Source organism: Paraburkholderia sp. RL17-368-BIF-A, from assembly GCF_046054045.1.
Lineage (GTDB): Bacteria > Pseudomonadota > Gammaproteobacteria > Burkholderiales > Burkholderiaceae > Paraburkholderia > Paraburkholderia graminis.
The window spans coordinates 169,918-226,274 of record NZ_JARESN010000011.1 but is presented as its reverse complement, the minus strand read 5'-3'; the positions used below and the strand labels follow the sequence as shown (position 1 = coordinate 226,274).

50 protein-coding genes and 1 pseudogene (2 of these 51 only partly in view) are annotated in these 56,357 nt (G+C 62.9%); 28 read left to right on the top strand and 23 right to left on the bottom strand.

The window, feature by feature from the left end; translation table 11 throughout:
• The 3 genes from P0D87_RS20530 to P0D87_RS20520 form a co-directional block, all read right to left on the bottom strand.
• On the bottom strand, nt 1-2,238 hold the 5' portion of the coding sequence (locus P0D87_RS20530) for a DUF802 domain-containing protein (protein WP_053860055.1). It extends 207 nt beyond the left edge of the window; only the first 2,238 of its 2,445 coding nucleotides appear in the window; its start codon is at nt 2,236-2,238; its stop codon lies beyond the left edge, outside the window.
• A 10-nt stretch (nt 2,239-2,248) separates the two neighbouring features.
• A complete protein-coding gene (locus P0D87_RS20525; RefSeq protein ID WP_053860054.1) occupies nt 2,249-2,983 on the bottom strand; it encodes a DUF3348 domain-containing protein in 735 nt (244 codons plus the stop codon).
• A 109-nt stretch (nt 2,984-3,092) separates the two neighbouring features.
• Nucleotides 3,093-3,746 carry a helix-turn-helix domain-containing protein gene (locus P0D87_RS20520; protein WP_053860053.1) on the bottom strand — a complete coding sequence of 218 codons (654 nt, stop codon included), beginning with the start codon at nt 3,744-3,746 and terminating at the stop codon, nt 3,093-3,095.
• 126 nt (nt 3,747-3,872) lie between these two features.
• Here P0D87_RS20520 and P0D87_RS20515 point away from each other — a divergent pair.
• From P0D87_RS20515 to P0D87_RS20505, 3 genes and pseudogenes are all read left to right on the top strand, one after another.
• Nucleotides 3,873-5,158, top strand: a pseudogene (locus tag P0D87_RS20515) (MFS transporter).
• A gap of 38 nt (nt 5,159-5,196) precedes the next feature.
• Nucleotides 5,197-6,723 (top strand): amidase, encoded by a 1,527-nt coding sequence (locus tag P0D87_RS20510; RefSeq protein ID WP_053860052.1) that lies wholly within the window; start codon nt 5,197-5,199, stop codon nt 6,721-6,723.
• Between the two features lie 11 nt (nt 6,724-6,734).
• Nucleotides 6,735-7,967, top strand: a complete 1,233-nt coding sequence (locus P0D87_RS20505) for an NAD(P)/FAD-dependent oxidoreductase (RefSeq protein WP_053860051.1) — start codon at nt 6,735-6,737, stop codon at nt 7,965-7,967.
• A 58-nt stretch (nt 7,968-8,025) separates the two neighbouring features.
• On the opposite strand, the gene P0D87_RS20500 is transcribed toward P0D87_RS20505, so the two are convergent.
• Together P0D87_RS20500 and P0D87_RS20495 are read right to left on the bottom strand one after the other, a co-directional pair.
• Complete coding sequence (locus tag P0D87_RS20500) at nt 8,026-8,352, bottom strand: hypothetical protein (RefSeq protein WP_258196063.1); 327 nt, start codon at nt 8,350-8,352, stop codon at nt 8,026-8,028.
• A 66-nt stretch (nt 8,353-8,418) separates the two neighbouring features.
• On the bottom strand, nt 8,419-9,843 hold the full coding sequence (locus P0D87_RS20495) for a putative bifunctional diguanylate cyclase/phosphodiesterase (RefSeq protein ID WP_053860816.1): 1,425 nt from the start codon (nt 9,841-9,843) through the stop codon (nt 8,419-8,421).
• A 252-nt stretch (nt 9,844-10,095) separates the two neighbouring features.
• On the opposite strand from P0D87_RS20495, the gene P0D87_RS20490 reads away from it, so the two are divergent.
• Nucleotides 10,096-11,046 carry a LysR substrate-binding domain-containing protein gene (locus P0D87_RS20490; RefSeq protein ID WP_006049467.1) on the top strand — a complete coding sequence of 317 codons (951 nt, stop codon included), beginning with the start codon at nt 10,096-10,098 and terminating at the stop codon, nt 11,044-11,046.
• Nucleotides 11,047-11,127: 81 nt separating this feature from the next.
• Here P0D87_RS20490 and mctP read toward each other — a convergent pair whose 3' ends face one another.
• Nucleotides 11,128-12,609 carry a monocarboxylate uptake permease MctP gene (mctP, locus tag P0D87_RS20485; protein ID WP_006049468.1) on the bottom strand — a complete coding sequence of 494 codons (1,482 nt, stop codon included), beginning with the start codon at nt 12,607-12,609 and terminating at the stop codon, nt 11,128-11,130.
• Entirely contained in the window at nt 12,606-12,803 is a 198-nt protein-coding gene (locus P0D87_RS20480; RefSeq protein ID WP_006049469.1) for a DUF3311 domain-containing protein, read from the bottom strand. The genes mctP and P0D87_RS20480 overlap by 4 nt, the downstream gene beginning before the upstream one ends.
• 276 nt (nt 12,804-13,079) lie before the next feature.
• Between P0D87_RS20480 and P0D87_RS20475 the strand changes: the two genes are divergently transcribed.
• From P0D87_RS20475 to P0D87_RS20465, 3 genes are read left to right on the top strand one after another with little or no spacing between them, the layout of a single operon-like run.
• On the top strand, nt 13,080-14,501 hold the full coding sequence (locus tag P0D87_RS20475; RefSeq protein WP_053860049.1) for a cache domain-containing protein: 1,422 nt from the start codon (nt 13,080-13,082) through the stop codon (nt 14,499-14,501).
• Complete coding sequence (locus P0D87_RS20470) at nt 14,498-15,145, top strand: response regulator (protein ID WP_006049471.1); 648 nt, start codon at nt 14,498-14,500, stop codon at nt 15,143-15,145. The genes P0D87_RS20475 and P0D87_RS20470 overlap by 4 nt, the downstream gene beginning before the upstream one ends.
• Before the next feature lie 42 nt (nt 15,146-15,187).
• On the top strand, nt 15,188-15,757 hold the full coding sequence (locus P0D87_RS20465; protein ID WP_053860048.1) for a hypothetical protein: 570 nt from the start codon (nt 15,188-15,190) through the stop codon (nt 15,755-15,757).
• 40 nt (nt 15,758-15,797) lie between these two features.
• Here P0D87_RS20465 and P0D87_RS20460 read toward each other — a convergent pair whose 3' ends face one another.
• The 3 genes from P0D87_RS20460 to P0D87_RS20450 all read right to left on the bottom strand — a co-directional run bounded on the left by P0D87_RS20460 (nt 15,798) and on the right by P0D87_RS20450 (nt 17,687).
• On the bottom strand, nt 15,798-16,283 hold the full coding sequence (locus P0D87_RS20460) for a hypothetical protein (protein WP_053860047.1): 486 nt from the start codon (nt 16,281-16,283) through the stop codon (nt 15,798-15,800).
• Nucleotides 16,284-16,305: 22 nt separating this feature from the next.
• Entirely contained in the window at nt 16,306-17,091 is a 786-nt protein-coding gene (locus P0D87_RS20455; protein ID WP_053860046.1) for an H-NS family nucleoid-associated regulatory protein, read from the bottom strand.
• 257 nt (nt 17,092-17,348) lie between these two features.
• Complete coding sequence (locus P0D87_RS20450) at nt 17,349-17,687, bottom strand: hypothetical protein (RefSeq protein ID WP_053860045.1); 339 nt, start codon at nt 17,685-17,687, stop codon at nt 17,349-17,351.
• 247 nt (nt 17,688-17,934) lie between these two features.
• On the opposite strand from P0D87_RS20450, the gene P0D87_RS20445 reads away from it, so the two are divergent.
• Nucleotides 17,935-18,240 carry a hypothetical protein gene (locus P0D87_RS20445; protein WP_053860044.1) on the top strand — a complete coding sequence of 102 codons (306 nt, stop codon included), beginning with the start codon at nt 17,935-17,937 and terminating at the stop codon, nt 18,238-18,240.
• A 120-nt stretch (nt 18,241-18,360) separates the two neighbouring features.
• Here the strand turns inward: P0D87_RS20445 and P0D87_RS20440 are convergent, their stop codons facing one another.
• From P0D87_RS20440 to P0D87_RS20430, 3 genes are all read right to left on the bottom strand, one after another.
• The gene (locus P0D87_RS20440) at nt 18,361-19,434 is read right to left on the bottom strand and encodes a DUF6765 family protein (protein WP_053860043.1); all 1,074 of its coding nucleotides are present in this window, start codon (nt 19,432-19,434) and stop codon (nt 18,361-18,363) included.
• 219 nt (nt 19,435-19,653) lie between these two features.
• Nucleotides 19,654-20,052, bottom strand: coding sequence for an FKBP-type peptidyl-prolyl cis-trans isomerase (locus P0D87_RS20435; RefSeq protein ID WP_053860042.1), 399 nt, complete (start codon nt 20,050-20,052; stop codon nt 19,654-19,656).
• 57 nt (nt 20,053-20,109) lie between these two features.
• Nucleotides 20,110-20,967 (bottom strand): carbon-nitrogen hydrolase family protein, encoded by an 858-nt coding sequence (locus P0D87_RS20430; RefSeq protein WP_053860815.1) that lies wholly within the window; start codon nt 20,965-20,967, stop codon nt 20,110-20,112.
• Between the two features lie 225 nt (nt 20,968-21,192).
• Here P0D87_RS20430 and P0D87_RS20425 point away from each other — a divergent pair, with 225 nt between their 5' ends.
• The 4 genes from P0D87_RS20425 (at nt 21,193) to P0D87_RS20410 (ending at nt 27,059) form a co-directional block, all read left to right on the top strand.
• A complete protein-coding gene (locus P0D87_RS20425; RefSeq protein WP_053860041.1) occupies nt 21,193-23,850 on the top strand; it encodes a ligase-associated DNA damage response DEXH box helicase in 2,658 nt (885 codons plus the stop codon).
• Nucleotides 23,847-24,509: a ligase-associated DNA damage response endonuclease PdeM gene (gene pdeM / locus P0D87_RS20420; protein WP_053860040.1), complete on the top strand. Its 663-nt coding sequence runs from the start codon at nt 23,847-23,849 to the stop codon at nt 24,507-24,509. The genes P0D87_RS20425 and pdeM overlap by 4 nt, the downstream gene beginning before the upstream one ends.
• 340 nt (nt 24,510-24,849) lie before the next feature.
• Nucleotides 24,850-26,238: an FAD-binding oxidoreductase gene (locus P0D87_RS20415; protein WP_053860039.1), complete on the top strand. Its 1,389-nt coding sequence runs from the start codon at nt 24,850-24,852 to the stop codon at nt 26,236-26,238.
• A 230-nt stretch (nt 26,239-26,468) separates the two neighbouring features.
• Nucleotides 26,469-27,059: a BPSL1445 family SYLF domain-containing lipoprotein gene (locus P0D87_RS20410; RefSeq protein WP_006049483.1), complete on the top strand. Its 591-nt coding sequence runs from the start codon at nt 26,469-26,471 to the stop codon at nt 27,057-27,059.
• 91 nt (nt 27,060-27,150) lie between these two features.
• Here P0D87_RS20410 and P0D87_RS20405 read toward each other — a convergent pair whose 3' ends face one another.
• A complete protein-coding gene (locus tag P0D87_RS20405; RefSeq protein WP_053860038.1) occupies nt 27,151-27,690 on the bottom strand; it encodes a YbaK/EbsC family protein in 540 nt (179 codons plus the stop codon).
• A 223-nt stretch (nt 27,691-27,913) separates the two neighbouring features.
• Here P0D87_RS20405 and P0D87_RS20400 point away from each other — a divergent pair, with 223 nt between their 5' ends.
• Nucleotides 27,914-29,212 (top strand): YihY/virulence factor BrkB family protein, encoded by a 1,299-nt coding sequence (locus P0D87_RS20400; protein ID WP_053860037.1) that lies wholly within the window; start codon nt 27,914-27,916, stop codon nt 29,210-29,212.
• 397 nt (nt 29,213-29,609) lie between these two features.
• A complete protein-coding gene (locus P0D87_RS20395) occupies nt 29,610-30,809 on the top strand; it encodes a porin (RefSeq protein WP_006049486.1) in 1,200 nt (399 codons plus the stop codon).
• A 112-nt stretch (nt 30,810-30,921) separates the two neighbouring features.
• Here the strand turns inward: P0D87_RS20395 and P0D87_RS20390 are convergent, their stop codons facing one another.
• From P0D87_RS20390 to P0D87_RS20360, 7 genes are all read right to left on the bottom strand, one after another.
• A complete protein-coding gene (locus tag P0D87_RS20390) occupies nt 30,922-31,791 on the bottom strand; it encodes a proteasome-type protease (protein ID WP_029966675.1) in 870 nt (289 codons plus the stop codon).
• 148 nt (nt 31,792-31,939) lie between these two features.
• Nucleotides 31,940-32,734 (bottom strand): transglutaminase family protein, encoded by a 795-nt coding sequence (locus P0D87_RS20385; protein WP_006049488.1) that lies wholly within the window; start codon nt 32,732-32,734, stop codon nt 31,940-31,942.
• A gap of 10 nt (nt 32,735-32,744) precedes the next feature.
• Entirely contained in the window at nt 32,745-33,695 is a 951-nt protein-coding gene (locus P0D87_RS20380) for an alpha-E domain-containing protein (protein WP_006049489.1), read from the bottom strand.
• Nucleotides 33,696-33,844: 149 nt separating this feature from the next.
• Nucleotides 33,845-35,254 (bottom strand): circularly permuted type 2 ATP-grasp protein, encoded by a 1,410-nt coding sequence (locus P0D87_RS20375; protein WP_029966679.1) that lies wholly within the window; start codon nt 35,252-35,254, stop codon nt 33,845-33,847.
• Between the two features lie 350 nt (nt 35,255-35,604).
• Nucleotides 35,605-36,057 (bottom strand): HU family DNA-binding protein, encoded by a 453-nt coding sequence (locus P0D87_RS20370; RefSeq protein ID WP_006049491.1) that lies wholly within the window; start codon nt 36,055-36,057, stop codon nt 35,605-35,607.
• 383 nt (nt 36,058-36,440) lie between these two features.
• A complete protein-coding gene (gene pdxR / locus P0D87_RS20365; protein ID WP_029966681.1) occupies nt 36,441-37,913 on the bottom strand; it encodes a MocR-like pyridoxine biosynthesis transcription factor PdxR in 1,473 nt (490 codons plus the stop codon).
• Between the two features lie 94 nt (nt 37,914-38,007).
• Nucleotides 38,008-39,549: a peptide MFS transporter gene (locus P0D87_RS20360; RefSeq protein ID WP_053860036.1), complete on the bottom strand. Its 1,542-nt coding sequence runs from the start codon at nt 39,547-39,549 to the stop codon at nt 38,008-38,010.
• Between the two features lie 390 nt (nt 39,550-39,939).
• Here P0D87_RS20360 and P0D87_RS20355 point away from each other — a divergent pair, with 390 nt between their 5' ends.
• The 7 genes from P0D87_RS20355 (at nt 39,940) to P0D87_RS20325 (ending at nt 47,942) form a co-directional block, all read left to right on the top strand.
• Nucleotides 39,940-40,512, top strand: a complete 573-nt coding sequence (locus P0D87_RS20355) for a helix-turn-helix domain-containing protein (protein ID WP_006049494.1) — start codon at nt 39,940-39,942, stop codon at nt 40,510-40,512.
• A 172-nt stretch (nt 40,513-40,684) separates the two neighbouring features.
• Nucleotides 40,685-42,313 (top strand): peptide ABC transporter substrate-binding protein, encoded by a 1,629-nt coding sequence (locus P0D87_RS20350; RefSeq protein ID WP_006049495.1) that lies wholly within the window; start codon nt 40,685-40,687, stop codon nt 42,311-42,313.
• Between the two features lie 15 nt (nt 42,314-42,328).
• Nucleotides 42,329-43,267: an ABC transporter permease subunit gene (locus tag P0D87_RS20345; protein WP_006049496.1), complete on the top strand. Its 939-nt coding sequence runs from the start codon at nt 42,329-42,331 to the stop codon at nt 43,265-43,267.
• Nucleotides 43,268-43,269: 2 nt separating this feature from the next.
• Complete coding sequence (locus P0D87_RS20340; RefSeq protein WP_053860035.1) at nt 43,270-44,184, top strand: ABC transporter permease; 915 nt, start codon at nt 43,270-43,272, stop codon at nt 44,182-44,184.
• A gap of 1 nt (nt 44,185) precedes the next feature.
• On the top strand, nt 44,186-45,208 hold the full coding sequence (locus P0D87_RS20335) for an ABC transporter ATP-binding protein (protein WP_053860034.1): 1,023 nt from the start codon (nt 44,186-44,188) through the stop codon (nt 45,206-45,208).
• Nucleotides 45,205-46,224, top strand: a complete 1,020-nt coding sequence (locus P0D87_RS20330) for an ABC transporter ATP-binding protein (RefSeq protein ID WP_053860033.1) — start codon at nt 45,205-45,207, stop codon at nt 46,222-46,224. The genes P0D87_RS20335 and P0D87_RS20330 overlap by 4 nt, the downstream gene beginning before the upstream one ends.
• 155 nt (nt 46,225-46,379) lie before the next feature.
• A complete protein-coding gene (locus tag P0D87_RS20325; RefSeq protein WP_053860032.1) occupies nt 46,380-47,942 on the top strand; it encodes an OprD family outer membrane porin in 1,563 nt (520 codons plus the stop codon).
• A gap of 89 nt (nt 47,943-48,031) precedes the next feature.
• Here the strand turns inward: P0D87_RS20325 and P0D87_RS20320 are convergent, their stop codons facing one another.
• Entirely contained in the window at nt 48,032-48,922 is an 891-nt protein-coding gene (locus P0D87_RS20320; RefSeq protein WP_053860031.1) for an IclR family transcriptional regulator, read from the bottom strand.
• Between the two features lie 279 nt (nt 48,923-49,201).
• Between P0D87_RS20320 and P0D87_RS20315 the strand changes: the two genes are divergently transcribed.
• Genes P0D87_RS20315 through P0D87_RS20285 form a run of 7 tightly spaced genes read left to right on the top strand, consistent with a single transcriptional unit; the run spans nt 49,202 to nt 56,048 of the window.
• Complete coding sequence (locus tag P0D87_RS20315) at nt 49,202-50,293, top strand: ABC transporter ATP-binding protein (RefSeq protein ID WP_029966691.1); 1,092 nt, start codon at nt 49,202-49,204, stop codon at nt 50,291-50,293.
• Nucleotides 50,286-51,200: an ABC transporter permease gene (locus tag P0D87_RS20310; protein ID WP_053860814.1), complete on the top strand. Its 915-nt coding sequence runs from the start codon at nt 50,286-50,288 to the stop codon at nt 51,198-51,200. Before P0D87_RS20315 ends, P0D87_RS20310 begins: the two co-directional genes overlap by 8 nt.
• Before the next feature lie 30 nt (nt 51,201-51,230).
• Nucleotides 51,231-52,025: an ABC transporter permease gene (locus tag P0D87_RS20305; protein ID WP_029966695.1), complete on the top strand. Its 795-nt coding sequence runs from the start codon at nt 51,231-51,233 to the stop codon at nt 52,023-52,025.
• Nucleotides 52,026-52,048: 23 nt separating this feature from the next.
• Nucleotides 52,049-52,408 carry a (2Fe-2S)-binding protein gene (locus P0D87_RS20300; protein WP_044021109.1) on the top strand — a complete coding sequence of 120 codons (360 nt, stop codon included), beginning with the start codon at nt 52,049-52,051 and terminating at the stop codon, nt 52,406-52,408.
• On the top strand, nt 52,405-53,838 hold the full coding sequence (locus P0D87_RS20295) for an NAD(P)/FAD-dependent oxidoreductase (RefSeq protein WP_053860030.1): 1,434 nt from the start codon (nt 52,405-52,407) through the stop codon (nt 53,836-53,838). Before P0D87_RS20300 ends, P0D87_RS20295 begins: the two co-directional genes overlap by 4 nt.
• Entirely contained in the window at nt 53,831-54,958 is a 1,128-nt protein-coding gene (locus tag P0D87_RS20290) for an NAD(P)/FAD-dependent oxidoreductase (RefSeq protein ID WP_053860029.1), read from the top strand. Before P0D87_RS20295 ends, P0D87_RS20290 begins: the two co-directional genes overlap by 8 nt.
• A 43-nt stretch (nt 54,959-55,001) precedes the next feature.
• Nucleotides 55,002-56,048 carry an ABC transporter substrate-binding protein gene (locus tag P0D87_RS20285; RefSeq protein WP_006049508.1) on the top strand — a complete coding sequence of 349 codons (1,047 nt, stop codon included), beginning with the start codon at nt 55,002-55,004 and terminating at the stop codon, nt 56,046-56,048.
• Between the two features lie 87 nt (nt 56,049-56,135).
• Here P0D87_RS20285 and P0D87_RS20280 read toward each other — a convergent pair whose 3' ends face one another.
• Nucleotides 56,136-56,357, bottom strand: partial view of a hypothetical protein gene (locus tag P0D87_RS20280; protein WP_006049509.1) — the 3' portion only. The gene runs 78 nt beyond the window's last position; only the last 222 of its 300 coding nucleotides appear in the window; its start codon lies beyond the right edge, outside the window; its stop codon occupies nt 56,136-56,138.

Here is a 56,357-nt window from a genome sequence, read left to right as displayed (position 1 = left end):
GCCGAACAACTGCACGGCCGCGCCGAACGCGTCGCTGAGGCTCGCCACTTCGACGGCGCCGCCCGCGATCTGCGCGGCTATCGTGCCGATCTTGTCGGCCTCGGCCTCGACCTTGTCGGTGAAACGCGTGCCGACGCGTTCGAGCAAATCCGCCGACGTCGCGACGAGCGCGTCGACCGCCGTGCGCTGTTCCGTGGATGCATGGTTGACCGCGTCCAGCAGCGTTTCCAGTGTTTCGAGCAGACGGCTGCGCTCCTGCAGCATCGCCGTGTCGCGCACCATGCTGTCCGACAGCTTCTGCCGCAACTCGGCGACCACTTCGGCAGCGGCCTTCGGCGCCTCGGACGCCGCCTGCACGAGCCGCGAAATTTCAGCGATGGTTTCGCTGGCATGCGCCTGCGTCTGAGCTGAAATATCGCGCGCGGTCTGCTCGAGTGTGTCGCAAATCTGCTGCTGACGGTTGGCCGTCAGTTCGCCGGCTTGCTGCCATTCCTTGGTGAGGGCGGTTGCCATCGAATCGAGCTTCGATGTCCATGCCGCAAGACGCGCTTCGTTGTGTTCGCCGGCTTGCTGCCATTCCTTGCCGAGCATCGCCACCATCGAATCGAGCTTCGACGTCCATGCCGCGAGCCGCGCTTCGTTGTGCTCTCCCGCCTGCTGCCATTCCTTGCCGAGGGCGCTCGCCATCGAGTCCAGCTTCGACGTCCATGCCGTGAGCCGCTCTTCGTTATGCTCCCCGGCTTGCTGCCATTTCTCGCTGAGCGTGTTCGCCATCGAATCGAGCTTCGCGGTCCACACCGCAAGCCGCGCTTCGTTCTGCTCGCCCGCCTGCTGCCATTCCTTGCCGATCATGCCCGCCATCGACTCGAGCTTCGCCGTCCACGCCGCGAGCCGAGCTTCGTCTCGCGAGGCCAGTTGCGTCTGCAAGTCCGCATGCGACTCGCCGACGTTGCGCACCAGCGACGCCGAATGCTCCGCGAACGTCGCCGCCGCCGCAACCAGCGCCTGCTCGTGACGCGCCGCCAGCGTCGCGCCGGACTGCTCGTGGCGCGACAGCGCGTCGTTCCACGTCTGCGAAAGCTTGCCCGCGGCGGTTTCGAGGCGCGCGGAAACGCCGTCGACAAGTCCCGCCGAGCGCTCGTCGAACGTCTGCGTGAAGCGCTCCAGCGAAGCCTGCAATTGCTGCGTCATTGCATCGTTCGAACGTTGCTGGCCGGCGAGCGCGTCGTTCCAGATGCCCGCGATCTTGCCGGTAGCCGACTCGAAACCGTTCGACAGCGCATCCAGTTGCCGCTGCACCGCCTGCGAGACGCTCTCGTGCAACGAGGCGCTTTCGCGCGCGAGGCCGGCCATCGTCGCCTGCATGACCGGTTCGAGCGCCGCGCCGGCAGCACGCGTGCTGTCCGCGACGCTCTGCTTCAACGACTGCTCGACCGATGCGGCGAGCCGCGTGTACGCGGCCTGCGCCTTGTTGTGAAACGTCTCCTGGCTTGCAAGCTGGCGCTCGTTGAAAGCGAGGCTGTGCTGCTCCATCGCGGCCATCATCGTTTGCAGACGGTCGACCAGCGTCGGCATCAGTTCCGCTTGCCGTTGCAGGAGCCGGAAGCTCTCGTCGCGCTGATGAGCCTGCGAATAGATGCGCAGGCTCGTGGCGATCCTGAGGTCGAGCTGTTGCGCCGCTTCGAGCCGCTCGCGACGGCACAACGCCGACAACAGGCCCAGCATCGCGGAACTCGCCACGCCCGCGATCGACGTACCGAACGCGAAGCCGAGGCCCTTCACCGGCGCGGCCAGCGAAGCGCGGATCGCGGCCAGATCGGTTGCGCTTTCGAGCGCCATGCCGGTGCCGCGCAAGGTCACGACCATGCCGAGCAGCGTGCCGAGCATGCCGAGCAGCACCAGCAAACCGACGAGATAAGGCGTGAGCGCAGGCCCCGGCAACGCGACGCGCTCGCCTTCGATGCGAAGACGAACCGTATTGCGCAAGCCCGGATGCAATTCCTCGAGCCACGCGCCAAGCCGCGGCGGCGGCTCGGCGAGGCGCGCGACGGCGCGAATGAGCGTCGCAGTCGCCGTGCTATAGCGCCGCAATTCGAGCGCGCCAGCAAGATAGAACGCGCCGATCAGCAGCGTGACGGCCAGCGCCAGCCAGTTGGACCCGACATAGCCGATGGCAATGCCGCACACCGCGGCGAGACCTGCCGCGAACACAACGAGATCAATACGATATCTGGACATGGCGTCCCGGTTAGCGAGTACGAAGGGCGGCAAGCAACCCTTCGACTGGTTGTAAACGAATATCCAGCTCGGCAAGCAACACGCTTTGCATGTCCTTGCGGAACACGTCGAGCCAGGGGCCGGGCGCGCCGGGGGCGGCTTGTGCGCCTTCGCCATCGCCATCGTCCGGCAGCGGCTGTGCGGCGTCGCGCAGACGCTCGAAGTGTCCGGCGAGCAGCACCGGCAGATTGGCCAGCAGGCTTCGCTCGCGTTCGCCGAGCGCACGTTCCATCACGGCATCGAGCACCGCGAGACGGCCCATCGCAGGATTCCTGGCGGCAAGCAACGCGCGCAGCCGGCCGCGCAGATTGCCGACACCCGTTTCCATCGACTGCTGCATGGCCTGGTAGCGCTGACGAAAGAGCGCGTAGTCGACGGGCGCGGCCTGCGGCTCCACATACGCGGGACCGCGGCGCCTGGCGGTCGCGAACGCGCGGTCGCCGGTAATCGTACCGACGAGCGCGGCCCGCGCGCGCGCGCATTCCGCCTCCTCCACGCTGCCGAATGCTCGCGCGCCCGCAGCCGGCGTGGGCGGCGCGCCGCTGAGCGCCGACGACAGCGCGATCGCATCCGTCCAGCCGAGCCACTGGCTCAGCCGGTCGGATAGCGATTGCCGTGGTTCGGGAACGTCGACATTGGCGAAGCGCGCCAGCAGGCGAACGAGCGCCGGGCCGCTGAGAGCTGTGCGCTGGGGGGCTTGCAACATACCACCGGATGCAAAAAAGTCAGCAGTTTACACGCTGACGCGCACGACGGCTTCGCTCCCCATTACAACGTCCTCGCACGCAGACATCGTGGCGCTCGGGAATAGGCGTTCAAATCGCTCCGCGCGGCCGATGCTCGTCCGTATCGACGCAGCACACCAGCGCATCCGCATCTTCCTCGCCGACGCTCACATAGATGTGCCCGACCGAGCTGTCGAAGTACAGGCTGTCGCCCGGCATCAACCTGAACGACTTGCCGTTCTCAAAGCGCAATTCAAGCTTGCCGGAGAGCAGAAAGACGAACTCCTCGCCCGAATGCCGGATGTACTCGGGAAAGTCCGATACGGCGCGCGCGTGGATGTGCGCGCGCATCGGCATCATGCGTTTGCCGGTGAGGTTGTTCGCGAGCATGCCGTACTCGTAGTTCGGCGTGTCGTACACCTGCTGCTTGCCCGCCGCGGTGAACGACGGCTTCATCGCGCCGGCCGCGGGCTTGCGGCGCCGGCCGAAAATCGCGTCGAACTCGAGCTCGAGCGAATGCGCGAGTGCCGCGAACTTGTCGTAGGTCAGCGCGATGTCCCCGCGCTCGGCCTTCGAGATCGTCGATACCGCAATGCCCGAGCGCTCGGACAACTCGGCGAGCGTCAGCCCGCGCGCCTTGCGCGCCTGCCGCAAATGCCCGCCCACCAGCTTGTGATCGAGCGACGGCGGCGCTTCATGCGCGCGCGCCTTCGGTTGTTTCACTACGGCTACGGCTTTGACCATGTCACTGATTCCGCCTGGCTTCCTTGCTTCCCGCCTGTCCACAAAAATTTCTCGTATACGAGAAATTATTTTTTTCTCGTATATGATAACTCACGTCGATTTCCACCTTTATGTGGGGCCCGTATCGTGTCTACCCTTGCGCTTAGTCAGTCCCGTTTGACGAAGACCGCGTCATTACTGCCACGACCATCGGCACGGCGCTCGAATTCTACGACTTCACGATCTACAGCTTCTTCGCGATCCAGATCGGGCAGTTGTTCTTTCCGGGCGCGTCGCCCGTCAATCAGTTTTTACTGTCGATCGGCGTATTCGGCGTGGGCTTCGTGGTGCGGCCGCTCGGCGGCGTCGTGATCGGCGCGTATGCGGATCGCGCGGGCCGCAAGAACGCGATGGTCCTCACGATCATGCTGATGGCGCTTAGCTGCGCGATGATCGCGTGCGCGCCCACTTACGCGGTCGCCGGCTTCGCCGCGCCGCTCATCGTGCTCGCCGCGCGGTTGATACAAGGCTTCGCGGCGGGCGGCGAGTTCGGACCGGGCACGACGCTGCTCGTCGAATATGCCACCGACAACACGCGCGCGTTCTTCGCGAGCTGGAATTTCGCGGCGACTGCGGCAGGCCTCGTGCTCGGCGCGCTGGTCGCGACGCTCGTCAACGTGCTGCTGCCGAAGCAGGCCGTGCTCGAATGGGGCTGGCGGATTCCGTTCGTGCTCGGCATCGTCGCGGCGCCGGCCGGCATGCTGATCCGCCGGCGCCTCGAAGAAACGCTGACCGCGCGCAAGCCCGGCGAAGCTGCGCCGAGCGGCGCGCTGAAGGCCGCGCTGACCACGCATCTCAAGCTGACGATTCTCGGCACTTTCGCCGAGTTGGGCGGCTCCGTGTCGGTCTACATCACCGCCTTTTTTCTGCCGAGTCATGCGGTGCGCGCGCTGCATCTTTCGTCGACGTCGGCGGTGATCTCCGGTATCGTCAGTTCGCTTGCGCTGTTCGTCGCCGCGCCGCTCGCCGGCATGCTCGCGGACCGCTACACCCGCAAGCGCGTGCTCGTGATTTCGCGCGTCGTGATGCTGTTGCTCGTGTATCCGGCGTTTGCATTCCTGAGCGCGCATCCGTCGATGACGGCGCTTTGCATCGTGTCCGCGCTGCTCGCCGTGTTCGTATCGGGCCAGATCGTGCCCGTGCTCGTGATGATCCCGGAACTGTTCCCGAAGCATGTGCGTGCAACCGGAATTGCATTGACGTATGTTGTGAGCGCATCGTTTTTCGGCGGCTTCTCGCCGTTTATCGCAAGCTGGCTGGTCGCGCGCACCGGCAATCCGCTCGCGCCGGCCTGGTATGTGGCCGCCGCATGCGCGATTTCGCTCGTGCCGGTAATCTGGCTGAAGGACCGCACCGGCGAAGCGCTCGGCTGACAAAGAAAGACACAATGAGCACAATGAGTGGAGACGATATGAGTCGAGACAACGATTTGCCCGGCCGTAGCGCGGTCGAGTTGCGCCGGATGATCGGCGCGAAAGAGATCTCGCCCGTCGAACTGCTGGAGGCGTGCATCGCGCGAATCGAGGCGGTGAATCCGGCAGTCAACGCGATCACCGCAACCGACTTTGTGGCCGCGCGCGCCGCCGCGAAACGCGCGGAAAAGCAGGTACTCGACGGCGAGCCGCTTGGCCTTCTGCACGGCTTGCCGCTCGGCGTGAAGGACCTCGAAAATACCGCCGGACTCCTGACGACTTATGGTTCGCCGATGTCGCGTGGCAACGTGCCGACGCAAGACGTGGTGCTCGTCGAGCGTCTGCGTGCCGCCGGCGCGATCGTCACCGCGAAGACCAACGTGCCCGAACTCGGCGCCGGCGCGAACACGCGCAATCCGGTGTGGGGCGCGACCGGCAATCCGTTCAACACAGCATTGAATGCAGGCGGCTCGTCGGGCGGTTCGGCCGCCGCGCTCGCGTGCGACATGCTGCCCGTGTGCACCGGCTCGGACACCGGCGGCTCGTTGCGCATTCCCGCTTCCAAATGCGGCGTGGTGGGCTTTCGTCCGACGCCGGGACTCGTGCCGAATTCGCGCAAGCTGGTGGGCTGGTCGCCGATCTCGGTGGTCGGGCCGATGGGCCGCAGCGTCGCCGAAGCGTGCTTGCAGCTCGCCGCTACCGTGGGCATCTCGGCGGGCGACCCGCTCAGCTTTGCCGCCGATCCGCTCAGCTTCGCCGCGCCCGCCGACATCGACCTCGCCACATTGCGCGTGGGCTGGACCGAAGACTTCGGCAGTTGCGACGTGGATGCGTCGATCCGCAACGTGTTTCGCGAACGCATCGCGCTGATCGCGCCGTCTTTCCGTTCATGCGAGGAAGTGAGCTTCGATCTCGGCGACGTACACCGCTGCTTCGACGTGATCCGCGCGGAGAGCTTCGTCGCCGGTCTGCACGATGCCTATACGCGCGATCCGGCGCAACTCGGCCCGAACACACGCGCCAATTACGAGCTCGGCGCAAGCATGAGTCTCGCGGACAGCGCGTGGGCCCAGGCCGAACAGACGCGCATCTTCAAACGCTTTCAGGCCGCGTTCGAGCAGTACGACGTGATTCTCTCGCCGACCACGCCCGTATCGCCGTTTCCGTGGCAGCAGTTGTACGCCGCGCAAATCGACGGGCGCGAGCAGGACAACTATTACCGCTGGCTCGCGCTCACCTATGTCGTCACGCTGACGACGCATCCGGCGCTGTCGCTGCCGTGCGGTGTCGATCACGCGGGCATGCCGTTCGGCTTGCAAATCGTCGGGCCGTTTCATGGCGACCGCAAGACGCTCGCCGTCGCGCATGCGATGGAGCAGGTGTTCGCGCAGTCGCCTGCGTTGCGCCGTCCGCGACCCGATCTGTCGAAGCTCACGAAAGCGGACGCGTCGTTGAAATCGATCGTGACGTCGCCCCCTCTTTTTAACGACGCCGACGCGAACGGCTCGGGCCTCTCAGCGGTTTAACGATGACAACAATGAAGTTCGATACCGTCGTACTCGGCGCCGGCATTGTCGGCGTGTGCGTGGCCGTGCATTTGCAAAAGCGCGGCCGACAGGTCGCGCTGGTCGACCGCAAGGCGCCAGGCAACGAGACCTCGTTCGGCAATGCCGGATTGATTCAGCGAGAAGGCGTGTACCCGTACGCATTTCCGCGCGGACTGGGTGCATTGCTTCGCTATGCGCGCAACCAGTCGCTCGACGTTCGCTACCACGCCGATGCGCTATTTCACGCCGCGCCGTTTCTGTGGAGATACTGGCGCAACTCCGACCCGGCGAAACACGCCGCGATTGCAAAGTCATATTCGACGCTGATCGAACATTGCGTGAGCGAGCATCGCTCGCTGGCCGCGCAAGCGGACGCAAGTGCGCTGTTGCGTCCCACGGGCTGGATCAAGGTGTTTCGCAGCAACGCTGCTCAGGACGCGGAACTGCGAGTCGCCGATCGATGGAGCCGCGAATACGGCGTCGAATTCGAAGCGCTCGACGCCGCCCACCTGCAGCACATCGAGCCCGATCTCGACAAGGCATTGCTCGGCGGCCTGCGCTACACGCAAGCGGATTCGGTGAGCGATCCGAACGCGCTCGTCACGGCCTACGCGAAATACTTCGAGGCGCTCGGCGGACGGTTCTTCACCGGCGACGCCAATACGCTGCGCAACGGCTGGGAGGTCACGACAAACGCAGGGACGATCGCGGCTTCATCGGCGGTGGTCGCGTTGGGGCCGTGGTCCGGCGTGCTCAGTTCGCGGCTCGGGTATCGGCTGCCGCTCGGCGTCAAGCGCGGCTACCACATGCATTACGCGGCACGCGCGGGCGCGCGCCTCAATCATCCGGTGCTCGACGCCGAGCGGGGCTATCTGCTCGCGCCGATGGCGCGCGGCATCCGCCTGACGACCGGCGCTGAAATCGCATTGCTCGATGCGCCGAAAACGCCCACGCAACTCGCCGCCGTCGAACCGATTGCACGCACGCTGTTCCCACTCGACAAACGCCTCGACGATCAACCGTGGATGGGCGCGCGGCCCTGCACGCCGGACATGATGCCCGTGATTGGCCGCGCCGAAAAACATCAGGGCTTGTGGTTCGCATTCGGTCACGCGCATCATGGACTCACGCTCGGGCCGGTGACCGGTCGCCTGATCGCCGAAATGATGACGGGTGAAGAAACGCTCGTGGACACGCATCCGTTCAGAGTGGACAGGTTCTAACGTCAAACGCGGGCAGCGCGCCTGCCGCTTCGTGCGGGAAGCGCGCCTGCCGCTTCATTTAGTGCAGCGGTTGCAGCGCGGTCCAGCGCGTCCAGCCGCTATCGCCTGCTACCGGGCTGATCCGCAATGCGCGCGAGCCGTCGGCGAAAATGATCGACTCGGCATGACATGCTTCTGGGTCCGGAATATCGCGCGGACCCACAAAGCCGACGACATGTTTGAACGAAAGATTGCCTTCGCGCAATATGTCGAGATAGGCGGGCTCCTCGTTATCGAATGGCTGAGCGGTGCAACGGTTCAACAGCACAGCAGCGATTTCTGCATCACACATGTTCTCTCTCTCCTGACTGACTAACGCGACACCTCCCATGCCGGTGGCGTTCAAGCTCGTCATTTTTATGAAATCATTCTAGAAGTCATGGCCGAAAACGCCAGCCCTCTCGCGCATTCGTTATCTGGGCATACGCTTTCTCCTGAAGCGGTCCGCGTCCGATAATCTGCCGGCGCAATCGGCCGCGTTTCCAGGGCGGCCGAACAGATAGCCTTGCAGCGCGTCGCAGCCCATCTCGCGCAGCATGACTGCCTGCTGTTCGGTTTCCACGCCTTCAGCCGTGACGCACATTCCGCATGCATGAGCCATTTTTACGAGCGCCTCTGCAATGGCCGCGCAATCCGTGTCGTCCGGCAAACCGGCGACAAACGAGCGGTCGATCTTCAGGCCATGCAGCGCAAAACGCTTCAGATACGACAGCGACGCGTAGCCCGTGCCGAAGTCGTCGATTGCGAGCGTGACGCCTAGTTTCGCGAGTGCGGCCATCGTCGCGCGCACGGTGGCATCGTCCGGCAGCAGAATGCCCTCGGTGATTTCGAGCTGCAAAGCGGAGGGGTCGAGCCCGCTGTTCGCAAGGCACGCAGCGACACGTTGCACGAGCCGCGCGTTGAACTGCACCGGCGAAATATTCACGGACACATTGACATCCGGCGCGATGCTCCAGCGCCAGTTCGCGACCTGTGCGCATGCCTGCTCGAGTACCCAATCGCCGATGTCTTCCATCAAGCCCGCCTGTTCGGCAATCGGGATGAATTCGGCGGGGGCCACGTCGCCAAGTTCGCTGCTGGTCCAGCGCAGCAATGCCTCCACAGCTATGGTTTCGCGCGACGCCGCCGCCACGACTGGCTGATACGCAATTGTTAATTCGCCCGCCTTGAGCGCATCGCGCAGCCGGTTCTCGATCGCAAAGCGGCGCTGCGCAGCCTCTTTCATATCGCGCGTGAAAAAGCACACGTTGCCGGGTGCATGGACTTTCGCGCGACGCATCGCGGCGCCGGCATCGCGCATCAGCAGCGCCGCATCGCGAGCGCCGTCGTTGGAGCGCGCAACCCCCACCGACGCACTCACGCGATACTCGCGCCCCGCGATCACGAACGGCTCGGCGAATAACGCGAGCATCTGTTGCGCGAAGGCAGCTAGCATCGGCATGTGACCGTGATGTTCGGTAACGATCAGGAACTCGTCGCCGCCGATCCGCGCAAGCAGATCGTTCGTGGCGAGCGCGCGCGCGAGCCGCTGGGCGACGCTGCGCAACAGGCGGTCGCCGAGATCGTAGTCAGCAATGTCGTTGATCCTGCTGAAGCCATCCACGTTGACCACCAGCATTGCCACACGCGCCGCCCGCGCGGACTTCAGCAGTTGTTGAGCGCGCCCTGTCGCGTAGGCACGGTTATAGACACCGGTGAGCGAATCGATAAACAATGCATGCAGGAGGCGTCCATCCGCCACCCTTTGCACAGTAGGGCTTTTCAATGTTGCGTCGTCATGTGCGAAGTGCAATGGGACGCCGGAAGCGGTTGCCGGTACGGAAACTTGCTCGGTCATCATTACACTCCTATGCTAGGCATTACGCATTCAGCAGACAGCTTGCCGTTTTATGCATGCAGCTAAATTTTTATAGCCGTCAAGACTACGAGGTGTAGAGCTTTATCGCGCGAGAAAAAACACGCGCCGCCATGCGGTAGCCGTGCCTCCACGATATTCCCGCATAGGCCGCTTGAGAACGCGCCACGCCGGTGAACGCGTAAAGCAACGGCAAACGCTTTACCACACGCGGTATAAACCGCTGGGCCACAAATGAAAATTCATCAGCTACGCGCCCTCATCGCCATTGCCGATGCGGGAAGTGTCAGGGGTGCCGCGCGAACGCTCAATTCGTCGCCGGCGGCCGTAACGCAAAATATTCAGCAATTGGAAGAAGCGGCACACGTTCAACTCGTTGTGCGCACATCGTCCGGAGTGACGCTCACCGAATGCGGGCAAACCCTGCTTCTGCATGCACGGCTCGTCGCCGCGCAAATGGTGCGTGCGCATCAGGCGATGGACGCAATGCGCGGCGAGCCAAGCGGGCGTCTTTCGATTGCGGTGACCGCGTGGGTCGCATTGACATTTCTGCCCGAAACAGTCGCGCGCTTTCGCGCCAGAATGCCGGCAATACAACTGGAATTATTCGAAGGCTTACTCGCGATCGCGACACCGCGCTTGCGCGACGGCAGCCTGGACATTTATGTCGGGCGTCAATCGCCGAGTGTCTCTGCGTGCGATTTCAACTATCAGCCGCTGTTCGCCACGAGCCGCGCGGTCGTCGCACGCCTGGGTCATCCGCGCGCGGAATCGCGTTCTCTCGCTGAATTGCTCGACGACGACTGGCTGGTTGCGCTCGATCCGGAAACCGAGGGGCATGCGCCCTATCAGATGTTCTCCCGCTACGGATTGCCGGTGCCGCGCAGCATCCACTTTCTCCATTCGCTCACCGTGGCGGTCGCACTGCTCAAGCGCACGGACATGGTGAGCATCTTTCCGTGGCCGCTCGTCGAACTCTGCGCGGCGCGCGACGGTTTGTGCGCGATCCCTTTGCGCGAAGAACTCGAGGACTCGACGGTCGGCATCATCACGCGCACGGGCGAGCCTTCCGATGCCGCGTCGCAGTGCTTTATCGATTGCCTGCTCGAAACGATCCGCGATGAATCGTGGGGCCGCACGACGGAGATTCGCCGCGCCATGCAATCGGTGGAAGTGCTCGTTTAGCGCGCCTCGCTCGCTTTAAATAAAAAACGCCGCGAGCCCGAAGGCCCGCGGCGTCAATAACACTCGATCCGTAAAGAACGATCAGGCGGTCACGGCCACTCGCCGCGGCGACAGCGCCGACACGACGAACGCCACCACGATGTTCGCGACCAGTGCGATCAGGCCGATATAAACCGGATACACGGCGTCGCCGAGATGCAGTGCGAACACCGGCTTGAGCCCTTGCGAAATCGCGAGCGACGTGCCAAGCAAAATGCCGACGAGCCAACCGCTAAAGAGACCCGGCGTATTCAGGCGCCGCGTGTACAGCGAGAACACGATAGCCGGGAAGATCTGCAAGATCCACACGCCACCGAGCAATTGCAGGTCGATCGCATATTGCGTCGGCAGGAACACGATGAACAGCAACGCGCCGAACTTCACCACGAGCGACACGATCTTCGCGTTCGCCGCCTCGGCTTCAGGCGTGATATTCGGCGACACCAGCGGACGCCACAAATTGCGCGTGAACAGATTGGCCGCGCCGATCGACATGATCGCTGCCGGAACCAGTGCGCTAATCGCAATTGCAGCCGCTGCAAAACCGACGAACCACGACGGGAACAGCGTGTTAAAGAGCGCCGGCACGATATCCGAAGCCGACTTCACATGCACGCCGGCCGCAATCGCCATATAACCGAGCAACGCGATCAGGCCGAGCAGCAGCGTATAAGCCGGCAGGAAAATCGCATTCTTGCGGACCGTTTTTGCCGAAGAGGACGAGAGCACCGCCGTCATCGTGTGCGGATACATGAAGGCCGCGAGCGCCGAACCCAGTGCGAGCGATGCATACGCAGTGAATTGCGTCGGCTTGAGAATGATGCCGGTCGCGCCGCCCTTCGCCTTGAAGTAGGTATCCGCTGCGTCGAACACATGCGCGTAGCCGCCGAGTTTCGCGGGAATCAGCCACACCGCCGCGATCACGACGATGTAAATCATGATGTCCTTCACGAACGCGATCATCGCCGGGGCGCGCAAGCCGCTTGCATACGTGTACAGCGCGAGAATCACGAACGCGACGATCAGCGGCAATTCGCCGGTCACGCCGAGTCCCTTGATCACCACTTGCATGCCGACCAGTTGCAGCGCGATATACGGCATGGTCGCCACGATACCGGTCAACGCGACCGCGGCCGGAAACCACTTGCCGCCGTATTCGCCGTGCACGTAGTCCGCTGCCGTGATGTGGTTCTTCGCATGCGCGATTTTCCACAACTTCGGCATCACCGCGAACACGAACGGGTAAACGATGATCGTGTACGGCAGCGCGAAGAAACCATACGCGCCGACGGAATAGACGAGCGCCGGCACCGCGATCACCGTGTAGGCGGTATAAAAGTCGCCGCCGACGAGGAACCAGGAAATGACCGTGCCGAACTGCCGGCCGCCCAGACCCCATTCGTGCAATTGCGTGAGGTCGCCGCGTTTCCAGCGGGCGGCAAAGAAACCGATTACCGTGACAAGCACGAAGAATGCGATGAAGACGGTCATCGCCACCGGATTGACGGGGTTCAGGTCGCTCATTTGACACCTCGGTACACGACGTAAATCAGCAGCGAGGTCAACGGCACCCACAGGAACTGATACCAGTAGAAGAACGGAAAACCGGCGAACGACGGACGCGTGTCGTTATAGAACGGCAGCCACAAGAGCGCGATATACGGAAGCAAAAGAATGAGCCATAGCCATGACCGGCCGGCGGATGGGGAGGTCTCCATGTACATCTCCTAGGTCTATTATTGACACCACGCATCCGGACTTGTGATCCGGCGCGCGGAAATCCGGTAACGGGTATTCGTGTGAAATACCCGCGCAGTCATCTGCCGAAACCGGAATCTGCTTTTGCGCACTGCCGACGCATGAGCGCGAAAACGTCCGCAAGACGCAATGCGCCGCGGGGATGTAGTATTCGCCTTCGTAAGCGTCCTCACAAGCGCGCAACTACGTAAGCCGGCTACGTATTACTACGTAGTCCACTGGCCGTCTTTTCAACGATGAAACTCAAAGCCAAGATCGTCTTGCTGGCTATCGTGCCCTTTCTTGCGGCTATCGCCAGCATCGAAATCGGCGTGCGCCGCGAAGCGACCGCGCTCGCGCAAACACAGCACGCGACGACTCAGGCCGCGTACATGGCGAGCAAGGAAATCGAGCTCAAGCATTACGTCGAATTGGCCACGTCCGCGATCGCGCCGCTTTACGAAGCCGGCGAAGATAACGCACGCGACGACGCGCTGCGCCGCACGCGCGCGCTCGACGTGCTCGAGAAGATGGACTTCGGCAAGGACGGCTATTTCTTCGTCTACGACATGCATGGCCGTTCGCTCATGCATCCGCGCGAGCCGCATCTCGTGGGACGCGATTTGTCGGAACTGCGCGATCCGCAAGGCGTGCTCACCATCCAGAAGCTGCTCGCCGCGGCATCGCAAGGCGGCGGCTATGTGCGCTATCTGTGGCATCGTCCGTCGACGGGCAAGCTCGCTTCGAAACTCGGCTACGTGGTGCCGCTCGAACGCTGGGGCTGGATGATCGGCACCGGCATCTATCTCGACGACGTCGACACGGCGCTCGCGCATATCGACGAGCGCGCGGCGATCAATATCGATCGCACGATGATGTGGATCGACGCGATCGCACTCGCGGGGCTCGCCGCTATCGCGCTGTGCGCGCTCGTGCTCAACGTCACCGAATATCGCAGCGCCGACGCAAAGCTGAAGCGGCTCGCGCAGCAGGTGGTCGAATCGCAGGAGAACGAACGCGCGCGGCTTTCGCGTGAATTGCATGACGGCATCAGCCAGATGATGGTGTCAGTGAAGCTGCTGCTCGAATCGGCGCTCGCGCGTTTCGAGCGCAGCGAAACGCGCGTGCCCGCCGCGGAAGCCGCGCTGTCGACCAGTCTCACGCGTCTCGGCGACACGTTGCGCGAAGTGCGGCGTATTTCTCATGCGCTGCGCCCGTCGATGCTGGACGACCTGGGCGTCGCGGCAGCCATCGAACAACTCACGCGCGAACTGAGCGAACAGTCGGGCATTGAAATCGGCTTCACGCAGATCACGCATACTCACGCCGCGGTTTTAACGGATGCGGTGAACACCGTCCTGTTCCGCATTGCTCAGGAAGCGCTGACCAACATCGTGCGCCATGCGCGTGCGTCGAACGCGGCGCTCTCGCTGGAAGTGTCGAACGATGCCGTCGCGCTCACAATCGCCGACAACGGCAGCGGTTTCGATGTCGCGCATGCGTTTGTCGGCCGCCGCTCGGGCGTGGGGCTGCGCAATATGCGCGAGCGCGTGGAAGCGTTAGGCGGTACGCTCGCGCTCAACTCGCAGCCGGGCCATACGCTCGTCACCGCGCGTGTTCCGCTCGTCGCCGGTACAACGGAGCCTCATAAGCAGAGCCTGCAGGAAGTGTCTTCATGAACGATATCTCACATCCCATTGCCCGTCTGATTCTGGTCGACGATCATCCGCTCGTTCGCGACGGCTTGCGTGCGCGGCTCGAAGCAGTGCGCAACCTGGAGGTAGTCGGCGAAGCAGGCAATGCACAGGAAGCGCTCGCGCTCGCCGCGAGCCTGGAGCCTCACCTCGTGCTGATGGATGTCGGCATGAACGGAATGAACGGCATTGCGCTTGCCGGCATGTTTCATGAGCGATTCCCCGCGATTCGCGTATTGATGCTGTCGATGCACGACAACCTCGAATACGTCACGCAGGCAGTGCGCGCGGGCGCGAGCGGTTATGTGCTGAAGGACTCGCCGTCGACCGAAATCATTCAGGCGATTAGCGCCGTGCTCGACGGAAAGACCTATTTCAGCGCGGGACTTGGCGCCCGATTGATTCAGGCTTCGGCGATGCAATCGCCGGTTGAACGGCTCACGCCGCGCGAACGCGATATTCTCGATGCACTCGCCGAGGGTTTGTCGAGCAAGCAGATTGCTCAACGCAACGATCTGTCGGTGCGTACTGTCGAGACACATCGCCTGAACCTGAAGCGCAAGCTCGATATTGAAGGCCAGGCCGAATTGATCAAGTTTGCGGTCGAGAACCGGCGCACGAGCCGCTAATAAGAAGAACGTCTCGCTGCGCAACGAGTGGAGACAATCAGCATGACACTGAGACGATTCACGCCGCGGCCGGCGAGTGCATTGCAATGCACGGCTTTATGTCTATCGTTGTTTTCCGCTCTGTCTCTCGCTCACGGCGAAGAACAGCGAATCAATCGCGGACATGACCCGTTCTTTCAGATTTCCAAAGCCATTGACGGATGCCCAGCACCGCTCGGCCCACTCGAAACCGAACAGGAATGGCTCGCCGACAGTCATTACCGCATTGAACGCGGCAACAGTTGCTGGATAGAAGGGCGTTGCCGCTTACCCAACGCTTATCTGTACGACAAGGAAATTGCGGAGGCCGTGCAGCGGCGTCTCGCCAATATCAATGCCGCGACTCATTGGCGCGAACATTCGACGCTTTGGCTCACGCTGCAACGTCGCTTTGTCTATGTGGAAGGCTGCGTATCGTCTGGCTTCGACAAGCAGGCGTTCCTCAGCGAACTCGCGAAAACTGCGGACGTCGAGCGCGTAATCGATAATACGACGACCAACCCGCGCGCCCCACGACTGCCTTATAAAACGCTTGCAGAACCGGATCGGCCGGTACTCGATCCGGGTAACTAACCTGGCGCGCGGCAAACAGGCCGCGCCGCTCTGGATAGATCTACCGTACCAGTGCAAATGCCTCGCGGCTTGCGATTTCAGCCGCGCCGTATACACCGACCAGCGTGTAATCGGACGCTATGCACTCGAACGTGGACTCCAGAAACGTAATGACGAAATGACGCTTCGCCAGTTCCGGCAATGACACTGCGGCGAGTTCATCGACAAGAGAAGAGTTGATCACTTCCTGTGCGGCAAAAGCGGCCAGACCTTGCGACGCGAGCGGATGAATCTCGAGATCGCCATCGCCCGGTGGCCCTAGCCGATGAAACACCGTGTCGGGGAATAACACTGCGCAGAACGGATCGTCGTCGGGATCGAACGGACCGAACCGCTCGAAGTCGGACTCGGCAATCGGATAAGCGAGAATCACCCGGCGATCGCTCGCGACAATGAACGGCTCCGCTGCGTCGGCTGCGGGATGAGGAACTGAGTCCAGCAGGAGAACCTGATCCTCCTGCTGGGGCGATTCATGTACGCTCGTCATGTACTTCGCTGTGCCAGTGCGCTTATGCGCTCGCCGCGGTGGACGCGACCGGTGCCGCAGCGGTCACTGCGGGTTGCGAACTTGCGGCTTTCTTGCGGCCCGGAAGTTTGCTCGCAGTTTTGCTTGCTGCCTTTTTTGCGGTGACTTTTCGCGCGGCGGTTTTCTTTGCAGCGGGTTTTACCGCAGCTTTTTTAGTGGCAACAGATTGACTACCCGCCCGCGCCTTTTTCGCCACAACCTTTTTCGCAGCCGCGGATTTCACTTTGCCGGCCTTGCCCGCCACCGACGCTGCGCCGCCGTCGATCAGAAACCTGCTGCGATCCTTCACCGATGCAAGCCATGCAGGCGCCGGGCCGCGTCCGCTCCAGGTCGCACCGGTTGACGGATTGCGATACTTCGGCGGTTGCGCGCCTTTCGGCTGACCTTTGGCTTTCGCGTTGTTAGCGGCAACGCTGCCCCACTTCGATTCGCTTGCGCCGTCGATCAGAAACACGCTGCGGTCTTTCGCGGTTGCAATCCAACCGGGCGCGCGGCCGTGTCCGGTCCAGGTCGCACCGGTTTTGTGATCGCGATACTTCGGAATCTTCTGTCCGGCCGCCGCGGCCTTTGCGTTGCCGGCATGGCCGTTAAGGCCCTTGGCCGCGCGCCGCGCTTTTGCTTGCGCTTCGATGTCGGCGGTAGTCAGGCCGTGCTTAAGCATCAATTCGCGAATCTGGTCGATTGCGACTTGCGCTTTCCTTGCAATAAGGGCGTCAGCTTGCGCCTGGAGCTTCTTAAGCTTTGCCTGGATTTGCTCTAACGTGGGCATTGAATTGCTCCTTATGTGGTAATCGAACGAACTATGCCATGAATAACGTGGGAACGGCGTAGCCGGATGGCCATAAAAAACCGAATTCTGACTTGCTCTACGCGTGCGGAATACAAAAAGTTCTCTTCGATGCAATCGATAGACGCCTTTAGCATGCATTCGTTCTTTGCCTGTGCCACTTTTTATGGACTCTTTATTACGCGTTGCTTCTTTCTTTATTCCGGCGCTCTCTTTCTTTCCAATTGTTGCCGGACCGCTCAGGTCGGGGTAAAAACGACAACCTGACGGTCCGCAATGTATCTGACGCTGCGCAAAAAGCGATACTGCTGGCCATCGGCGGTGATCCGGTTAAGTCCTATGCGGGTCAGCGCGAGAATCTCGTCAGCCTGCCCGGCCTGTACCACGCCCTCATCGCGCAAATCTTCCAGAGAAGCGGACGGATCGCCGATATAAACACTGCGCACGTGCGCTCCAATTCTCATGAGAACGACGCTTTCGCCCTCGTCGAGCGCCAGTTCAAGATAGGCCGCCAGAATTCGCAGCGACTCGGGCGTGCAAGTCTGGGCCTGATAGATCGCGGCATTCGATGGCGTCATGTCGGTTCCCCGTCACCTGTATCGAGAAAAGGCGGCACTGTGCATTGCGGCAAGAGCCGCTTCTACTATAGGCAAGCATTCGGAGATTCAAAGGCTTCGAGTTCATTTTTTAACGCCGCAGTGGCCGTAACCGTGCGTTACCAATCTCGCAGCGCTGTTTCACCTGTGTCGTGGGCGCGCTTCTACACTTCAGCCGTCCATCGAGACAAAGCTTTGGCAGCGCACTTCAAGTGCAAGGAGAAGGAAAATGAACAAGAAGATCGTTGGCGCAGCACTCGGTCTGGCAGTTCTCGCCGCATCGTCGGTTGCTTCTGCCCATGTGAATCTCGCCGTCGGCGTCGGCATTCCGGTCGGCGTCTATGCGCCGCAGCCCGTTTATGTGGCGCCTCCGGTTGCGTACGGCCCTGCCCCGGTCGCGGTAGCCTATGGCGGTTATCGCGCTTATGACGGCCGCGACGCGTGGCGCGAACGCCGCGAATGGCGGGAACGCGAATGGCGCCGCGAGCACTGGCGCGAGCATGAATGGCGCGAGCGGCAACGCTGGGGTTATTGAGGCGGCGCTATCGCTTTGAGCGTTCGGGCGGGGCGGTCAGTACTTTCATCTGAAACCGGGCCATAAAGACATAAAGAGGCCGCCCGCTTGGCGGTCTCTACTCATTCGCGCATGAACGCATCATGCGATTCGCAGGCCGTGAGCCGGCAGCACTTCCTGAGTCGTCACGAAACGGTGCTGTTTTACCGCGTCATGAAAGAGCCGGTAGTCGCTCTTTTCGAATGCCTCGCTCCACACGGGCTTTTCGCCGGAGTCGTCTTCCGCGCGAAGACCGGTGGCTTTGTACTTCCATGAGCCGACTCCCTTCGGCACATAGTCCGGAATGGCCTCTTTCAGGCCGGGAATGCCGCCCTCCTTCACGAACTCGCAGATCGCCCGCAACCGCTCGTTGTCGTCCATGATCCGGTTGGTATCGAGCAATTCGGTGAGCGTCGCTTTCACGTTTTGCGGCATGCCCTCTTCGTTTTCGAAGTCTTCGCGCCCGGCCACATACGCGCGAACCGCGCGGCACGCCATGTCGGCGGCTTCGACAAACTCCGGCAGGTTGTGTCGCTGTATGAACATATTCCTGCCGTCGATGTAATGCCACTTCGCCCACGGCTGATCGGGATAATGCAACGCGGCGCCGTGGCCCACAGGTAGCGCAAGCGTCAGCACATCGGCTTCGACGTGCTGCACCAGGTGCTGCATGGCGAGCGTGAGATTCTCGAGCCAGCCCGTGCGCGTGCAATCTTGCGCCTCGAGAGAATGAACCCGGTTGCCCGGACTTTCGATGCCCGCGAACCCCTGATGCGCCCACGTATCCACATACGTATGCAGCGTCACGCCGAGACGATGCAAGCCCATCTCCGTGCTGCGCTGCCGGATAGCGCGCCGCACCACCTCGCGCGCGACCGTGCTGTCCGCGCGGCACACGGCTTTTTCGTCGAGCGTCGCGCCCTCTCCTGCCGGCAGAAAATGAAACGGCGCCCACACGAGCCGGTTCTGGTCGTTCTCTGTATTCGCATAGTCGAAGGTCTTGTGCGCGGTGGCGAAGCGTTCGAACGTCTCGCCGCCCTGAAAACGCAGGATGCCCGGCGTGGTTGCATCGTCGACATACTGGCACGCATGGGCGACGGTCAGCGCCTGGCTCGGCGTCATTCCGCCAACTCGCGCGACGATATAGACCACGCCGTAATGAAAGTCGATATTCATGGCAGATTCTCCTCATGCACGATGAATGGCTACAACAGCACTGGTAAACGAGCGAGTAGGCGGCGAGTTGAAAAGACGTCGTTCTTTATGCCCTACGCGGTGTTGTCGTGTTTTATTCCATCCTCTATCCGACTGCGGGCCACTGCGGGCCACTGCAGCCCATAAAAAAACCCCGCAACGTTATCCGTTGCGGGGTTGCGTTTCAGCGCACGTCGCGCCTTATTTGACGATGTCGACCAGCTCGACTTCGAACGTCAAGTCGCTGTTCGGCGGAATCGTGCCCACGGCGCGGCTGCCGTAGGCGGTGACGGCTGGGCACGTCAGTTTTGCCTTGCCGCCCACTTTCATGGTTTGCACGCCCTGCGTCCAGCACGGAATCACGCGGTTCAGCGGGAACGTTGCCGGACCGCCGTGTTTCGCGGACGCGTCGAATTCAGTGCCGTTCGCAAGCGTGCCGCGATAGTTGACCTTCACGACATCGGTGGCGGCCGGCTGCGCGCCGGTGCCTTGCACGAGGTGTTCGACAACCACGCCCGAAGGCAACTTCTCAGTAGAAGCGGCAGCCATCGCCGTCGACGAAAGTACAGTAGCGGCAAGCAGAGCAACGATAGATTTCAAAACGAATCTCCAGATGGGTAGTACGGTTCATTCTAGCGCACGGAATAGAGGGCGCTGCTAATCCAGCCGCAGCACCGCAACGTTATCGGCCGCCATATCGCCATGCGCGACGAAATCCGCCAGCGCCGTTTCCCGTTCGCGGACGTCGGCAAGCACGGCCGGGTCGAGCCGCGCGACGATGACTTCTTCGCGTTCGCGGCTGGCTTCTTCGATCACATCGCCATAGGGACTCCAGATTGCGCTCGCACCGCATGTGTCCCAGCCGCCGGTCATGCCGACATGATTCGACAGCAACACATACATCGTATTGTCGAACGCGCGTGCGGGGAACCAGATGCGCGACTGGTGATAGCCGGACTTCACGCTAAAGAGCCCGCTCACGAGATAGGCGTGCGCGCCGTTTACGGCCGCCATGCGCGCGTGCTCGGGAAAGCCCGAGTCGTAGCACACGCCGAGTGCGAGCCGCCATCCGTCGAGTTCGAGCATGCAGCCTTGCGTGCCCGGCCGGTAGACTTCCGTTTCGCTTCTATATAGATACTGCTTGTGATACGGCTTTGCGTCCTCGCCGCGGCAATCGAATACGAGCGACGAAATATGCAGGCCGTCCGCGCCGCGCGTGGCCGCGCCGACAATTGCCGCAATGCCGCGTCGGCGGCAAATCTCGCGGATCGGATCGAGACGTGCATCGGCGAGTTCGAATGCGTATTGCGCTGGGTCGCCGGCGATCAGGCCGGGTTCATAGCCGCTCAGGAACTTCTCGGGAAAAACCACCAGTTGGGCACCGCGATCGGCGGCAAGACCGGTCAATTCGACCGTCTTCATGATGTTTGCCGTCACGTCTCCGCAAACCGGTTGCGCTTGCGCGGCCGCAATTTGCAGGGGTGATCGGGGCAACGCTGCGAACTTGTTATTCACCGTCAACTCCCTTATTGAATCGAGCGCAGGTTCAGCGCGGACCCGATTGCGGATGGCCAATGGCGGGAGCCCGCGCGTCTGAAGCGAGGCATTTAAACATGGACCGCGGCGGCGTGTCAGCGCAATTCTCTTGAACCAGCGCTTTGCGCGCGCGGTCCACGTAGAAGAGGTACGGCGAAGTATCGTCGTGCGCAACCCGATGCCAACGAGCGCTTTCAACTTTCAATGAACGAGCCGGTCGATCCCGACAAGCAGGACAGTGCGCCGCCTTCGGCCGTGCCGGAGCGACCCCGCGCGCCACGACCGCGACGCATTCCGCGCAGCCGCGAGCAACAGGCGCGGCTCGACGCTCGCGAGCCGGCATTCGAGCCGCTGCCGTTTTCCATCGACGAAGAGGCGGCGCGGCGCCCTTTCGCCGGGAAGCTGCATGCGTGGTTCGAAGCGCGGCGTTGGCAGCCGTTCGATTTTCAGCGCGAGGTGTGGCGCGAGATGGAGCGAGGCGCGAGCGGCTTGCTGCATGCAACCACGGGCGCGGGCAAGACGTGGGCCATCTGGTTCGGCGCGCTTGCCGCGTTCGCGCGAGCCGTACCTTCCCATTCAGCGGCGACGCGTCGGCGCGCCACAAGCATGCAGCCCGAGCCGCTCACCGTCCTCTGGATCACGCCGATGCGCGCCCTTGCCGCCGATACGGCACGCGCACTGCAAAGCTCAGCGATCGAACTGGCCGTGCCGTGGACGGTGGGCTTGCGAACCGGCGACACGTCCTCCGCCGAACGCGCGCGGCAGAACCGGCGCATGCCGTCAGCGCTGATTACGACGCCCGAGAGTCTGTCGCTGATCCTGACGAGACCCGATGCGCGCGAAGTACTCTCGCACGTAAAGCTCGTGGTCGTCGACGAATGGCATGAACTGCTCGGCAACAAGCGCGGCACGCAGACACAACTGGCGCTGGCGCGGCTCGCGCATTGGCGGCCCGATTTGCAGATATGGGGGTTGTCGGCGACGCTCGGCAACCTTCCCTTCGCCGCCGATGTACTGCTCTCCCCGGTCCGAACCCCGCGTGTCAGCGTGCACGGCAAGCTGCCGAAGGCATTGATCGTGGACACGGTTATTCCCGAGACGATCGAGCGATTTCCTTGGGGCGGTCATATGGGAATGCGCCAGGTCGAGGCCGTGGCCGATGCAATCGGCGACGCGCAGACATCGCTCGTATTTACCAACACGCGCTCGCAATGCGAAGTCTGGTATCAGGCGCTGCTCGAAGCGCGTCCGCAATGGGCCGGCGCAATTGCGTTGCATCATGGTTCGCTCGATCAGGAAGTGCGCGAGTGGGTCGAGCGCGGCTTGAAGAACGGCTTGCTAAAGGTCGTTGTATGCACATCGAGCCTGGATCTCGGCGTCGACTTTCTGCCTGTGGAGCGCGTGTTTCAGATCGGCTCGCCGAAAGGCGTCGCGCGTTTGATGCAGCGCGCCGGCCGCTCGGGTCACGCGCCGGGACGGCCGTCGCGCGTGACCATCGTGCCCACGCACGCGCTGGAACTCGTCGAAGCGGCCGCCGCGCGCGAGGCAGTCGCGAAGCGGCAAATAGAAAGCCGCGAAACGCCGGACAAACCGTTTGATGTACTCGTCCAGCACCTGGTGACAGTGGCAATTGGCGGGGGCTTCGATGCGCGCGATCTCTACGACGAAGTTCGCACGACGTACGCGTACCGGCATCTGACGCAAAGTGAATTCGATTGGGCATTAGGTTTCGTCGAAGGCGGCGGCACCGCGTTGCGCGCGTATCCGGACTACCACCGCGTGGTGCGCGAAAACGACGGCCTGTACCGCGTGCCGCGCGAAGATCTCGTGCGGCGGCATCGCAACAACGTCGGCACCATCGTCGCGAACGGCACGCTGAATGTCGCGTATCTGGCGGGCGGCCGCATAGGCGCAATCGAAGAGTCGTTTATTTCGCGGCTGAAACCCGGCGATATTTTTACCTTCGGCGGACGTGCGCTCGAATTGATTCGCGTGCAGGACATGACTGCGTGGGTCAAACGCGCGACCTCGGCACGCGGCGCGATGCCGCAATGGGCAGGCAGCCGCATGCCGCTCTCCTCGGAACTCGCCGAGGCGACGTTGACGATGCTCGCGCGCGCCGCCGGCGGCATCTATGACGAACCCGAGATGCGCGCCGTTCGGCCGCTGCTCGAATTGCAGCAGAAATGGTCGGCTCTGCCGCAGCCCGGTTTGCTGGTGGCCGAAGTACTCAAGTCGCGCGAAGGGCATCACTTCTTCTGTTATCCATTTGCGGGGCGCACCGCGCATATCGGTCTTGGCGCATTGCTCGCCTGGAGAATCGCGCGAGAGAAGCCCGGTACTTTTTCTATTTCAATGAACGACTATGGTTTCGAGCTGTTGTCCGCGCAACCATTCGACTGGGCCGCGGCATTGGAGAGTGAATTGCTCTCGGCGGAACAACTCGATCACGACATTCTGGCGAGCCTCAATTCGTCGGAGTTGTCTCGACGACGATTCCGCGAAATTGCGCGCGTGTCGGGGCTCGTGTTTCAGGGACATCCAGGGCAGCAGAAAAGCGCCCGGCAATTGCAGGCCTCCAGCGGCCTTTTCTATGAGATCTTCCGCAATCATGACAGCGGCAATCTGTTACTCGATCAGGCTGATACCGAAGTGCTATTGCAGGAACTCGACGCGAAACGCATTCGTAGCGCGCTAGAACGAATGAACGCGAGCCGCCTCGTTCTCATGCATCCGAAAAAACCGACTCCCTTTGCGTTTCCGCTTATCGTCGGACGCCTGCGCGAGAAAGTCAGTACAGAGAAGCTCGCGGATCGCGTACAGCGCATGCTTGCGGAACTCGAGAAGGCGGCCCGCGTATGAAGCCTGCGTCGTTGCCCGTTGAAATTGCCGGCCATCCGCTCGTGCTGTCGAGCTTGCGCGCGGCCTTCGATCCCGCGCTGCGCTGTCTTTTCGTCGCCGATGCGCATTTCGGCAAGGACGCCGTGTTTCGTGCGCGCGGCGTGCCGGTGCCCATCGGTTCCACTGCCGACAACCTGATGCGTCTGGACATACTGATCGCCGAATTCGAACCGTCCACGCTCGTCTTTCTCGGCGATCTGCTGCATGCACGCGAGGCGCACGCCGAAGAGATTCTCGATGCATTGCATGTCTGGCGCGCGCGGCATCCGAGATTGCGAATCGTGCTCGTAGAAGGCAATCACGATCGGCATGCGGGCGCGTTGCCTGGTACGCTCAATGTGGAACTTGTGCTGGAGCCGTGGCGCGTTGGACCGTGGGCGCTGTGTCATCACCCGCAGACCGTCGACGGCGCGTACGCGCTCGCCGGCCATCTGCATCCTGTCTATCGAATCGCGACGCGCAACGACTCGGTTCGCGTGCCGTGTTTTCGTTTCGGCGTACAAGGCGGCGTGCTGCCCGCATTCGGCAGCTTTACCGGCGGTGCGCGCGACGACGGCCGCGTGAGTGGAGAAAGGGTTTTCGTCGTGGCTCACGACAAGGTCATTGAAGTGCCGCGCTGAGCCTTTCACGCAACGCGCGACTCACGCGAGTTTCGTCATACCTGTCACGCCAGAACTCCGCTATTAGCAGAGTTCGCCAACACTTTCACACGCGATCTTTTCCGCAAGCACATGCACCATTCGCGGCGCCGGCATTCCGTTGTCGGCGATACACGCTCGCAAAGGCACGCTGCGCGTGCTTCGCAGCAAACAGCGAAGCGCACGCGGGTTTACGTGCGTTTGAGTAGCGCGAAGCTCGCCGTTTACTGGACGCTGAACCAGGCTGTCAACATTCTTTCGGTCTGCTTGGGTCAGCCGACAGCGCTTGAAAAAGCGCCCTTACAACACCAGGAGACAAGCCATGGCTCAAGTGTCGAGCAGCGCCATCGAAGAACTGAAAACCGCCATACGTGGGCAGCTAGTACTGCCCGACGATCCCGGTTTCAACGAAGCCCGCAGCATCTGGAATGCAATGATCGACTGCCGCCCGGCGATGATTCTGCGCTGCGCCGGCGTCGCCGACGTGCGTCGCGGCATCGCGTTCGCGCGCGCGAATGATCTGCCGCTTGCGCTTCGCGGCGGCGGTCATAACATTGCCGGCAGCGCGCTATGCGAAGACGGTCTCGTGATGGACTTCTCGCAGATGAAGTCCGTGCGAATCGATCCGATTGCAAGACGCGCGTATGTGGGACCGGGCGCAACGCTCGCGGACTTCGATCACGAAGCGCAAGCCTTTGGACTCGCGACACCGCTCGGCATCAATTCGACCACGGGCGTCGCGGGCTTGACGCTCGGCGGCGGCTTCGGCTGGCTCAGCCGCAAATACGGCATGACGATCGACAATCTGATTTCAGCCGACGTGGTCACCGCCGAAGGCGAACTGCTTCGCGCCAGCGCCGAATCGAATGAAGATCTGTTCTGGGCGATTCGTGGCGGCGGCGGCAATTTCGGCGTGGTCACGTCGTTCGAATTCGCACTGCATTCCGTCGGACCGATGGTGTACGGCGGGCTCGTCGTGCTGCCGTTCGCCGAGGCGAGAGACGCGCTCGTCAAATATCGCGCGGCAGCCGCGCAGATGCCCGACGACCTGAGCGTGTGGGCAGTGCTACGGCTCGCGCCGCCGCTGCCATTCCTGCCCGCCGAAGTACACGGCAAGCCGGTGATCATCTTCCCGATGTGCTACACCGGCCCGATCGCAAACGGTCCTTCGGCGGTCGCGCAAGTGAAGACGTTCGGCACGCCCGTCGGCGAACATCTCGGCGAAATGCCGTATGCGATGTGGCAACAGGCATTCGATCCGCTGCTCGCGCCCGGATCGCGCAACTACTGGAAGTCGCACAACCTCGCCAATATCGACGATGGTCTGATCGATGCACTGCTTCAGTCGATCGAGAATCTGCCTTCTCCACAGTGCGAGATTTTCTTCGGGCAGATCGGCGCGCAAACGCAACGCGTGCCGGTGAATGCGACCGCCTACTCGAGCCGCGACACGCAATACGCGATGAACGTGCATGGCCGCTGGGAAGAGCCCGCCGACGACGAACGTTGCATCGCGTGGGCTCGTGCATTCTTCGAGCAGGCAGCGCCGTTCTCGCTCGGCAGCGTCTACGTGAACTTCATGACGCAGGAAGAAGCGAGCCGCGTCGCCGATGCATACGGCCCGAACTTCGAACGGCTCGTCGCGGTGAAGAGCCGCTACGATCCGCAGAACCTCTTCCGTCATAACCAGAACATTCGTCCCGCCATGTAATGCGTGGCAGCGAATAAAGGAACCCGCTGAGGAATCCGCTGAGGAACCCGCGCGAGTCTCAGCGCGGATTCCTCGCACCCGACGCATGAATGTCCCTTTGCGCGGGCGGCATGGATCAGGCACGGCAAATGCTGCTTTATCATTGATGCTGGCCCTATTGGCCAACGTCACAGCATTACATTTTGATCCATAAACAAAAACCGCCTCGATAACGTAAAAGGACAACTATCATGCGCAGACGACAATTCATCACGACGGCCGGCGCGGCTTTCGCTACCGCGGGCCTCGGCCTCGCCGGTTGCACCACCACGTCAGGGTCGTCGGGCACGTCGGCGTCCGCGAACGCCAACAAGCGCGACACGATCAACGCGGGTATCGACTCCACGCTTTCGCGTCTCTACGCGAACGTCGGCGGTTCGCGCGAACTCGTGGCGAAAGCGCGCGGCGTGCTGGTGTTTCCGTCGGTGATCTCGGCGGGCTTCTGGGTCGGCGGCCAATACGGCGAAGGCGGGCTGCGCGTGGGCGGTCGCACGACCGGCTACTACAGCACGGTGGCGGGATCGTTTGGCTTGCAGATCGGCGCGCAGTCGAAAGCGCTTATCTTCCTGTTCATGACGCAGGAAGCACTCGACAAATTCCTCAATAGCCAGGGCTGGGCAGCGGGCGCCGACGCAACCGTCGCGGTGCTCAAGGTCGGCGCGAACGGCGCGATCGACACATCGACGGCCACAAGCCCGGTCGAAGCATTCGTGCTGACCAACGGCGGCTTGATGGCGGGCGTATCGCTGGAAGGTACGAAGGTGTCGCGCCTCATCATCTGATCGTCGACAAGCCACGCGGCCGCTGTGCGGACCGCGTGGCGCTTCTGCATTACTCAGTCAGTCACTCAGTCACTCACTTAACCGGCGATAGTTACTCCGCCGCGAGCGTCATCTGCGCCACTTCGCAGCGCGGCCATTGACGCAACACGTCCGGCGCGAGCAGCAGTTTGGCCGCGCGAATGCCCGCGCCCATGACGATCTGCGCGCGCTCCATGACGGCGGCATCGACGAGAATGCGCCAGTCCTGCGGCAAGCCGAAAACCGTAATGCCGCCGAACTCCATGCCGCTCAGTTCGACCGCAAGCTCACGCTTCGCGAACGACAGCCGCTGCGCGCCGAGCGCCGCCTTCACCGCGCCGTTGATGTCGAGCCGCAGCGACCCGAGCGAAACGAGCGCCGCATAGTGCTCGCCGCCGTCCTTCTTGTAGCGCACGACGATCGTATTCGCGCAGTCCTCGAGACCGAAGCCATAGCGCGCGCTGAAGGCGGCGGTGTCCGACGCGTCGTCGGTGACGGAGAAAACCGTGACGCCCTGTTGCGGCAACTGCGCGAGCACTTGCGGCGGCAAACGCGTGGCGAGTTCATCGGCGGGGATCACGTCCAACTGCTTTACGGCTTCGTGCGAATGCATGGCGATGGAGAGAAGTAGAGAGGAAGGCCATCGCATTCTAGCGGCATGCGCGCGGTACGGCATGCAATGCGGCGCGCGGCGGGGTGTGCAATGCGGCGTGCGGCCAGTGCGCTTGCTATAGTCACAGGCACAACGCTTGCGAACGACGGCCATACGGAGGCTGCGTCCGGCCGGCCCGAGCGGCTCGCGCGTGCGCACCGCCCGAACCAGTGAGACTTCGACCATGGACATCGACACGCTTTCCGCCGGCAACCTCCAGCACATGGCTCGCACGCAGGCGAACTGGGCGATCGGAGCACTCAAGCAGTTTTCCGAAGACCGCTGCACTGCGCTGGCAGCGAGCATCGCGTTCTACGCCGCGTTTTCTTTGGCGCCGACGCTCGTCATGGTGATCGCCGTGGCCGGCTGGTTCTTCGGCGCCGAGGCCGCGCGCGGCGAACTCTTCGACCACATCCACGGACTGCTCGGCGACCAGGCCGCGGCAGGCGTGCAGACCATCGTCGAAAACGCGCATCACAGCGGCAGCGCGGGCGGCGTGGCCGCGATCATCTCGTTCACGATGCTGGCGATCGGCGCGTCGGCCACTTTCTCTTCGCTTAACAGCGCGCTCAACGTCGTATGGCCGTACACCGGTCCGCGCACGTCGAGCGTGCTTGCGCTGGTGCGCGTGCGGCTGATCTCGTTCGGGCTCGTGCTCGGCGTCGCGTTTCTGCTGATCGTCTCGCTCGTGCTCGATACGGTGATCACGTATGTCGGCAAGTGGCTGTGGGGCGACTCGCCTTATGTGGTGATCGGCAATCTGCTGCAACTCGGCGTCGGCTTGCTCGTGCTGGCGTTCGCGTTCGCCGGCTTGCTGAAGTTTCTGCCCGACGCGAGCGTGCGTTGGCGCGATGCGCTGGTCGGCGGCGTGGTCGCGGCGGTGCTGTTTTCGGCGGGCAAGAAGCTGTTCGCGCTGTACCTCGCGCACGCCGGCATGGCGAGTTCGTTCGGCGCGGCCGGATCGCTCGCGGTGCTGCTGATGTGGCTGTACTTTTCCGCGGCGGTGCTGCTGCTCGGCGCGGAATTTTCGGCGGCGCGCGGCCGGTTGAACGACCCGCGCGGCGGTTGGGGCATGCAGCCCGACGCGCCGCCGGGCAGCCGCGCGAAGCTGGCGTCGGTGCTGGCGGCGTCGACGGTTCCGGGCGGCGCGGCGTTGCACGCCGGTTCGTCCGATTCGGGCGACGCGCGGGCTTCGAGGATGGGCGCTGTGTCCGCCGAAGCTGAACCGCCGCGGTTCGAGACACACGCAAAAGCATCGGTAGGCGCGAAGGCGCTCGGCGTCGGACGCTCGGTGCTTTCCGCCGAAGCGGGCGCGACGCATCTGGCGGCCGTTACGCTGCTTGGCGCGAGCCGCAAAGCGGTCGCGGCGAATCGCTACGTGCGCGAGCATCCGTGGAGGTCGGTCGCGCTGGCCGCGGCCGCCGGCCTCGCGGCGGCCCGCATGGCGCGGCACACACGCGCGGACGACGACGGTTCCAAATAGCCCGGCGGTTGCACAATCAGCGCCGCACCTTGTTGGTGCGTGTGGATCACAATCGCACCCGTCTGTCTACTCCCCTTTTCGGCCAAAATGCATGGCGCCGCTTGGGCGCGCTCCCGCCGCCGTCGCTTCGCTAGACGACTTCATTACATATCTATTACAAATAAATGCGGGAAGTAGGCACACTCAAACGTTCATCGTCAACGAAACAACAATAATGCGAATGCAACGAATCAATATTGCCGAAAAGGCAACAATCCCGGATGAGCTTTAAATACAAGGGTTTGCGCGGGTTGTCGGTTTTTGGCGACACTCTTTTTTTTCCAGTTCTTGCCGATTGACGCAGTGAGCTATTCTCCTTTCCGCAACAAGTAAACTAATCATCTGCGTGGAGAAATGGATGAAACGAATCGCACTGTCTACCCTCTCGCTGGCGCTCCTGGGCGCAACGGGCGTCGCTCACGCTCAGAGCAGCGTGACCCTGTATGGCTTGATCGATGAATCGGTCCAGTACGTTCACAACGCCAACCCGGCTAACAACAATCTGTGGCAGCTCGCAGCGGGTAACCTGCAGGGCAGCCGCTGGGGCCTGAAGGGCTCGGAAGACCTGGGCGGTGGCTTGAAGGCGATTTTCCAGTTGGAAAGCGGCTTCAACCCGAACAACGGCAAGATGGGTTCGTACGGCACGGGCACCAAGCTGTTCGGTCGCCAGGCATACGTCGGCTTGACGCAAGACGCATACGGTACGCTCACGCTGGGTCGCCAGTACGATCCGCTGGTCGACCTGGTTCAGCCGCTGACGGGTGACAACTTCTTCGGCAGCACGTTCACGACGCCGGGCGACGTTGACAACAACGACAACAGCTCGCGTACGAACAACGCAATCAAGTACGTTTCGCCGGTGTGGGGCGGCTTCCAGTTCGAAGGCATGTACGCACTGGGCGGCGTTGCGGGCGCAACCGGCGCAGGCCAATCCTGGGCAGGTGCAGCAACGTGGTCGGGCGGTCCGTTCAGCGTTGCAGCTGGCTACTTCCGCATGCAAAACGCGAACACGCTGACCAGCCGCGGCGTCGCTCCGGGCAACCAGGGTGGCACGTGGAACGCAGGCGTGACGTCTGACGGCACGTTCGACGGCTCGAACATCAACGGCGCGTACGCATCGGCCAAGCAGATCGACATCACGTCGGCGGCTGCACAGTACGTGACCGGTCCGTTCACGTTCAACGTTCGCTATAGCTTCGCGCAATACAAGCCGGACGCGTTCTCGGGCTTCACAGAGCAAGAGAAGTATCACGTTGCAGGCGCGTACGCTGGCTACCAGCTCACGCCGGCAATGCTGCTTGGTCTGGGCTACACCTACACGCACGGCGCAGGCGACACGTCGGCGAACTACCACCAGGTTTCGCTGGGCGGCGACTACTTCCTGTCGAAGCGCACCGACCTGTACCTCGTTGGCGCATACCAGCACGCAAGCGGTCATCAGCGCGATGCAGCGACCGGTGGCATTGTCAACGCCGGTGCATCGGTTGGCTCGTATGGCTACCAGGCCGGTTCGAGCAGCCAGGAAATCATCAGCCTGGGCATTCGCCACAAGTTCTAAATGGGCTTGACGGACTGCTGAAGCTTACGCAGTTCGAAACCAGCCACGGGCGCAAGCCGGTGGCTGGTTTTTTTTCGTCCGTAGGTTTTGTTGTGGCGGGCAGCGGTTAAGCCTACCGCTGCGCCTTGCCCTTTTCCGCCTGCGCCAGAGTCTGCGCCGGCTTGGCGTCGAATTCGTGTTCGACGCCGTCCGCGCCCACCGGCGCGCGATGCAGCACCAGCGCCCGCTCGCGCTGCAACGTCGGCACCTGCTGCGACTCCTGCCAGTCAGGATCGGGAATCTCGCCGAACACCTGACGCAGCCTCTCGCCCCACGTGCGGTGAATCATCTGGAAGTAAGCGTTGTCGTGATCGATCGACACGAAGCGCGTGACGCGCAGCGTGTCCTTCTCGTAGACGAGCAGATCGAGCGGCAGCCCAACCGACAGGTTCGAGCGCACGGTCGAATCCATTGAAATAAGCGCGCATTTCGCGGCTTCGTCGAGCGGCGTGGACGGCGTCAGCACGCGGTCGATGATCGGCTTGCCGTACTTCGCCTCGCCGATCTGAAAGTACGGATTCACCGCCGACGCCTCGATGAAGTTGCCCGCCGCGTAAATCATGAAAAGACGCGGCCGGTTGCCCGCAATCTGGCCGCCGAGGATAAAGCTGCAATTGAAGTCGACGCCGAATTCCTGCAGCGCCTCCGCCTCGCGCTGATGCACGGTGCGCACCGCCTGGCCGATCACGCGCGCGGCGTCGCCCAACGTAGGCACGTTCCACAGCGTGGGCTGCGACGCATCGGCCGGTTCCGACAGTTCGTGCAGCACCGCTTGCGTAAGCGACAGATTGCCCGCGCCCAGCAGGACCAGCATGCGCTCGCCCGGCTGCTCGAACACCGCCATCTTGCGCGCGGTGCTGATGTGATCGACGCCCGCATTGGTCCGTGTATCGGAAAGGAACACGAGACCTTCCTCGACGGTCATCGCTACGCAGTAAGTCATAGTGAAACGTACCCGCAAAAAAAGACTGAACGACGCTATTGTAATGCGGCGTCGATGCGCCCTTTCTCGTATTACGGCGTCTGCGGTTATGTTCTTGATAGCGATGCCGCGTTGGGTGGGCGAAGCGCCGCCGCTGCCTCCTCGCCGGCTACTGCGGCGTGCTTGCGCTGACCGTCACCGACACGTTCAGTTGCTCCTCCCTACCGCCGATGCGCCGTCCGCGCACCGGCGCCGCGGCCTCGTAATCACGCGCCACGGCCAGGCGGCAATAGATCTCGCTGGCAAACGCCGCATGCGTGACGTCGACGGAAACCCAGCCGTCGAGCCACACGTCCACCCACGCATGGCTCGCCGCGTGCGGAACGTCGCCCGGTTCGATATAGCCGCTCACGTAGCGCGCCGGAACGCCGCGCGCCCGGCAGCATGCGAGCATCAGATGCGCGTGGTCCTGACACACGCCGTTGCCGAGTTCGAGCGCCTGCGCCGCCGTGCTGGTCACTTCCGTCACGCCGGGGTGGTAGCCGACTCGCTCCACGATCCGCTCGGACAGCGCAATCAGACTCGACGTGCTCGTGAGGTCAGGAACCGATCCGGCCAGTTCGCGGACCGCCGCATCGGCCTCCGTCAAACGCGTCGCGCAGGTGAAATGCTCGAGCGGAATCGGGCCGGCATCGTCGCGAAGACGGCCGTCGATGAGCGGGATCGTGTCGACTTCGCCGGATACGTGAAGGCGGATCTCGTTATGCGGCTTGTTGATGACGAGCGTGTGCAGCGCGTTGCCATAGGCGTCGACGGCCGCGTCGAGCTTGCCCGGCGCGTCGATGTTCCAGCGCCGCACGACCTGCGACGCGCCGCTTGCCGGCGTCAGCCGAAGTTGCTGGATCGAGTAATGGACAGTCGCTTCATAACGATAGGACGTCTCGTGGCGGATCGTCAGGTACATAAGCACTCCGTCAGGCGACTGGCAGCATCAGATAAGTACGCGCGACGAGATTGCCCAGCTCGAACACGCGAGCCAGGAACTGCGTCAGATACGCGTGCAGGCCGGCTTCGAAAATTTGCCGGATGTCGGAGTAAAGCAGTTCGGCGCGCAGTTTGCCGGCAAACCGTTCGCACTGGTTCGAGCCCGGCGTGCGCAGCATCGCCAGATTCGCGCAGACGCCTTCGAGCGAAGCCAGCAGCGAACGCGGCATCTGCTGATTGAGGATCATCAATTCGACGACGCGCGCCGGCGTCACAACGTCGCGATAAACCTTGCGATAGATCTCGAGCGCCGACACCGAACTCAGGATCGACGTCCAGTAATAGAAGTCCTCCAACTGACGCGCGGCGTCGCGTGAATTCGGCTCGACGTCGGCAAAGCGCACGTCGAGAATGCGCGCGGTGTTGTCGGCGCGCTCCAGAAAGGTGCCGAGCTGCGTGAAGAAAAATGCGTCGTCCTGCAACGCGGTGCCGATCGTTACGCCCCGCGAAAGGTGCGAGCGAAACTTCACCCATTCGAACAACGCGCCGGGGTTGCCGGACGCCTGACCAGACGAAATGCGCTCGTTGAATTCAAGCCACGTATCGTTGATGGTCTCCCACCATTCGGTCGTCAACGTGCCGCGCACCGCACGCGCGTTTTCGCGCGCCGCATGCAGACACGAGTGGATGCTCGACGGATTGGTCGCGTCCGCCACCATGAAGTCGAGCACGTGTTCGCGCGTCGGCTCGTCATGACGCTCGGCGAAAGCGGCCTCGAGTTCGGAGATGCGCAGCACCGAACGTTGCGCGCGCGCCTCCTGTTCGGGCGTCTGCGGCAACAAAAGCGCCTTGAGGTTGATGTCGAGCATGCGGGCGGTGTTCTCCGCGCGCTCCATGTAGCGGGCCATCCAGAAGAGGTGATCGGCGGTGCGGCTTAGCATGACGGCGTTCCGTGTCTGATGACGCGAGATGTTGAGTTAAAGGCTCGCGCTGGTTATCCCGCTGGTTTCCTATGCGCCCGCGGCATCTGACAAATGCCCCGGCGCGCTGAGTTGCACGCGCGGCTATCGGGAGCCGTGCGGCAACCGCTTCAGTCGACCATCCACGTATCTTTGGTCCCGCCTCCCTGCGACGAATTGACGACGAGCGACCCCTCCTGCAACGCGACGCGCGTCAGTCCGCCTGCGACCATCGTGACGGTCTTGCCCGACAGCACGAACGGACGCAGATCGATATGGCGCGGCGCGATGCCGGCTTCGACAAAGGTCGGGCATGCGGACAGCGCGAGCGTCGGTTGAGCGATATAGCCCGCCGGCCGCGCGATCAGACGCTCGCGGAACGCTTCAATCTCGGCCTTCGTCGATGCGGGTCCGACGAGCATGCCGTAGCCGCCCGCGCCATGCACTTCCTTGACGACGAGCTCCGCCAGATGCGCGAGCGTGTACGCGAGATCGTCCGGCTTGCGGCACTGGAACGTGGGCACGTTATTGAGGATCGGCTTCTCGCCCAGGTAGAAGTCGATCATGTCGGGCACGTACGGATAGATCGATTTGTCGTCGGCGATGCCGGTGCCCATTGCGTTCGCGAGCGCGACGCGTCCCGCGCGATACGCGGTCAGCAAGCCAGGCACGCCCAACGCCGAATCGTTGCGGAACGCGAGCGGGTCGAGAAAGTCGTCGTCCACGCGGCGATAGATCACGTCGACACGCTTCGGTCCCTGCGTCGTGCGCATGAACACGTAGTTGTCGTCGACGAACAGGTCTTTGCCTTCCACGAGTTCGACGCCCATCTGCTGCGCGAGGAACGTGTGCTCGAAATACGCGGAGTTGTACATGCCCGGCGTGAGCACGACGACGACCGGATCGTCGACGCCTTCGGGCGACACCGAGCGCAACGTATCGAGCAAAAGGTCGGGATAATGCGCGACCGGCGCGATGCGGTTGCGCACGAACAGCTCGGGGAAAAGCCGCATCATCATCTTGCGGTTTTCGAGCATGTACGAGACGCCCGACGGCACCCGCAGGTTGTCTTCGAGCACGTAGAACTCGCCGTCGTCGCCCGCACGCACCACGTCGACGCCGGCAATGTGCGCGTAAACACCGAGCGGCACATTGACGCCCTGCATTTCCGGCCGGTATTGCGCGTTGGTATAGACCTGCTCGGCGGGCACGATGCCGGCGCGCACAATCTTGCGATCGTGATAGACGTCGTGAATGAAGAGATTCAGCGCCTGCACGCGTTGCCGCAAACCGGCTTCCAGCGTCTGCCACTCGTGGCGCGGAATGATGCGTGGAATCAGATCGAAGGGAATCAGCCGCTCAGTGCCGGAGAGGTCGCCATTCACGGCGAACGTGATGCCGACCCGGCGGAACAGCAGGTCCGCTTCCGCACGCTTGCGCGCGATTGCTTCGTTGCCCTGCTTCTCTAGCCACCGCTCAAAGCGCGCGTAGTGTGGCCGCACGGCATCGTCATGATGACGCATCTCGTCATAGCATCGCATGTCACGCCCCGCTCTTGTTGTCGGATAGAAGGCGAATGCGCTGCGCATTCGGTGTTCGACTTCATTCAAGCAAGCGCTATGCCATTGGGCTTTTAGCGCGGAATCCGACAGACATGCACATGAAGCGCGCATCGAAAAGCCTGGCGCCTCGCTGCCATCGTACTGCTGCGGCCCACGATGCGCTAGTAGAGTGCATGGATCGATCGGCGATGCACCACGCCGTTGTTCGCCATGAAAAAATCCCCGTGGATTTGCATCCACGGGGATTCAGACTACTTGCAGTGCGAGGCTCGAAATACGCTACGTCAACTGTAGCCGTGAGCGACGCATCAAGTGGCGCAGAAGCGCGATTAGCCTGCTGCAGCGTCCTTCAGCTTCTTCAGCGGGCGTGCCTTGATGCGCACGCTAGCCGGCTTGGCCGGGAACCAGCGCTCTTCGCCCGAGAACGGGTCTTTGCCGAAGCGCTTCTTCTTGGCCGGCACAGCTTGCACGACGATCTTCAGAAGACCCGACAGCGTGAATTCGCCCGCGCCCTTCTTGTGGACAGCGCCGAGGATCGTGTCTTCGAGCGCGGCCAGGACGGCCTTGGCAGCCTTCGGTTCGACGCCAGCGCGTTCAGCAACGTGAGTAGCCAGCGAGGCCTTCGTGAAGGTGTCCTTGATCGGCGACGGTGCGCTGGACGCCTTCACGGCGACCTTCTTAGCTGCGGAAGCTTTCTTCGCAGGGACTTTCTTTGCAGCAACCTTCTTGGTCGGTACCGGGGCAGCAGCCTTCTTGGCCACCTTTTTTGCGGAAGTCGGCATGTTTCTCCTACCTGTTGTGGTCAGTGAATTGCACGAAGCGCACACGGTATGCGCACGCTTCAACGCCGGATTCTACAAGCGCTCAAGCGATTTGCGCGACTCTTTTATGTATAACAGCACAGGTTTGTTGCGCGGCGCAGACTGCGCAACACATTTTGAGCCTTGTTTCAGGGGCTAAACTGCTTCGGCGGAGCTGGCGGCGTCGATTCGTAAAGTGCGTTACAAGCCGTTTCAACCCATGTATAGCGGCATATTCTGCGTGACCGGCTTGTGCGGGACACACGATTGCCGCAACCTTTTTAACGCTTCGGGTAACTCCGCATTGGCCGCGCGATGTTGGCCGTTGCAACGCCATGACGTCGCGCCGCGGGCCAGGCGCGCTATCAGGCGATGCCTGGCAGGATGTCCGCGAGCTTCGTCAACGCTGCGTCGATATGCTGCCCGGCGATGCTGCCGTAGCCGAAAATCAGACCGGGCCGCGGTTTTGCGCGCTGGTAAAACGGCGCGAGTCCATACAGACCAATCGACGCCTCGCTCGCCGCCGCCACCAGAACCTGCTCGGTCAACGGCGCCTTCAGGTGCGCGGCCAGGTGAATGCCGGCCGTCGGCACGATCGGCTCGAACCACGGCGCGAGATCGCCTTGCAGATGCGCGAGCAACGTCGCGCGCCGCGCCGCGTAGGTCTTGTGCATGCGCCGCAGGTGCTTGGCGAAATCGCCGTTGAGCATGAACGATGCAAGCGCCGTTTGTGTGAGCGTGCAGCCGTGCCAGTCCGCGATTTGCCGCGCCTTGAAAAGCGGCTTGTATAGCGACGCGGGCGGCACCACATAGCCGACCCGCAACTCCGGGAAGATGGTTTTCGAAAAGGTGCCCACGTAGGCGACGAGTCCCGCACGGTCGAGGCTTTTCAACGGCTCCATCGGCCGGCCTTCGAAACGGTACTCGCAGTCGTAGTCGTCTTCGATGATCACGGCGCCGCGTTTTTGCGCCCATTCCAGCAGTTCGACGCGGCGCTCCAGACTCATCGGCATGCCGAGCGGAAACTGATGCGACGGCGTCACATAGACGAGCCGCGCATTGTCCGGCAGCTTGCCGACGATCAAACCTTCGCGATCCACCGGCACGTGCGCCACCTGTGCGCCGGTCGCGGCGAAGCATGCATGCGCAGGCGGATAGCCGGGGTCTTCGATGGCCGCGACTTCGCCTGGACCGAGCGTGACGCGTGCAAGCAGATCGAGCGCGTGCTGCGCGCCTTGCGTGACGATCACCTCTTCCCAGTTGCTCGACACCGCCCGATTAAATGCGAGGTAGCGTGAAATCGCGAGCCGCAGTTCCTGTTCGCCGGCAGCGTCGCGGTATGTTCCGGGGCCGCGCGATTGCGCGCGCAGCGCGTGATTCACGCAGCGGCGCCAGACGTCGAACGGAAAGAGCGTCTTGTCGATCGCGCCGCCGACGAAATCGTAGGGCGACGCAACCGAAGGCCGCGGCAACGGCAAGCTGTCGGGCATCTGGTCCCACAGCGGTTGGGCGCGCACGGCGTCCTTCGTCGCCTGCTCGCGGTCGCGCGACGAGTCGGCCGCGCGCGCATGCGGCGAGCGCTCGGTCGGCAAGCGCTCGAGTCCGTCGGCGACGAAGGTGCCCGAACCGGCCCGCGCGGTGAGATAACCCTCGGAGAGAAGCCGCTCGAAGACGTCGAGCGTCGTCTTGCGCGACACGCCCAGTTGCGTCGCGAGATCGCGCGTGGACGGCAGGCGCGTGCCGCCGGCGAGACGCCCTTCGAGTATGCCGGCCCGCAGTTGCCGATAGATCTGTCCGGAGAGATCGTGATGCCCTTCGACGGCGATGTGAATTTCCATTCTGGCTGCTACCTGCTGGCTACCTGTTATGTCATCGCCATGATACTTCCGCGAGACCTGCGGCAAGCGCCAGTTCAACGCGCCGGCGGGCTTGTTACTGCGCCACCGCGCCGCTTCGTGCGGCGCGCTCTTTGGCGTCGTCACGCGCGGCGTCGCTGCATCGTTGATGCTCGCGCGAGAGCTTGCGCATCAGCGGCAACAGCAGCACGGCGACCAGCGCACCCGCGGCCGCGAGCCATCCCAGGCCGGTAAACAGCTTCGTATAGAGCGGCAGCGATTCGAGCGGATGCATGTCGCCGGCCGGCATCTGCGCGAAATTCGCGACCACGCTGCCCAGATACTGCGACACGCCGGTTGCCACGAAGTACGCGCCCATCATGAAGCCGCTCATGCGCGCGGGCACGTAGCGCGCGATCATCGCGAGGCCGAGGCCGCTCACCAGCAGTTCGCCGAGCGAGTACAAGCCATAGCCGCCGACCATGAACCACGACGACACGCGCCCTTCCACCGCATAGCGGCCGCTTGCCGCGTAGACGAAGAAGCCGGCCGCCACCACCGCAAAGCCGACCGCGTATTTCGCCGCGACGGGAACGTCCTTGCCGCGCTTCGCGAGCCGCGTATACAGCAGCGCAAGCAGCGGACTCAGCAGCATGATCCAGATCGGATTGAGCGCCTGGAACTGCGCCGCGCTCCAGGTGAACAGCGTCGCGCCGAACAGCGAGAAGCGCGGATCGACATTGCGCAGCGCGAACAGCGTGAGCGACGTCGACATCTGCACATAGAACACGAAAAACAGGATCACCTGCGCCGTGAGGATCAATGCGGCCACCAGACCCGCGCGTTCGGAGCGCTCGCACTTGAGCAGCATGTAGCCGAAAATCGCCAGAATCGCGAGGCCCGCCGCATACACGCACGCCACCGCGATGGCTTTGTGCTGCAGCACGAACATCGCGATTGCGCCAAGCGCAATGCCGCCGAGCGCAATCGCGCCGACGCGCTTCCAGCGCACGGGCTCAGCATCGGGCGCGGAGCCGATATGCGCGAGCGTGCGGAACATCACGAAGTAATTCGCCACCGACAGCAGCATCCCCGCACAGCAGACGGCGAACGCGGCATGCCAGCCCCAATGGTCCTTGATCCACGGCGTCGCGAGCATCGACACCGTCGAGCCGATATTGACCGCCATGTAGTAGATCGTGAACGCGCTGTCGATGCGCGCGTCGTCGCCTTCATAGATGCGCCGCACGAGATTGGCCGCGTTCGCCTTGAAAAGCCCGTTGCCCACGACGATCACGCCCAGCGACGCATACATGAACGCGAGCTGGTCGTTCGGCAGCGCGAGCATCAGATAGCCGGCCGCGAGCACGATGGCGCCGAAGATCATCGTGCGTCGCGTGCCGAGAATCTTGTCGCCGATCCAGCCGCCGATCGACGGCGACGCGTACACGAGCGCCGTGAACGCGCCCCACGTGAGCGTGGCGTGGCTGTCCGCGAAATGCAGCTTGTCGATCATGAACAGCACGAGCAACGCGGCCATGCCGTAATAGCCGAAGCGTTCCCACATTTCGATCAGAAAGACCGTGAAAAACGAGCGCGTCTGCGAGACCTGCGCTTCAGGGCGTTGTGGTGAATCCATCGAGTACCTCTTGTTTCAAATAGTGGGGCTGTCGGCAAACTGCCGCGCGCCGTGAATCATCGGATTGCAAAAACGGCTGGACGGCCATGCGTTGTTCGGCTGCATGCGCAAGCTTGCGTTTCGTGTCGTGCGCCGGCCGCGCTCATATCCACAATGCATGGATGCGGACACTGCCTAAAGTCGCCGCACGTCTGTCTGAATCGAAGCGCGGCTTTTCGCGTCGCCCGTCGGATCGGCGGACCGGCTGTTAGCTTCTGGCAACATAGCGTGTTGTCTCGAAAAAGGCGTTGCGTTTGAAGCCGGGATCTCAGGCCCGCAGTCCCGGCAAGGCGCCATCAAACCATATTTGCTTATATCAAACAAATTTTGACGGGCTAATTTCCTCCTGCTATGGTCACGACAATTCATAAGAGCAATTCGGCACTCGAAGTAGGCAGCAAGATTCGCGCGTTGCGGCAACGGTTGAAGCGCACGCTGGACGACACGGCAACTGCGGCGGGTATCTCCAAGCCGTTTTTGTCGCAGGTGGAGCGGGGCCTCGCGTCGCCCTCCATCACGTCGCTGGCGGGCATCGCTCACGCGCTCGGGGTGACGGTGCAGTATTTCGTCGATACGCCCAGCGAAGAGCGTTCGGTCAGCCGCGGCGATCAGCTGAAGTTTTTTGGCTTCGCGGACTCGGCGAATCTGTTCGCCCGCTTGACGAACGTGACGGGCGGCCGTCAGCTCGAGGCGATCCTCGTGAAGATGCCGGTCGGACAAAAGCGTTCGGAAGTCACGACGCATGCCGGCGAAGAGTTTATGTATGTGATCGACGGCGAAGTGTCGTTGACGCTGGAAGGCAAGACCTTCGTGTTGCGCGCAGGAGACAGCGCGCATTACGAATCGACTGTGCCGCATAGCTGGGCGAATACCGCACGCGTGGAGTCGGTGGTCGTCTGGGTCGGCACACCGAGACTGTTTTAAAGAAGCAGGCTAGTTTTCCGGTTCATCCGGCAGGACAGCCTGCATTACTAAATGTAAGGATTCCTGCATGTCTGACAAACAACAAGGGCCGCCCAGGCCCGAACAAAGCAGATAGCAAGGCGCTTTAGCGCCGGCGCGTTCTTCTCCCGACCTTTCCTGCGATTCCGAACCGATGAAAACCCCGTTTGCTTATGCGACGGCGCTGAGTGCGCTCGTCCTTACCTTGACGTCTTCGCTTTCTTCTTCGGCGTTTGCCGTCACCGTGCCGGCCGGCGTCACGCTCGCCGCCAGCCAGGAAATGACCCGCCAGGTGCCGGGCGAAACCGAGTCGCTCGATCCGGCGCACATCGAATCGTGGACCGGCAACACCATCGGGCTCGACATGTTCGAAGGACTCACGCGCATCGACGCGGCCGGCGCGATCGTGCCCGGCGTCGCGCAATCGTGGACGCGCACGGGGCCCGACACATGGGTCTTCAAGCTGCGCCACGACGCCCGCTGGAGCAACGGCCAGCCCGTCACCGCAAACGATTTCGTCTATGCGTGGCAGCGCGTGCTCGATCCGAAGACCGGCTCGAAATACACAGTGCTGGTCGAGTTCGTGAAGAACGGCAAGGCGATTCTCGCGGGCAAGGCGCCGCTCTCGAGCCTCGGCGTTCGAGCCGCCGACCCGTACACGCTCGAAGTCACCACCGAGGTACCCGCTGCGTTCTTCCCGCAACTGGCCGCGATGACGACAATGGCGCCGGTCAACCGCGACGTCGTGACCAAGTTCGGCGGCGACTGGACTCGGCCGGGCAATTTCGTCGGCAATGGTCCGTACATGCTGGCCGATTGGCAGCCGGGTAACCGGCTCGTCGGCGCAAAGAGCAAGACGTACTGGAACGCAAGCAAGGTCGTGATCACCAAAGTGACCTATCTGCCGATCGAAAACGACGAAACGGCAATGCGCATGTATCAGGCCGGCCAGTTCGACTACACGTATTCGATTCCGTCGGGCATCTACGCGCAGGTGAGCAAGCAGTTCGGCGGTGAGCTGAAAACCGGCTTGCAGATCGCGACGTACTACTACAGCCTGAACAACGAAGATCCGCTGTTCAAGGACAAGCGCGTGCGTCAGGCACTGTCGATGGTCCTCGACCGCGATCTGCTCACGCAGCGCCTGACCGCCGACGGCGAGCTGCCCATGTACGGTCTCATCTCGAAGGGCACGCAAGGCGCGGACATTTTCAAGCCCGAATGGGCAAGCTGGCCGATGGCAAAGCGCGTCGACTATGCGCGCAATCTGCTGAAAAGCGCGGGCTATTCCGATGCGAAGCCGCTCACCTTCACGCTCACGTACAACACGAACGATCTGCACAAGAAGGTCGCGCTCTTCGCGACATCCGAATGGCGCAGCAAGCTCGGCGTTACTGCGAAGCTTGAAAACGTCGAATACAAGGTGCTGCTCAAACAGCGCCACGACGGCAAGGTGCAGGCTTCGCGCGACGGCTGGTTCGTCGACTACAACGACGCGATGTCGTACTTCGATCTGATCCGCTGCCACAGCGTGCAGAACGATCAGCGCTACTGCAATCCGCAAGTGGACAAGACCGTCGACGAAGCCAACCAGCAGCTCGACGACGCGAAGCGCACTGCCCTGCTCACCAAGGCGCACGACATGGCGATGAACGACTATCCGATGGTGCCGCTCTTTCAGTACTCGGCGGTGCGGCTCGTGAAGCCGTATGTAGGCGGCTACACGTCGACCAACTACGTCGATCAGCGCGCCACGCAGGACATGTATCTGATCAAGCATTAAACGCGGAGCATCGACATGCTGGCCTATACGCTGCGCCGCACGCTGTGGGCGATCCCGACGATTCTCGCCGTGATCACCGCGTGCTATCTGCTGCTGCATCTCACGCCGGGCGGGCCGTTCGACACCGACAAGCAACTGTCGGCGGCCGTGCTCGCGAACCTGAACGCAAAGTATCGGCTCGACGAACCGCTGTGGCTGCAGTATCTGCACTACCTCGGTTCGTTGCTGCACGGCGATCTCGGCCCGTCGTTCCGCTATGCCGACTGGTCGGTCAACGACCTCGTGTGGAAAGCGTTGCCCGTTAGCCTCGGCGTGGGCGGTGTGTCGGTGCCGATCGCATTGGTCATCGGCGTGACGCTCGGCACGCTCGCCGCCGTGCGGCGCGATCGTTTCGTCGATCACATGGTGATGGTGCTCGGCAATATCGGCAACGTGGTGCCGCCGTTCGTGCTCGGGCCCGTGCTCGTGTGGATCTTCGCGGTCCTGCTGAAGACGTCCGACGGCCACGGCTGGCTGCCTGCCGGCGGCTGGGGCGAAGGCGAATGGCGTTACCGCGTGCTGCCGATCGTGCTGCTCACGTTCATCAACGTGGCCGCCATTGCGCGCGTGATGCGCGGCAGCATGATCGAAGTGCTGACCGGCAACTTCATTCGCACAGCACGCGCGAAGGGCTTGCCCGGCCGCACGATCGTATTGCGCCACGCGCTGAAGCCCGCACTGATGCCTGTGGTGTCGCTGCTCGGCTCGGTGTGCATTTCGTCGATCACCGCAGCCGTCGTCACCGAATCGGTGTTCGCGCTGCCGGGCCTCGGGCAACTGGTCGTCAACGGCGCGATCAATCGCGACTACACGCTCGTGCTCGGCCTCGTGGTGCTGACCACGGCCGTCGCAGTGCTCTTCAATCTGCTGGTCGACCTCGCGTATGCGTGGCTCGATCCGCGTATCCGGTATTGATCATGGCCCGCTCTCTTCAACCGGCTGCCGCGGCGCTCGATCCGCTCGCGGCCATTGCAAACGCTCCGCGTTCGCGCGGCCCGCTCGCCACCGCCGCCGCGCGCTTCGTGCGCAATCGCGCCGCATTCGCCGGCTCGGTCGTGCTGCTGCTGATCGTGATTGCGTGTGTCGCGGGTCCGTGGCTGCTGCGCAACGGTCCCATCGACAGCGACTGGTCCGCGATCAGCCTGCCGCCCACGCTGCAAAACATGCACTGGTTCGGCACCGACGAACTCGGCCGCGATCTGCTCGCGCGCACACTGCAAGGCGGGCGCGTGTCGCTCGAAGTCGGCCTGCTCGGCACGCTCGTGTCGGGACTGATCGGCGTCGCGTACGGCGCGACCGCGGGCTATCTCGGCGGACGCGTCGACGCGGTCATGATGCGCATCGTCGACATGATGTACGCGATCCCCTACATGCTGATCGCCATTCTGATGATGACGATGTTCGGCCGCGCGTTCTATCTCGTCGTGCTCACCATCAGCGCGTTTTCGTGGCTCGACATGGCGCGCGTCGTCCGCGGGCAGACGCTGTCGCTGCGCTCGCGCGAATTCATCGACGCCGCGAAAGCGATCGGCGTGAGTTCGCGCTCGATCATCGCGCGCCACATCGTGCCGAACCTGTTCGGCGTCGTGGTCGTGTACGCGAGCGTCACCGTGCCGAACATCGTGCTCACCGAGTCGGTGCTGTCGTTCCTCGGCCTCGGCGTGCAGGAACCCATGACGAGCTGGGGCGTGCTGATTCAGGACGGCGCGCAGAAGCTCGAATCGATGCCGTGGCTGCTGCTGTGCCCGGCCGTGATGCTGTGCGTGACGCTCTACTGCGTGAATTTCGTCGGCGACGGTCTGCGCGACGCATTCGATCCGAAGGACCGCTGACATGCCGCTACTCGAAGTCAAAGATCTCAGCGTGCGCTTTACGCGCCGCGAAGGCGCGCCGGTCGACGCCGTGCAGCGCGTGTCGTTTTCACTCGAAGCAGGCCGCACGCTCGGCATTGTCGGCGAATCGGGATCGGGCAAAAGCCAGACGGTGATGGCCATGCTCGGACTGCTCGCAGGCAACGGCAAGGTGTCCGGCGAAGCGCGCTATCGCGGCGACAATCTGCTCGCGATGAAGGAAAGCGAGCTCAACAGGATTCGCGGCAACCGCATCGGCATGATCTTTCAGGACCCGATGACGTCGCTCAATCCGTTCCTCACCATCGAGCGGCAGATGACCGAGACGCTGCAACTGCATCGCAAGATGACGCGCCGTGAAGCGCGCCGCCGCGCGGTCGAAGCGCTCGAATCGGTGCGAATTCCCGATGCGCCGCGACGCATCGGCATGTATCCGCACGAGTTTTCCGGCGGCATGCGGCAACGCGTGATGATCGCGATGGCGCTGCTGTCCGAGCCCGAAATTCTGATCGCCGACGAGCCCACCACCGCGCTCGACGTGACCGTACAGGCGCAGATCATCGAACTGCTGCGCGAACTGAATCGCGAGCGCGGCACCGCGATCATCCTGATCACGCACGACATGGGCGTCGTGGCCGGCCTGTGCGACGACGTGATGGTGATGTACGCCGGCCAGACCGTCGAACAGGCGAGCGCCGCAGCGCTCTTCGCGGCGCCGACGCATCCATACACGCGCGGCCTTCTCAACGCATTGCCGCGTTTGACGAGCGATGACATCAGCGACAGCGGCGACAGCGACGACGATCGCCCGTTGCAAACCATTCCCGGCAATCCGCCGCTGCCTGGCGAAATCGTCGCGGGCTGCGCATTCGCGCCGCGCTGCACGTATTGCACGGACGTGTGCCGCGAGTCGCGTCCGTCACTCGTTGCAGCGGACCGTTATCCAGAAGCGCGTCGCGCCTGTCATCGTCCCGTGAGCGAAATTCTGGAGGCACAACACGTATGAACGCGACTTCCATTGCAAGCGGCGAAGCCGCGACGCTGCTCTCGGTCGAGCAACTGAAGGTGCAATTCGGCGTGCCGCGCGGCGCGTACCCGTGGTCGGGCAAGACCATGCTGCGCGCCGTGGACGGCGTGTCGTTCAACGTGCGGCGCGGCGAGACCGTGGGCCTCGTCGGCGAATCGGGTTGCGGCAAGTCGACGCTCGCGCGCGCGATCATCGGACTCGCGCCGGTGGCAAGCGGCAGCGTGCGCTGGCTCGGCAACGAAACGGTGCTGCCCGGCTCGCGTCGCGACACCACGCTGTTGCGCCGCAACGTGCAGATGATTTTCCAGGACCCGCTCGCGTCGCTCGATCCGCGCATGACGATCGAACAGATCGTCGCCGAACCGCTCATCGCACATGGCAGGAATCTCGCGCGCGCCGACGTGCAGCGCCGCGTTCTGACGATGCTCGAACGCGTCGGTCTCAACGCGCAGCATTTGCGCCGCTATCCGCACGAGTTTTCCGGCGGCCAGTGTCAGCGTGTCGGCATTGCGCGCGCGCTGATCTCGGAGCCGCAACTCGTGATCTGCGACGAACCCGTTTCCGCGCTCGACGTGTCGATCCAGGCGCAGATCGTCAACCTGCTGCGCGATCTGCAACGCGAGTTGTCGCTCTCGCTGCTGTTCGTCGCGCACGATCTCGCGGTCGTGAAGGCAATCAGCCACCGCGTGCTCGTGATGTACCTCGGACGCGTGATGGAGTTCGGCGATAAGCGCGACGTTTATCGCACGCCGCTTCATCCGTACACGCGCGCTTTGCTCTCCGCCGTGCCGGTGCCAGACCCGACGGTGGAGCGCGCGCGTCGCCATCTGCTGTTGCGCGGCGAGATTGCTTCGCCGTTGAATCCGCCGTCGGGCTGCGCATTTCGAACACGGTGCCCGGACGCGATCGACGCTTGCGCGGCGCAAATTCCCCAGCCCGTCACGCACGGCGCGAGCGCGACACGGGTGGCCTGCATTCGTGTCGGCGACGGCTAAAGCCAGCGGCCTTTAAGACAACGACCTCATTCACCGGCGCGGCGCTTACGTCACGCCGTGGGATTCGCTCGTCATGTCATCAGCATGACGAGCGATCAGCATGGACTGGCTAAGCGCCAGCCAGAGTTTCAATAACAACTGTCGAGACATTCCCAATGAAACATAACCCAACAAAAAACCGGTCAAAAAAGTCCGGACTCACTGCCGCGATCTGCTGTGCCTTTACCCTTCCCGCGCTCGCCATCGCCGCCAACGCATATGCCGACGACAGCGTGACGCAGCCCGCGCCCGACGCAAGCAACGCTGCGCCTGCCGCGCAAACGTTGTCGTCGCCCGCGCAAGTGACGCAGGCCCAGCCCGCGAACAAGCGCCGCGCGGATCAGGGCGGCCAGCTTCGCAACGACCAGCCGGATACGACGAACGCCATCGTCAACGCCGAGGCTTCGCAAACCGTTCTTCCGCCGACACCGCCGTCGAGCCAGGCGGCGAGCAAGGGCTTCATCGCCGATAGTCATTTGAATCTGCAGTTCCGCAACTACGCGGATTACTTCCAGGCGCCGCCTAACACCTATCGTCATGCGTGGGTGCAAGGCGCGCAGGTCAACTATGAATCGGGCTTCACGCAAGGGCTCGTCGGCTTCGGCGTGGATGCGTCGCTGTTCGGCGCGCTCAAGCTCGACGGCGGCAACGGCGCGGGCAACATGGTGCATGTGGGCAAGAGCGGCGGCGGCTCGCAACAACTCGCGTGGGCCTATCCAGGCATGTACGACATCAAGGGACGCATCTCCGAAACGGTCGTCAAATATGGTTTGCAGGACGTAACGAATCCGTTTCTCGAACCGCACGACAACCGCGCGCTGCCGCCGACTTTTCTCGGCGTCTCGCTCGTCAGCAACGATCTTGCTCACACGACGCTCGAGGCCGGCAGCTTCACCAAGGTCGATGCACGCGGCCACACGAATCTGAGCAATCTGACCACTTCGTATGGCGGCACGCGCATCGACCGGGTGACGTATCTCGGCGGCACCTGGCACTATGCGAAGAACGGCGAGATGGCGCTCTACGTCGATCAGGCCGACGATGTCTGGCGCCAGTACTACGGTTCGGTCGCGCAGTCGTTCGGCGACCCGACCACGATCAAGTGGAGCGGGCTCGCCAACATCTACTCGACGCACGATACCGGCGCGTCGCGTCAGGGGCACATCAACAGCAATGCGTATAGCCTTTCCGTGTCCGCGCAGCATGGGCCGCATGCGCTGTTGCTCGGCTATCAGCAGGTGCTCGGCGACCAGTTCTTCGACTACGTGAACGAGACCAACGGCATCTACCTGACCAATTCGATGGATGTCGACTACAACGCACCGCACGAGCAATCGCTGCAATTGCGCTATACGTTCGACGGAAAATACGCGGGCGTGTCCGGACTCAAGGCGATGTTGTGGGGTGCATATGGCTGGGGCGCGGACGCATCTGCGGGAGCCGCGGAGAACGCGTCGCCGAGCGCCGCGCTGCATGATCTGTACTGGAAGAACGGACAGCCGGTGCATGGCCATCATCACGAGTTCGGCTTCATTCCGAGCTATACGCTGCAGAGCGGCCGCTTCAAGGACACCAAGGTCACGTTCATCGCGATGTGGCACAACGGCAGCAATTACTACTCGGACGGTAACAACATGGAGTACCGCCTCGTGGTGAATGTGCCGGTGAAAGTGTTCTGAGCGCCGCGCGTTTGCGCTGCGAGAGAAGGCGTCACGTTGCGCATGTCGGCACGTGACGCCGGCCATGCAGGCGCGGCGCGTCGTACTTTTTATTCCTGCTCCGAGCCCGCAATACGCACGCTCGTCATCGCGCGCGAGAGGCCGTGCATGGGCCGGCGCAACGCGACGTCGAACGGATTGGTTTGCGGGCCGATCGCCTCGGCCTGACGGCGCAGCAACTCCACCACCATCGGCAGGCGGTCGTCGCTCAAACGCGCCGCCAGCGTGCCGACGCTCAACGCTGCGACGGCCACGCCGGTACGGTCGAGAATCGGCACGGCCACGCCCGCCATGCCGTCGAGCACGCCGCTATTGCGGCCCGCATAACCCAACTGCCGCACGCGTTCGATCTCGGTGCGCAAATACACTTCGTCCAGCACGCCATAGCCGCGAATGCGCGGCACGTTAAAGCGGATGATTTCCTCGCGCTCCGCTTCGGGCAGAAACGCGAGAATCGCGAGACTCCCTTGCCCCACGCCGAGCGCCACGCGTCCGCCAATATCGCCGGTGAACGAGCGGATTGGAAACGGCCCTTCGCAGATGTCGAGACACACTGCGTCGAAACTGCTTTTGACGAGCAGAAAAATCGTATCGCCGAGGCTCGCGCACAATCTCAGCAATGCGGGACGGCATAGCGTACGCATGCCGCTCGGATTGCCCGCCTGGGCCGCGAGCGCGAAGAAGTTCACGCTCAGCCGATAAAGCTTCGAGCCCTCGTCCTGCTCGACGACGCCCTCCGCGATCAACGCCTGCAGGATGCGATGCACCGTGCCTTGCGTGAGCCCGACCGCTTTCGCGAGACGCGTGACGCGGGCGCCGTCGGGCTGCGCTTCGGATAACGCGCGAATCACGGCAAAGGCGCGCTCCAGCATTCCGGTGCCGGGCGCCGCGCCGGTTTCATCGACGTTCTGGCTGAGATCTCGTTTGACGGCCGCATTCATCGTTCAGACTCTCGTTTATTCCATTGACCGGAACACTATAAGGCGTGTCGTCGGGCAGCGGAATGATGCCCGAGTTTCGTTCCGTGTTGTACGTTAACGTGGAAATGTAGGGATTCTCCCAAGCTCACGCAGCGGAACGATTTGGCTTGATTCCATCGCCGCTATTCCGCTTACCGGAATTTTTCCAACACTTATATCGTCAATCGGAATTCGCAATTGACGCCCGGTAATTTGGCTGGCTAGAGTCGGCTCCATCGAGGCATTCAAAGGCCACACCCCATGTCTTTCCTCACACTCACAGACGTCGGCAAATCGTTCGGCGAGCTTCAGGCGGTCGCGGACGTCAACCTGTCGGTGGAAAAAGGCGAGTTCGTTTCGCTGCTCGGGCCGTCCGGTTGCGGAAAGACGACCACGTTGCAGATGATCGCCGGCTTCCTCGAAACGACACGCGGACGCATCACGCTCGACGGTCGCGACATCACGCATATGAAGCCGAACAAGCGCGGCCTCGGCGTGGTGTTTCAAAGCTACGCGCTGTTCCCCCATATGAGCGTGGCGGACAACGTCGGCTTCGGGCTTGAGATGCGCAACGTCGACAGGGCGGAGCGCAAGGAGCGCGTGCGCGAAGCGCTGTCCCTCGTGCGGCTCGATCCGCTAGCGCATCGTTTTCCGCGCGAATTGTCCGGCGGTCAGCGGCAACGCGTGGCGATTGCGCGCGCCATCGTCATCGCGCCGCCGGTGCTGCTGCTCGATGAACCGATGTCGAATCTCGACGCCAAGCTGCGCGAGGACATGCAGTTCGAACTGCGCGGCATTCAACGCAAAATCGGCACGACGACGATCATGGTCACGCACGATCAGTCCGAAGCGCTGTCGATCAGCGACCGCGTGGTCGTGATGGAAGCGGGCCGCATCACGCAGATCGATACGCCGTATGAAGCCTACGAGCGGCCCGAGAATCGCTTCGTCTCGCAGTTCATCGGCAAGGCGAACATGCTGCCCGGCACGGTGATCGCGCGCGACGGCGACGCGATCCGCATCGACCTCGGACACGATCTGTGCGAAACCGGACGCACCGCGCAACTGCCGGCGCGCGAGCGTGTAATCGCCCCAGGCGACGCCGTGACGCTGTGCATTCGCCCGGAAAAACTGCGCCTGTGCGCGCCGGATGCGGGACGTGTAAGCGCCACCGTGACGAGCCGCTTCTTCCTCGGCAGCCAGTGGCTTTACCGGCTCGACAGCCGGCTCGGCGAAGTGCTGGTGTGTTGCCAGAACGAAGGCAATGAGCCGCTGCCCGAAGGCGCGGCGGTCGGCGTCGACTGGAACAGCGAGGCGATCCGCTTTATTCAACGGGATGCGCAGCATGGATAGCACGCTGCCCGCAACGGAAGACGGCAAGACGGCATCCGCAAGCGGAAGGCGCGCGCCGTGGCGCGCATTCGTGCCGCTCTGGCTGATGTGCCTGCCCGCGTTCCTGCTGTTCGTCGCGCTCGTGCTGGTGCCGCTTCTGATGACACTGGTGCTGAGCTTCTATCGCTTCGATCCGGCAAGCGGCCCGATCGCCGCATTCCAGTTCGGCAATTACGCGGAAGTACTCGGCTCGTCGTACTTTCACACGATCTTTCTGCGCACGTTCGGCATTGCGTTTCTCGTCACGCTGCTATGCGTCGTGATCGGCACGCCCGAGGCTTACGTGCTGTCGCGCATGCGCGATCCGTATCGCTCGATGTTTCTGCTGGTGATTCTCGCGCCGCTGCTCGTCTCTGTTGTAGTGCGCGCGTTCGGCTGGAGCATGTTGCTCAACAGCAGCGGTCTCGTGAACCAGGCGTTCGCTCTGATCGGCCTTGGACCGTACAAGCTCGAATACACGACGTTCGCGATTGTCATCGCACTTGTGCACGTGATGCTGCCGTTCATGGTGATTCCCGTGTGGACCGCCTTGCAAAAGCTCGATCCGCAAACGGAAAACGCCGCGCTCTCGTTGATGGCGTCGCCCGCGACCACACTGCGCCGCATCGTGTTGCCGCAACTCACGCCCGGCATTCTGTCGGGCAGCCTGATGGTGTTCGGTTTGTCGGCAAGCGCATTTGCGATTCCGGGCCTGCTCGGCGGACGTCGCCTGAAAGTGGCCGCAACCGCCGTCTACGACGAATTCCTCGGCTCGCTGAACTGGCCGCTCGGCGCGACCATCGCGCTGCTGTTGCTGGTCGCGAACCTGATCGTGATGCTCACTTACTACCGGGTTCTGGAACGCAGGTACACCAGAAGCCTCGGTTGATACAACGTACAACGGCTGCGCGAGAACATCATGAGAAAGAACGGTCCTGTTGCGCTGATTTTCCACACGCTCGTCATTGCGTTCGTGCTCGCGCCGCTCGTGATCGTGGTGCTGGTTGCGTTCACGCCCGACGAAACGCTCACGTTGCCGACGCACGGCGTGTCGCTGCGCTGGTTTCGCGCGATCCTCAATTACCCCGATTTCATCGCGGCATTCGTCAATAGCCTGAAGCTCGCGTTTGCATCGGCGACGCTCTCGCTGATCGTCGCGCTGCCCGCCGCGCTCGCGATCGGCCGCGCGCGCTTTCCCGGCCGCGCTTTTCTGAATGGCTTGCTGCTCTCGCCGCTCGTGATTCCCGGCCTCGTGCTCGGCATCGCGTTGCTGCGCTTCTTCGCGATGATCGGCGCGACCGGCTCGTTCACGTGGCTGATCGTCGCGCACATGATCATCATCACGCCGTTCGTGATGCGGCTCGTGCTCGCCTCGGTCAGCGGTCTGGATCGCAGCGTCGAGCACGCCGCGCATTCGCTCGGCGCCGATCCGTGGACCACGTTCCGCCGCATTACGCTGCCCATGATTCTGCCTGGCATCACCGGCGGCTGGCTGCTTGCGTTCATCAACAGCTTCGACGAACTGACGATGTCGATCTTCGTCACCTCGCCGCAAACGGTCACGCTGCCGGTGCGCATGTACATGTACGCGACCGAATCCATCGACCCGATGATGGCCTCCGTGTCCGCGCTCGTGATCTTCATTACCGCGGGCGCGATGCTGCTGCTCGATCGCGTGTATGGGCTCAATCGCATTCTGATCGGCCAGCACTGATGTCTTCTTCCGCTCACGCTCTCATGCCGTCCAACTTGCCGTCATCTCACCCTTCAACGTCCGCGCGCGAGCCCCAATTCGTGCGCGTGGCCGAAACGCGGCGCGAACCGCTGCGCTTTTATATCGACGGCGATGAAGTCTCCGCGCTGCAAGGCGATACGTTGCTGACCGCCGTGCTGATGCAACAGCGCCGCGTGCGCGACAGCGAATTCAGCGGCGCGCCGCGCGCGGGCTTCTGTCTGATCGGCGCATGCCAGGACTGCTGGATGCGCACCGAGGAAGGCAAGCGCGTGCGAGCCTGTTCGACGCTCGTCACGGACGGCATGCGCGTGCTGACACGCAACCGTTCGGCGGATGCCGCAATCAGCGGAGACGCGCCATGAACGACGCTCGCCGCGTGGTGATTGTCGGCGCGGGACCGGCCGGCGTGCGCGCCGCCGAAACGCTGGTCGCGGCAGGCGTGCGCCCTATCGTGATCGACGAAAACGCGCGTTGGGGCGGACAGATTTATCGCCAGCCGCCCGCGAACGGCGGCTTCGAGCGCTCGAAAAAAACACTGTACGGTTTCGAGGCGCACAAGGCCGACGCGTTGCATACGACGATGGCCGCGCTGCTGCCGCACATCGACTATCGCCCGGACACACTGGCATGGGCTTGCGAAGCGGGCCGCCTCGATACGCTCGCCGCGGGGCGCGAAGTCAGCGTGCCGTTCTCGCATCTGATCATTGCAAGCGGCGCGACCGACCGCGTTCTGCCGCTTCCTGGCTGGACCTTGCCCGGCGTGTACACGCTCGGCGCGGCGCAGGTCGCGTTGAAGGCGCAAGGCTGTGTAATCGGCCGGCGTGTGGTGCTGGCGGGCACGGGACCGTTGCTGTATCTCGTCGCTTATCAGTATGCAAAGGCCGGCGCGCAGGTGGCCGCCGTGCTCGACACAAGCCCTCTTTCGCGGCAGATTGCAGCCGCGCCGAAACTCATCCGCGTTCCGTCGACGTTCGCAAAGGGTCTGTATTACGTGGGTTGGTTGAAGGCACACGGGATACGCATCGAGCGCGGCGTGCAGTTGGTCGGCATTCGCGGGGCACTCAATGTCGAATCGATTGAATGGCGTAACTCGGGCAGTAGTTCGCCATCCGAACTAATTGATTGCGATGCGGTCGGCGTCAGTTTCGGCCTCAAGCCCGAAACGCAGCTTGCGGATCTCGCGGGCTGCCGCTTCCGCTTCGACGCGCTCAATCGCTGCTGGCTGCCCGAACTCGATCCCGCGGGACGCAGCTCCGTGCGCGGCCTCTATCTGGCCGGCGACGGCGCGGGCATCGCCGGCGCGGACGCCGCCGAACTCGCCGGACGCCGCGCCGCGCTAGCGTTGCTCGACGACCTCGGCATCGCGCATCCGCGCGGACCCGGCATGTCCGATGCCGCCTCGCTCGGACGCAGCCTGCAACGTATCGCCGTGTTTCGCGCGGGCATCGAAACAGCTTTCGCGCCGCCCGCGAACTGCGCGGCGCAGTGGCCCGACGATATGACGGTGTGCCGCTGCGAAGAAATCGACGCGGGCACGTTGAGGCACTGTATCCGCGGCGGCGAGGCAAACGAGATCAATCGCCTGAAGGCGCTCACTCGCGTCGGCATGGGACGTTGCCAGGGCCGCATGTGCGGCGAGGCGGCGCTTCAACTGCTTGCCGAGGAAACCGGCCGGCCGCTCGAAGCGGTTGGCCGTCTGCGCAGCCAGCCGCCGGTCAAGCCGATTCCGCTGTCGCCCGCGCTCTATGCGGACGACGTCGCGGAGATTCCCGAGGAGGCGCGCGATGAGTGACGCCGTCCACTACGACGTCGCGATTGCAGGCGGCGGACTCGTCGGTTCGTCGGCGGCATTGGCGCTTGCGAAACGCGGCTTGCGCGTGGCTCTAATCGAGCGGCGTTTTTGCGGCGCGCAGGCGAGCGGCGTGAACTACGGCGGCGTGCGTTGCCAGGGCCGTCCCGTCGAACAGATGCCGCTCGCGATGCGCGCGCGGCGCGTGTGGGACTGCTTGCCGGAATTGATCGGCATCGACGGCGAATTCACCGTGTCGGGACATTTGCGGCTTGCGCGCAGCGAAAGCGATCTCGCCGCGCTCGAGCAATGGGCCGGCATGGCGCGCGAATACGGACTGCATGCGCAGTTGCTAAGCGGCGAGTCGTTTCGACGGCGTTATCCGTGGCTTGGCGAAGCGGCGATTGGCGGCTCGCTGTGTGCGAGCGACGGTCACGCGAATCCGCGTCTCGTCTCGCCCGCGTTCGCACGCGCCGCGCGTGCCGCGGGCGCGGACGTGCGCGAGCAAACCGAACTGGGCGACATTCGTCACGACGGCCGACGCTTTCAGCTGCGCGCCGGCAATGAAGAAATCAGCGCGGACTGGCTGATCAATTGCGCGGGCGCGTGGGCGAATACCGTCGCGGGCTACTTCGGCGAAAGAGCGCCGATGAAGCCGATCTATCCGAACATGTGGGTCACCGAGCCATTGCCGCTTTTCATCACGCACAACCTCGGCGTATATGGCGGCGGCATCTATGCGCGGCAAGTGGCGCGCGGCAATTGCGTGATCGGCGGCGGACGCGGCAGTGGCGATGGCGAATATGGCCGGCCGTCGACGGAAACCACGCGAGCCGTGATGCGCGATGCGTGCGCGCTGCTGCCCGCGTTGCGCGAGGCGCTCCTGATCCGCACATGGAGCGGCGTGGAGGGCGAGACGCCCGACAATAATCCGATCATCGGAGCGAGCCGCGCGGTGCCGCGTCTTCTGCATGCATTCGGTTTTTCGGGCGGCGGCTTTCTGCTCGCGCCCGGTGTCGGCGAAGTGCTCGCCGATCTCGTCATCGACGGCGCCACGGCCACGCCTCTCGACGCGTTTTCGATTGGCCGCTTTGCGCAGCTTGCTGCGTCATCCGTCGCATAGAACCACGCTTGAACACCACATTCACGAAACCTGGAGATCATCAATGAAACTGTTCCGAACGATCGCGGCACTCGCCGCCTTGTGTGCATTCGGCGCGGCAGCGCCTGCGTGGTCGCAGACCAAGACCATTTACATCGGCATGAATGGCGGCCCGATGGAAAAGGCTTATACGAGCCAGGTGCTGCCCGACTTCGAGAAAGCGAACAATGTGAAAGTGGTGGTCGTGCCGGGCACGTCGTCGGACATTCTTGCCAAGCTGCTCGCGAACAAGGCGAGTCCGCAAATTCATGTGGTGTTTCTCGATGACGGCGTGATGGCGCGCGCCGTGAGCATGGGCGTATGCAAGAAGCTCGACGATTCGCCGGTGCTCAAGGAACTCTATCCGTTTGCGCGCATGAAGGACGACATGGGCGCGGGCGTGCAACTCGGCATGACGGGCATTGCGTACAACAAGAAGCTGTTTGCCGAGAAAGGCTGGGCGCCGCCCACTTCATGGATGGATTTCGCCGATCCCAAGTACAAGGGCAAGGTGGTGTTCCAGTCGGCGTCGAGCAGCACGTTCGGCCTGCACGGCTTTCTCGCGATCAACCGTTTGATGGGCGGCAGCGAGCAGAACGTCGAACCCGGCTTCACGAAATGGGCAAGCACGGTGGGCCCGAATGTCGTCGAATACGTGCCGAACTCGGCGAAGATTTCGGAAATGGTGCAGACCGGCGAAGCAGGTCTCTTTCCGTTGACGCCGACTGCCGTCGGCGATCTCTCCGACAAGGGCATTCCGGTCGCTTATGTGAATCCGAAGGAAGGTCCGGTGCTGTTGCTCGTCGATCTGTGCGTGGTCAACAACAACCCCGATCCGCAACTCGCGCAGAAGCTCGCGCAATTCCTGCTGTCCGCGCCGGCGCAGACCAAAGCCGCCGAAGCGGGCAAGCAGATTCCGACCAACCGTCTCGCGAAGATGACGCCGGCAATGCAGCAAAGCCTCGGCAATCTGGAAGACCTCGTGCGCAAGGTCACGGTGGTAGATTGGGACACGATCAACGCGCATCGCGCGCAGTGGGACACGCGCTGGAACCGGCAGATCGAACGGTGAGCGCAGCGGTTCGTGCTTCGACATAAATGAAAAATCGCGCGCCTCGTTGCATAGAGGCGCGCGATTTTCTTTGTGTGCGAATACGTTTTAGAAGATGACCGACACGGCCACCGCAAGCCAGATCGCCGCTACGCCGCCGAGAAACAGATGTCGCGCAATGCGTATTTTCGCGTCGCTCGTTTCGGGTTCGACGGGCGTCGTTGCCATCCACGGTACGAGCCCGAGGCAGCCGAAGCCGAGTAGCGCGAGGATGAACACGATCACGTCCGCTACCCGCCAGCCGGTCGGCTCATACATTCCCCAATAGCC

What these genes read in the sequence shown, in the direction of transcription:
- P0D87_RS20395 (WP_006049486.1), top strand. Translation starts at nt 29,610, where the DNA reads ATGAAACGAATCGCACTGTCTACCCTCTCGCTGGCGCTCCTGGGCGCA.
- P0D87_RS20455 (WP_053860046.1), bottom strand. Translation starts at nt 17,091, where the DNA reads ATGCCCACGTTAGAGCAAATCCAGGCAAAGCTTAAGAAGCTCCAGGCG.
- P0D87_RS20450 (WP_053860045.1), bottom strand. Translation starts at nt 17,687, where the DNA reads ATGACGCCATCGAATGCCGCGATCTATCAGGCCCAGACTTGCACGCCC.
- P0D87_RS20415 (WP_053860039.1), top strand. Translation starts at nt 24,850, where the DNA reads ATGGCTCAAGTGTCGAGCAGCGCCATCGAAGAACTGAAAACCGCCATA.
- P0D87_RS20285 (WP_006049508.1), top strand. Translation starts at nt 55,002, where the DNA reads ATGAAACTGTTCCGAACGATCGCGGCACTCGCCGCCTTGTGTGCATTC.
- P0D87_RS20330 (WP_053860033.1), top strand. Translation starts at nt 45,205, where the DNA reads ATGAACGCGACTTCCATTGCAAGCGGCGAAGCCGCGACGCTGCTCTCG.
- P0D87_RS20325 (WP_053860032.1), top strand. Translation starts at nt 46,380, where the DNA reads ATGAAACATAACCCAACAAAAAACCGGTCAAAAAAGTCCGGACTCACT.
- P0D87_RS20315 (WP_029966691.1), top strand. Translation starts at nt 49,202, where the DNA reads ATGTCTTTCCTCACACTCACAGACGTCGGCAAATCGTTCGGCGAGCTT.
- pdxR (WP_029966681.1), bottom strand. Translation starts at nt 37,913, where the DNA reads ATGGAAATTCACATCGCCGTCGAAGGGCATCACGATCTCTCCGGACAG.
- P0D87_RS20320 (WP_053860031.1), bottom strand. Translation starts at nt 48,922, where the DNA reads ATGAATGCGGCCGTCAAACGAGATCTCAGCCAGAACGTCGATGAAACC.
- P0D87_RS20370 (WP_006049491.1), bottom strand. Translation starts at nt 36,057, where the DNA reads ATGCCGACTTCCGCAAAAAAGGTGGCCAAGAAGGCTGCTGCCCCGGTA.
- P0D87_RS20360 (WP_053860036.1), bottom strand. Translation starts at nt 39,549, where the DNA reads ATGGATTCACCACAACGCCCTGAAGCGCAGGTCTCGCAGACGCGCTCG.
- P0D87_RS20460 (WP_053860047.1), bottom strand. Translation starts at nt 16,283, where the DNA reads ATGACGAGCGTACATGAATCGCCCCAGCAGGAGGATCAGGTTCTCCTG.
- P0D87_RS20375 (WP_029966679.1), bottom strand. Translation starts at nt 35,254, where the DNA reads ATGCGATGCTATGACGAGATGCGTCATCATGACGATGCCGTGCGGCCA.
- P0D87_RS20340 (WP_053860035.1), top strand. Translation starts at nt 43,270, where the DNA reads ATGGCCCGCTCTCTTCAACCGGCTGCCGCGGCGCTCGATCCGCTCGCG.
- P0D87_RS20305 (WP_029966695.1), top strand. Translation starts at nt 51,231, where the DNA reads ATGAGAAAGAACGGTCCTGTTGCGCTGATTTTCCACACGCTCGTCATT.
- P0D87_RS20490 (WP_006049467.1), top strand. Translation starts at nt 10,096, where the DNA reads ATGAAAATTCATCAGCTACGCGCCCTCATCGCCATTGCCGATGCGGGA.
- P0D87_RS20290 (WP_053860029.1), top strand. Translation starts at nt 53,831, where the DNA reads ATGAGTGACGCCGTCCACTACGACGTCGCGATTGCAGGCGGCGGACTC.
- P0D87_RS20335 (WP_053860034.1), top strand. Translation starts at nt 44,186, where the DNA reads ATGCCGCTACTCGAAGTCAAAGATCTCAGCGTGCGCTTTACGCGCCGC.
- P0D87_RS20505 (WP_053860051.1), top strand. Translation starts at nt 6,735, where the DNA reads ATGAAGTTCGATACCGTCGTACTCGGCGCCGGCATTGTCGGCGTGTGC.
- P0D87_RS20425 (WP_053860041.1), top strand. Translation starts at nt 21,193, where the DNA reads ATGAACGAGCCGGTCGATCCCGACAAGCAGGACAGTGCGCCGCCTTCG.
- P0D87_RS20400 (WP_053860037.1), top strand. Translation starts at nt 27,914, where the DNA reads ATGGACATCGACACGCTTTCCGCCGGCAACCTCCAGCACATGGCTCGC.
- P0D87_RS20440 (WP_053860043.1), bottom strand. Translation starts at nt 19,434, where the DNA reads ATGAATATCGACTTTCATTACGGCGTGGTCTATATCGTCGCGCGAGTT.
- P0D87_RS20310 (WP_053860814.1), top strand. Translation starts at nt 50,286, where the DNA reads ATGGATAGCACGCTGCCCGCAACGGAAGACGGCAAGACGGCATCCGCA.
- P0D87_RS20410 (WP_006049483.1), top strand. Translation starts at nt 26,469, where the DNA reads ATGCGCAGACGACAATTCATCACGACGGCCGGCGCGGCTTTCGCTACC.
- P0D87_RS20445 (WP_053860044.1), top strand. Translation starts at nt 17,935, where the DNA reads ATGAACAAGAAGATCGTTGGCGCAGCACTCGGTCTGGCAGTTCTCGCC.
- P0D87_RS20390 (WP_029966675.1), bottom strand. Translation starts at nt 31,791, where the DNA reads ATGACTTACTGCGTAGCGATGACCGTCGAGGAAGGTCTCGTGTTCCTT.
- P0D87_RS20405 (WP_053860038.1), bottom strand. Translation starts at nt 27,690, where the DNA reads ATGCATTCGCACGAAGCCGTAAAGCAGTTGGACGTGATCCCCGCCGAT.
- P0D87_RS20345 (WP_006049496.1), top strand. Translation starts at nt 42,329, where the DNA reads ATGCTGGCCTATACGCTGCGCCGCACGCTGTGGGCGATCCCGACGATT.
- P0D87_RS20510 (WP_053860052.1), top strand. Translation starts at nt 5,197, where the DNA reads ATGAGTCGAGACAACGATTTGCCCGGCCGTAGCGCGGTCGAGTTGCGC.
- P0D87_RS20355 (WP_006049494.1), top strand. Translation starts at nt 39,940, where the DNA reads ATGGTCACGACAATTCATAAGAGCAATTCGGCACTCGAAGTAGGCAGC.
- P0D87_RS20295 (WP_053860030.1), top strand. Translation starts at nt 52,405, where the DNA reads ATGAACGACGCTCGCCGCGTGGTGATTGTCGGCGCGGGACCGGCCGGC.
- P0D87_RS20470 (WP_006049471.1), top strand. Translation starts at nt 14,498, where the DNA reads ATGAACGATATCTCACATCCCATTGCCCGTCTGATTCTGGTCGACGAT.
- P0D87_RS20350 (WP_006049495.1), top strand. Translation starts at nt 40,685, where the DNA reads ATGAAAACCCCGTTTGCTTATGCGACGGCGCTGAGTGCGCTCGTCCTT.
- P0D87_RS20300 (WP_044021109.1), top strand. Translation starts at nt 52,049, where the DNA reads ATGCCGTCCAACTTGCCGTCATCTCACCCTTCAACGTCCGCGCGCGAG.
- P0D87_RS20525 (WP_053860054.1), bottom strand. Translation starts at nt 2,983, where the DNA reads ATGTTGCAAGCCCCCCAGCGCACAGCTCTCAGCGGCCCGGCGCTCGTT.
- P0D87_RS20475 (WP_053860049.1), top strand. Translation starts at nt 13,080, where the DNA reads ATGAAACTCAAAGCCAAGATCGTCTTGCTGGCTATCGTGCCCTTTCTT.
- mctP (WP_006049468.1), bottom strand. Translation starts at nt 12,609, where the DNA reads ATGAGCGACCTGAACCCCGTCAATCCGGTGGCGATGACCGTCTTCATC.
- P0D87_RS20480 (WP_006049469.1), bottom strand. Translation starts at nt 12,803, where the DNA reads ATGGAGACCTCCCCATCCGCCGGCCGGTCATGGCTATGGCTCATTCTT.
- pdeM (WP_053860040.1), top strand. Translation starts at nt 23,847, where the DNA reads ATGAAGCCTGCGTCGTTGCCCGTTGAAATTGCCGGCCATCCGCTCGTG.
- P0D87_RS20465 (WP_053860048.1), top strand. Translation starts at nt 15,188, where the DNA reads ATGACACTGAGACGATTCACGCCGCGGCCGGCGAGTGCATTGCAATGC.
- P0D87_RS20380 (WP_006049489.1), bottom strand. Translation starts at nt 33,695, where the DNA reads ATGCTAAGCCGCACCGCCGATCACCTCTTCTGGATGGCCCGCTACATG.
- P0D87_RS20495 (WP_053860816.1), bottom strand. Translation starts at nt 9,843, where the DNA reads ATGACCGAGCAAGTTTCCGTACCGGCAACCGCTTCCGGCGTCCCATTG.
- P0D87_RS20385 (WP_006049488.1), bottom strand. Translation starts at nt 32,734, where the DNA reads ATGTACCTGACGATCCGCCACGAGACGTCCTATCGTTATGAAGCGACT.
- P0D87_RS20520 (WP_053860053.1), bottom strand. Translation starts at nt 3,746, where the DNA reads ATGGTCAAAGCCGTAGCCGTAGTGAAACAACCGAAGGCGCGCGCGCAT.